A 57671-nucleotide genomic window follows, 5' to 3' on the forward strand; every position below is an offset into this window, starting at 1 on the left:
TGGCACCATCGACGATGGTCTTGCGGCTCTTCTTGCCGGTAATGATGAGGGCCTCGTCCGGCCCGGCATTCTTATAGATCGTCTTGGCGTAAATCAGGCCGATGAGCAGAACGACGATGATCGTGAAAATGATCCCGGGGATCGGGCTGAAGAGAAAATCGAGCATGGGGTCCTTCCGAGGCGCAGGGCGCGTACACCGTTTCGGCGATTTGGTCGGGCGACCTCGGCGCGAGCTGTTTCTCCAGTCTCTCAGGCCGAAGCGCAGGATGCGAAAGATGTCGACAATCAGAGCGTCGGGCGACGCGACTGGGGCGCCCAACACCGAACATCTCCTCGAGCCACGTTTTTCGTTTCGGGCCCTGGCCCAGGCCCAGGCCGGAAACTGTGCCCGGGGCCGCCGAGCGGCGGGTTGGCCGCCCAACGACGCCGGCTGCATCATCCCCGGCTGCACCAGGCCACCCCAATACACCCAAGCCCACCACGTCATCCCCTGGAACCAAGGCGGCCCCACCAACATCGACAACGCCGTCCTCCTCTGCAACGCCGCCCACACCAGCATCAACACCTCCGGCTGGGACATCGACATGCGCAACGGCCGACCCTGGATCCGCGGCCCCCTCCTCCTCGACCCCACCCAAACCTGGCGCCCCGCCCGCCAAAACCGCGCCACCACCCCCACCGAACACCCCAACTGGAACAAATAAACCACGGCCCACCGTGCGATGCCGACGACACACCCGGGATGCGCAGGCAACCAGCGCGGGACGGCAGCGGTCTGGAAGCGCTCGACCAAGGCCCCCAACCAGGGCCCTCGACCGCTCACGTGGGAACGCCCCGCAGATGGGCCCGCGATGTCGACGGCTACCCATCGATGAAGTCGGCGGCCGCGCGCAGGAACGCGGCGGCAGCGAGGGCGCGAGCCGCGGCATCAGCTTCGCGTGTACCAGCAGCGCCGCTTCCGGTGCCGGCCAGCGGGCCGACGCCTCCAACAGCACCGGCCGACGCAGCACCGGCCGACGCACCGCCACCACCTCCCGCCACCGCATCGAGCAGGGCCGTGATCGCGTCAGGTATTCCGATCACCGAAGCAGCCCCGGCTCCGATGCCGCCATCTGCCGGAGCACCTCCACCAGCCGGCGAACCTCCACCAGCATCAGCAAGACCAGCCAGCGGCGCCAGAAAGACGCGCGACTTTGCCGCCCGCGGACCGTTGAAGTCCGGGTTCTGCCGCGGCTGGCTCGAGAACGCCTCCCGCACCTTAGCCAGGAACTCCCCATTGGTCAGCCGGTTCGCGCTCGGTACCACGAGCAAGCTCGCCGCCACGGTGAAATCGCCGTGCCCACCGGTCTCGTAGGCGACCTCAGTGGGCTTGCAGGCGCTGAACAGCACCTCCCGCGCCAATGCACGCTTTCCGGCCCGGGCCGGCGTGCCGCGTTTGGCCCGAAAATTCATACTGGTCTGCTCATCGGGAATGATAAACCGTGCCCTACGCCCGTGGGGAGCGGATGCCGCACTCAGGTCGGCAATGTCGGCCGGCTGCAGCTGCAACCGGCGTTGACCGTCGCCGGAGTGGCAGGAATCGAAGAAAGCCGTGAGGCTGACGCCGTCGGGCAGCTGGTCGAAGATCTCGCCCAGATCGTCGTCAATGATCAGGTTGCCCTCGCGAAAGTCAATCGGGCAGAGTGCCTCGTCGTACTTCTTCTCGGCGTTGCCCGCTTCGGCTTCGTCGCCGTCGAGGTCGTCGACATAGGTGCCATGGCCGGCGTACTGAAAGGCCAGCACATCACCGGCGACGCTGCTCGCGACCAGGTCGAGCAACCCGAGCAGGATGTTCTGCCTAGTTGCCTCAGCATCGAGCAGGGTGCGCACCGCGAACCCTGCAGCGGTGAACTGAGTGGCCCAGGCCTCGGCATCCGCTACGCAGCCGTAGAGGGCATCGCCACCGGGGTAGGCGTTGATTCCCACGCAGAGGGCGTGGTGGGTGCCGGCCGGCCGGGGCGCGGCCGGCCCGGGGGCGGGCCACAGTTCATCGCCGAGGTCGCGGTTGACCGGGAAGGACTGGATGCGCGAGCTGCCGGTGACCCGGCGCGCGACGCTGTCCATGGTGGGAATGTCGTTGTCGAAACCGCCGTGACTGGTCGAGGTACTGCGGCTGGCCAACGGGCCCGACGTCGTCTTCGACCAGACGATGTCGGCGGCCCCACCGACACCGGGCGACCCGCTCGCACTCGACAGACCGAACAGTTTGGCGAGCACGGGGTCGGCCCGCAGACACTCCTCGAGACCGAGAATGGGCGAGAACTCCTCGGGTTCAAACGAGGCCCGCACAAGGTAGAGCAAGGATTTTCCGTAGGCGCCCAGGCAGGTATCGTCGCGTTCGAGCCTTTCGGTCATGGTGAACAGGGCGAGCGACTCCACCCCGTGGCCGACCAGGGGCACGATCTGTTTCTCGAAGACGTCCGTGCGCACGGCGGGCGCGAGCAGACTGAGTGTCTCAATGGCCGGTACCCCTGCTTTCAACGCGGCCGGAAGGAAGAAGGAATGGAAGATCGACCCGGCGCTGTGCCCGACCGCGTGCACGCTGATCGTTCCGGGGTGGGCCGTGCAGTACGCGGCGAGCGCCTCGGCCACGTAGCGAGCGCCGCCGTCTCCGGCCGATGCTGCCTCGGCCGAACGCTTCATCTGCCCCCAGATGGCCTGACCTTCCCCGAATCGGGCTGCCAGCTCGAGCACCCGGTCTTTCGCTTCGTCGAGCCAGCCGCGGCGGCCCTGCGCCCAATCACCGACGGCGCTCGTGATGGCACCGGCGAGGCTGGTCTCCCAGACGAAGTGAATCGGGTACACGCCGTTGGACTTCCACCATTCCACCTGAGTCGCTGCGATGCGCAACCCGGATTGCTCGTCGACCAGCCCGCCGTGGGCGTAGAAGACCACCGGGACAACGCCGCCATGCTCGGCCACGAAGGCCGGCAGGTGCGTGGTAAAAATGGCGTCGACATCTTTCTTTGACGTCGCGAACGCCCCGGTCGATGAGAATTTGCCGCCGCTGAGGTTGACCACGTGCGGTCGTAGCTGATCGAGTTCGCTCTTGGGTAACGATGGTTGGCGTTTCGTGGCCAGCGGGTGAGAGGCGCTGGTCGACTGGGCGGAGCTCGATTCGTTCATAGCGCCGTTCCTTTCACGGTCGAACAAGGGTGCCGCCGCACAGATCGGCACGGTTTTGTGACGGCACGGTATTGTGACGGCACGGTGATTATGGCCCGGAAGCGTTACTGCGGCGTTACTGCAGGCCAACTGCGCGTCGACTGCACCGCGACGCCTTGACAGACCCGCTGTTCGGTTGCATATTGCAGACACAAACGGATGCTGCGGGGCCGCTATGAAAAATGGTGCAGAGAAGACTGGTTCAGAGACGGCTGGATCAGAGGCTGCTGGTACCGACCCAGAATCGAGTAATTCGGCGCACAGCGGTCTTCAGGTCAGCCTGACCGTGCTCGCCGAGGGGCCGTTCACCCGCAGCCCCGACGACGAACCGCTCACGACGACCCTGCGCGTTCCGGTCGAGCGCATCGGTCCGGGCCCGCGCAGTGCCCGGTTCGACGTGATCGTGCGTCGCCCCGGCGAGAAACCGTTCAGCCTCGAACTCGGCTCCCCCACCCCACCCTGGATGGTCGTCGACGAAAGGCCTCCGGACAGTCTCGCGGCGCTGCTGCAGGACAGCCGGTTTCTGGCGCAGCAGGTGTACGCGGTGGCGGCTTCCACGTTGGCGCTGTTCGAATCGACGCTGGGGCGGCGCATGGGCTGGGTCGGCGGCGGCCGACTCACCATCAGCGCCTACGACCGGGTCTCCTACCGGGAGTCTGGTTATTATCGCGACGATGGTCTGATTCGCTTCGGGCACAAACGCGACGGCCGCACCGAGAAGGCCGTGCCGCTGGCCCTGTTTCGGGATCTCGTGGCGCACGAGGTCACGCACGCGATTGTCGATGGCTACCGCCCGAAGTGGGCCGATTCCCATGCAGAAATCGACCAGTTTGCCCTGCACGAGGCCATCGCCGATCTGGTGGCGCTGCTGTCGGTGTTTTCAACCCAGACCCTGGTCGAACAGTTGCTGACCCAGAACGGCGGTGCCAGCCTCGACCTCGACACCCTCGATGAGAGCCTGCTGCGCAGCGATCTGTTCCGCCTGGGTGACGGCCTGTTCACCCGCGGCTCGGCCCGGCCGTCCCTGGCCGATGATCTGGCCCCGAACTGGCGCACGCTGAGCGACCCGCACCGGCGCGGCGGGGCGATCGTGCAGGTACTGCTGCGCGTGGTGGCCCGGCTGTGGCTGCAACGTCTCGACCTGCCCGGCGGCCGCTCGAGCCTGTACCAGGTGGCCCGCGCCGGGGCATCCGTTGGCCGGCAGGTGTTAAGCATGCTCATTCGCAGCCTCGGCTACATGGCGCCGGTCGACGTGACCTGGGAAGACCTGCTGCGGGGCATTCTCGCCGCCGACCTGGCGGTCGTTCCCGATGACGACCTCGATTACCGCGGCGTCGTGGTGACGGCCTTCGCCGAAGCCGGAATTGCACTGCCTCCGCGCACGGATCTCTCGGGCGTATCCACCTTCACTGGCCTGCGGTATCCGGTTCGGCTCGCCGCCCTGAGTTCCGATCCGGAGGAGATCGTTCGGTTTCTCTGGGAGAACCCCACCCTGCTCGCTGCGGCAAAAATCGACCCGACGCGGCCGATCGCCGTCGCACGGGTGCGCCCGACCCTGCGCGTGGGCCCCGACGGCTTCGTGGTCTCGGAGATCGGGGCCACCTTCACGCAGGAGTTTCGGCTGAGCACCGCCGAAGCACGCCGTTTCGGGCTCACCACGCGGGCACCGGTATTCATTCGCGGCGGCGGGCAGCTGCGTTTCGACGAGGGCGGACGCCTCAGCTTCGCCGCCCTCAAACCTGTTCTCGACCGGGAACGGCAGCAGGCCAAACTTGCTGCAGCCGTGTCGGCAACGCGCCCGGCGGATGCCGCACCCCCGACTGCCCCGCCCGTCACCGCGCCGGCTGCCCCACTCCCCGTGCCTCCGCTCGTACCGCCATTGTTTGGCGCGATCGGACGGATCGCCGCAGCGCCGCCCGAGGTCTCGGCGCATCAGCGGCCGACGTTTCACCCCTGACGCCAGAAGGCGGCGCACCACACACACGTCAGAAAGCGGTACCCCACAGAGACGCCAGAAGGCGGCGCACCACACGCACACTAGAAAGCGGTATCCCACAGAGACGTCAGAAGGCGGCGCACCACACAGACGTCAGAAGGCGGTACCCCACGCGGTCGATTTTCCGGGAGCGGATGCCTCCAATTGCGCCCGCTGGGCGAACTTGCGCGCGCGTAGCTTCGCGTTGACCTGCTTGATGACCGCCGCCCGACTGGGAGCGATCCCGGACTGCAGCGCATCGAGCAGAAAATGCGTGAACGCGCCGTTGTAGCGGCCGTCAAAGTTCGCATCGGCGGCGGTCTGGTCGGCCCGGCAGGCGGCGAACAACACCGGCTTAGCCGCTGCCTTCGAAGAACGCACCAGGTCGCGCAGCGTGCGGGTGTCGGCGCCCTCGGCTTCGGCGCCGTCCCGGCCGAGCGGTGTCGGCGGTGGAATGAACCGGGGCCGGCGGTCGTCGACCGTGGGCACCAGATCCATCGCGCGCAGCCCGCTGCCACTGTGGCAGGTGTCGAGGATCACGTCGAGCAGCACTCCTTTCGGCAGCCGGGTGAACAGATCGTGCAACTCGTCGTCCAGGATGAGGGAGCTCGCGTCCCAGACGGCACCGTTTTGCCGCAGGTCGTAAGTGGCGAAGGCTTCGTCAACCTGGTCGGCCTCGTCGCCGCTCAGGTCGGGCACCTGGGTGCCATGGCTCGACATGGTGAAGACGATGTGGTCGAGGTGTTCCCCCGGCACGTTCGCCCGGTCGAGGGCCTCGGTCATCGCCCCAAAAACGGCGTCCTTGGTCGCGGCCTGGTCGGTAAGCACGGTGATGCTCGAGTCGGCGAAACCGAAGACCGTGCCGAGCAGGGCACTGACGTCGGCGGCGTCGTTCACGCAGCCGTTCAGCCAGCTGGCCATCGGCAGGTTTTCGAACCGGTTGATGCCCACACAGAGAGCGAATTGACTCATGGCCGTCCAATCTCGAGAGCACGTGCTCGTTGAGGGTAGCCTCGTCGGCGTTACCGGTGAGTTACTGATGAGTTATCGGCGTGCAGGAGGCTCGGGCGGCGCGGCGCGGGCGGTGAGTCTCAAGGACGGCCTGTCACGCTAGCCGAAGCATCCATTTTGGTGGTAGCGGCATTGACAACCGCGCCCGGGCTGGCCATTCTGGGCGGTAGCAGCGCCCGCTTCATCGGTGCGGGTCGGCTGTGTACTCTTTCGCGGATCGAGCACTCATGGGTTTTTCGGCGACACCGGGCTGGGATCTTCGCGTGCTGGGTTACTGGCAGCTGCGTTTCGACGGCCTGCCGGTCGAGGTCGGTGCCCGCCAGCAGCGCCTGCTCGCCGCCCTCGCCCTGCTGCACACCCAGCCGCGGCACGTGCTCGCCGCTCTGCTCTGGCCGAACAGCCCGGAGCGTCAGTCTGCGGGTAATTTGCGGGCGAGCGTCTTTCGCATTTCACACGAGCTGCCCCGGTTGCTCAGCGCGACCGATCCGCTGCAGCTTGACGCTGCGGCGCGCGTTGATCTGCGCAAGGTGCGTGAGCTGATCACCGAGATCACCCTGACCGGCACACGATCGGTATTACCGGCATCCATCGATCTGCTGCAGGAGGCGAATCTGCTGCCTGGCTGGTATGAGGAATGGGTGATCGATCAGCAGGATCATTTGCTGAATCAACGCGTGGACGCCCTCGAGACCGTGGCTCGCTCCTATCTAGCGACCGGCAGCTTCGGTCGTGCCCTGGGCGCCGCGCGTGCCGCCGCGGTCGTCGATCCGTTGCGGGAAAGCGCCCAGCACCTGCTGGTGCGCTGCCACCTGGCCGAAGACAACTACGCGTCGGCGGTACAGGTCTATCGCAGCTATCGCGCCCTCCTGCGCCGTGAACTCGGCATTGCGCCGTCGCCCCATTTTGCCGAGCTGCTCGGTCTGGAGTTCGCCACGAGTGATTCCCGCCTGCTGGTGCGCTCCGTAAAAAACTAGAGCGTCGCACATACAGGAGGTTCTCAACCGAGGCTCACTTATGATCGACCGGTGACTGAAACCGACCTTCCCCGCCCGTTCCGTCCCCAGTCCCGCTGGGTGCGCAGCGTCGGCCTGATGATCTTCTTCAGCCGTTGGCTGCAGGCGCCCCTCTATATCGGGTTGATCATCGCGCAGATCATCTATGTGATCGTGTTCATGGTCGAGCTCATCAACCTTGGCGGTGACGTCTGGACCTCGCTGACCGTGCCCGGTGACGACGGTGGCATCCACGTTGAAGAAGCCGCGATCATGCTCTCGGTGCTCGGCCTGATCGACGTCGTGATGATCGCGAATCTGCTGATCATGGTCATCATCGGCGGCTACGAGACGTTCGTCTCGCGCATCCGTTTGGAGGGTCACCCCGACCAGCCGGAATGGCTCAGTCACGTAAACGCCAACGTGCTCAAGGTCAAGCTCGCCATGGCCATCGTCGGTATTTCGTCGATTCACCTGCTCAAGACATTTATCGAGGTTGGCGACCTCGCCGCGCGTGGTACCCCGGTGGACTCGAACCCCACCGAGACCATCACCGGCAACATTTATACCTGGGACGGCGTGCTGTGGCAGGTCATCATTCACATGGTGTTCATCCTCTCGGCGATCGCCCTGGCCTGGATCGACCGCATGTCGCAGTCCGGCCACGCCATACCGCCAGCGACCGCACTGGCGCTGGCGCCGGCCATCACCCCGCAGCCGATCGCAGCGCTCGCTGCTACACCCATCCGTCGCGAACTCGCACCCGCGGCATCCAACGGCGTCGCCCTGCACCTGACCCAATTGGGCCAGCTGCGCGATGCCGGCGTAGTAACGGATGCCGAATTCCTCGCCAAAAAGACGGAGCTCCTCGCCCGCTACTAACTGCGCGGGTCAGCCCTGCGGCCGCCGCTCGTTCAGACTGGATGCTTCCAGACTCGCCGGCCCGCTGCTCATGCTGACTAGAACGTTGTCAGGCCATGGGCGCGAAACTGCTCGCGTACCCGCTCGAGCAGCACGGCATCCGGCGGTTGCACCCCGTGCAGCGGGTAGGAAATTGCCAGACGGTTCCATTTGTCCTCGCCCATCTGGTGGAAAGGCAGCACCTCGACCCGGGAGACGTTGGGCCAGCGGGCCACGATCTCGGCGACCGCGTCGACGTTGTCGACCGCATCGGTGAGCCCCGGAACCAGCACGAACCGCACCCACACATTCGTGCCGCGTGCGTGCAGCCGGTCGCCGAAGGCGATCGTCGGTGCCAATTCGCGCCCGGTCACCGCCCGGTAGGTGTCGGGCAGCCCCGACTTCACGTCGAGCAGCACGAGGTCGGTGTCATCGAGCAACTCGTTGGAAGCACTCGTGCCGAGATACCCCGATGTGTCGAGCGTCGTGTGCACACCGAGTTGACGGCATTCGGCGAACACTCGGGCCACGAACGCCGGTTGCATCAGCGGCTCCCCGCCGGAGAGCGTCAGGCCGCCGCCGGTCGCCGCGAACACACCCCGATACCGACGGATGCGTGCGAGCACGTCTCCAATCGGCGTGAGCGCACCGTCGCGTATTTTCCAGGTGTCCGGATTATGGCAGTACTGGCAGCGCAGCAGGCAGCCGGACAGAAAATAGGTCAGCCGGGTGCCAGGGCCGTCGACTGCGGTGACCAGTTCCCAGGAGTGCACGCTCGCTACCGTGCCGGTGCGATGCCCCTCAACCTGCTCATGGTGAAAATCGGACCGGCCCAGCTGTACCGCGACCATGGTGTCAGACGCTCGTGTGGAAGGTACGGCTGATCACGTCGAGCTGCTGCTCCCGGGTCAGCCGTACGAAGTTGACGGCGTAACCCGACACCCGAATGGTCAGCTGCGGATAATTCTCCGGATGTTCCATGGCGTCTTCGAGGGTTTCCCGGTTGAGGACGTTGATGTTGAGGTGGTAGCCGTTGGCGAGAGTGTAGGCGTCGATGAGACCGACCAGGTTGCTGACCTGCTCGGCCGGGGTGTGACCGAGCCCGGCCGGTACGACCGTGTTGGTCAGGGAGATACCGTCTTGCGCCTGGGAGTACGGCAGTTTTGCCACGCTCAGTGCCGAGGTGAGCATGCCGTGCGTGTCCCGGCCGTTCATCGGGTTGGCTCCGGGCGCGAAGGGCGTGCCGGCCCGGCGACCGTCGGGAGTGTTACCGGTCTTCTTGCCGTAGACCACATTCGAGGTGATCGTGAGCACCGACTGGGTGTGCACGGCTTTGCGGTACGTGGGATGCTTGCGAATCATGGCCATGAAGGTTTCGACGATGGTGACCGCGATCGCGTCGACCCGGTCGTCGTCGTTGCCGAACGCCGGGTAGTCGCCGTCGATCACGAAATCGACGACGAGATCAGTGTCGCCGGTGAGCCCGGTATCGTCGCGCACCGGTCGCACGGTGGCGTACTTGATGGCGGCGAGGGAGTCTGCGGCGACACTGAGGCCGGCGATGCCGCAGGCCATCGTGCGCAGGATCGTGCCGTCGTGCAGGGCCATCTCAAGGCGTTCGTAGGCGTATTTGTCGTGCATGTAGTGAATGCAGTTAAGTGCGTCGACGTAGGTTTCAGCGAGCCATTCGAGGCTCGCGAGGTAGGCCGTCCACACGGTGTCGTAGTCGAGAACGTCATCGAGCAGCGGGTCGGTGACCGGCCCGATCTGCTCGCCGGTCAGTTCGTCGCGGCCACCATTGATGGCGTAGAGCAGCGCCTTGACGACGTTGACCCTCGCACCGAAGAACTGCATCTGCTTGCCGACTCCCATCGGTGAGACGCAGCACGCGATGGCGGCGTCGTCGCCCCAGGCCTCACGAATGAGGTCGTCGGACTCGTACTGAATGGCCGAGGTGTCGATGGAGACCTGCGCGCAAAAACGTTTGAATCCGCTTGGCAGCCGGTCGCTCCAGAGCACCGTGAGGTTCGGCTCCGGCGCCGGGCCCAGGTTGTACAGGGTCTGCAGAAACCGGAATGCGGTTTTGACGACGAGGGTGCGCCCGTCGAGGCCGATGCCACCGAGCGATTCGGTGACCCAGGTGGGGTCGCCGGAAAACAGTTGGTCGTATTCTGGGGTGCGCAGAAAGCGTACGATGCGCAGTTTGATCACGAGATCGTCGATGAGTTCCTGGGCCTGGCTTTCGGTCAGGATCCCCGCCACCAGGTCACGTTCGAGGTAGGCATCGAGAAACGCGTTGGTGCGGCCGAACGACATGGCGGCACCGTTCTGCTCCTTGACCGCGCCGAGGTAGGCGAAGTACAGCCACTGCACCGCTTCGGTCGCGCTTCTCGCGGGCCGAGCAATGTCAAAACCGTAGGTGGCGGCCATCTGAATGAGTTCTTTCAGGGCACGCACCTGCTCGGCGTTCTCTTCGCGGGAGCGAATTACGTCTTCGGTGCTCGGCTGGGCATCTAGCGCCGCATGTTCAAGCTTCTTCGCCGCGATCAGTGCGCTCACCCCGTAGAGCGCAACCCGGCGGTAGTCGCCGATGATGCGGCCGCGACCGTAGGAATCCGGCAGGCCGGTGATGAGGTGGCTGTGCCTGGCCCGTTTGACCGCGGGCGGGTACACGTCGAAGACGCCGTCGTTGTGGGTCTTGCGGTACGTCGTGAAGATCGTCTCCAGCTCCGGCGACACCGGGTACCCATAGGTTTCCAAACTGGTCGCGACCATGCGCCAGCCGCCGAAGGGCATGATGGCGCGCTTAAGCGGGGCATCCGTTTGCAGACCGACGATGATCTCGTTCGGGCGGTCGATGTAGCCTGGGGCGTGTGCGGTGATCGACGCCGGGGTGGTCGGATCGACGTCGTAGACGCCAAGCTCCCGTTCCCGGGGAAACATCGCCGAGAGCTTGTTCCAGAGGCCGAGGGTGCGCTCGGTCGCTCCGGTCAGAAAGCTCGCGTCCCCGGTGTAGGGCGTGTAGTTGCGCTGGATGAAATCGCGCACGTCAATGCCGTGCTGCCACGGCCCCTCGGTGAAGCCGGCCCAGCCGTTGTCAGCGACGGTCGGGTCATCAGCCAGGGAACGCGGGGTATCGAGGAGGGTCATACTTCCACGCTAACGATCACAACGGCGGCTGTCTCGGGCCGTTAGTCCCCTCTTTTGCGCGCTATTGAAAGCGGATGCCCCTAGCGCTTTAGCCCCGGAAATTGGTCGTCGCGCCACTCATCTGGCAGAGGGACACCGCTGGCGGCCGCATCATCTTCGCGCTCGCGCAGCTCGACCCGGCGAATCTTGCCCGAGATGGTCTTGGGGAGATCGAAGAACTCCACCCGCCGCACCCGCATGTAGGCGGGCAGGCCGGTGCGGGCGTGCCGCAGCACGGCTTCGGCGGTCTCGGCGTTCGGTTCCCAGCCCGGGGCGAGGTGAATGTAGGCCTTGGGAATGTTCAACCTCGTGGTGTCGGGCGCGGGAACAACCGCGGCCTCGGCGACCGCCGGGTGTTCGAGCAACACGCTCTCCACCTCGAACGGTGACACCTTATAGTCGCTCGACTTGAAAACGTCGTCGGTGCGGCCGATAAAGGTGAGATAACCGTCGGCATCTACCGTGGCGACGTCACCGGTGTGAAAGAAGCCACCGCGAATGGCGTGCGCGGTGAGGTCGGGTTCGCCGTGGTAGCCGCTCATGAGGTTGACCGGGCTCTGCGAGAGGTCGAGGCAGATCTCGCCCTCGTCGGCGGGCAACTCCGTAATGGGGTCGAGCAGTTTGATCGAGACGCCGGGCAGGGGCAAGCCCATCGACCCGGCCTTCAGCACCGATCCGGGCCCGTTTCCGACGATGGCGGTGGTCTCGGTCTGACCGAATCCGTCGCGGATGGTCAGCTTCCAGCCGTTGTCGATCTGCCGGATGACCTCGGGATTGAGCGGTTCACCGGCGGAGAGCAACTCGCGCAGGCTTTCGGGGCGGGCGCCGACATCCGCTTGGATGAGCATGCGCCAGACCGTGGGCGGCGCGCAGAAGGTGCTGACCTTTGCGCGGTGCAGCTGCGCGATGAGGGCGTTGGGGTCGAACTTGGAATAGTTGTAGACGAAGACGGTGGCCTCGGCGATCCACGGGGCGAAGAAGCAGCTCCAGGCGTGCTTACCCCAGCCGGGCGAGCTGATGGCGAGGTGCACGTCGCCGGGGCGCAGGCCCAGCCAATACATGGTCGACAGATGACCGACCGGGTAGGAGGTCTGCGAGTGCAACACCATCTTCGGCTTGTTGGTTGTGCCGGAGGTGAAGTAGATCAGCGACGGGTCAGCGGATGCGACGACCGTCGTGATCGGCTCTGGTGTGACCCGGTAGGCGTCGGCGAAATCGGCCCAGCCGGTGCGAGGCTCGCCGACGCCGATGCGGGTGTACTCGCCGGGTACGTCGTCGAATTTGGCCGCGTCGGCAGAGTTGGCGATCACGTGGGTGACACCGCCGCGACGCACCCGGTCGGTGAGGTCGTGCGAGGCGAGCACGGCGCTCGTGGGCATGATGACGGCGCCGACCTTCATGATGGCGAGCATCGCCTCCCAGATCTCCCGTTGGTTGCCGAGCATGAGCATGACGTGGTCGCCGCGCCGCACACCCTGATGGCTGAGCCAGGTGGCGACCCGGTCAGACCGGCGGGCCATCTCGTCGAACGTGAACTTCTGCTCGCTGCCGTCTTCTTCAACGATCCAAAGGGCGATTTTGTCGTTGCCGCGCGCGAGCACGTCGAACCAGTCGGTGGCCCAGTTGAAGTGCTCCCCCACATCCGGCCAGCGAAACTCCTGCGCCGCGCGGGCGTGATCGTCCCGCAGTGCCAGCAGCTGGTCGCGTGCTGCAAGGTAGTTCAGCGTGCTCGTGTTCAGCGCGCTCGTGTTCAGCGCGCTCGTGTTCAGCGCGCTCGTGTTCAGCGCGCTCGTGTTCAGCGCGCTCGTGTTGCCCGTGTTGCCCGTGTTGCCCGTGTTCGTGCTCACCTGGTGAGTCATACGCCGTTGTCTCCTCGAACGAGTCGCCAGGTGCGAAACGGCGACAGTTCATTCTGGCAGGGCTCGAGGCCGGCCGGTGCCGGGCCGATAGTCTGCCAGGGATGACATTCGCACCAGAACACCACCAAAACCTCGCAACCCTGGTCTCTGCCGCGGAGATTTTCGAGCGGGTCAACTACCGCACGGCCGTTCGGGCGGTGCAGAACGCACTCACGGCCGGGCTCAACCCGGCGCAGGATTTCGCCCGGCAGGTGTTGCCGGTCGCGAACGGTCAGTTGTTGTTGATGCCCACCGAAGCTGCGGACTTCGTTGGCATCAAGGTGGCCTCGGTTGCGCCGGGCAACCCGGCACTCGGCCGGGAGCGCATTCAGGGCGTCTATCTGCTGCTGGACGCCGTGACACTTACCCCGCTGTCCCTGCTCGATGGTGCCGCGATCACCACGCTGCGCACCCCGGCAGTGTCCGCCGCCGCCGCCGACTACCTGGCCCCGGCCGAGGTGGAGCACCTGGTCGTGTTCGGCTCCGGGCCGCAGGCCTGGGGCCATATCGAGGCGATGCGGGCCATCCGCTCAATCAACCGGGTAACCATCGTTGGCCGCGACCAGGCCCGCGCCGCGCTCTTCGCCGCCCGGGTCACCGACAACGGCCTTCCGGCCCGGGTCGGTACAGCCGCTGGCGTGGCTTCGGCGCAGCTGGTGGTATGCGCCACCACGGCTCGCACGCCGCTTTTCGACGGATCGCTCGTGCCTGATGAGTGCTGCATCGTGGCGGTCGGTTCCCATGAAGCGGATGCGCGCGAACTTGACTCTGCGCTCCTCGGACGCTCCCAGGTCGTCGTCGAAGACCTGGCAACGGCAAAGCGTGAAGCCGGCGATGTGATCCTGGCAGTTTTTGAAGGCGCCATCGGCCCGACCGACCTTGTACCCCTTCGCGATATTGTGCTCGGCACCGCCGAGATCGATCCGCACCGGCCGCGCATCTTCAAGAGCACGGGAATGTCGTGGGAAGACCTGGTGATTGCAACCGCGGTGTACCAGGCCGGCGCCAGACACGGCCAGCGCTAGCGAGCAGCCCGACTAGTTCGCAACGGCATATCGTTGAAGGGTGACCTATTCAATTCGTACCCTCATTCCCGCCGATCTTCCGAGGCTCCTTGCCCTGAACAACGCCGCTGTTCCTGCGGTCAATGAGCTGAACGCTGATGCGCTGGCCGAGCTGGTCGAGCACAGCCACCTCGCGGTCGCCGTCGTCGACGACGACGCCGTCGAGACCGCGCTTGGCTTCGCCATTCTCTTCGTTTCAGGAGCCCAATACGAAAGCGAGAACTATCGCTGGTTCTCTGGCCGTTCCACCGATTTTCTTTACGTTGACCGTATTGTCGTGGCCGACGGGTTTCGCGGCCAAGGCCTTGGCCAGGTGCTCTACGACGCTATCTTCGGCGCCGCCCGCCGCGAGGTACTGGCCGAGGTGCTCTGCGAGGTCAACCTGGAGCCGCCGAACCCGGGTTCGCTCGCGTTCCACGGCCGTCTCGGGTTTGTCGAGGTCGGCCAGCTCTCGACCAAGGACGATACCGTCGTCGTTAGCCTGTTGGCGGCATCCGTTTAGCCCAGTGCGGCCGCCGTAGTAGAGCTTCTGCATGGGCTGTCATAGAGAATCTGTGTATACAGAAACCGTCTTTGTTGACACTTTCCAGCGCTACCGCTGCGGTCTGGCACTGAGAATTATCGGATAGACGCGATAGACACACCACTCTGTATACACACCGGCGGGAGAATATCAAGGGGGTGCGGGTATTCCTCGATGCCCCTATGGTCAACCTGACGCGAGTTATCGCTTGCGCGGATTTCAGCCGAGGGAAATAGTCCATGCGAATTACCTGCCCGTTTTGTAAGTCCCAGGCCGACCTGAAACCCAATCCGGCCCAGGCCCTCAGAGTGTCTCTTCCGCTCTACGTTCTCTCCTGCACAGGGTGTTCACGCACGAGTATCCGGATTGAATCGGCGCGCCTGCCGCGAGTCGCTTTCCCAGCGCTCGCGTCTGCCCAGAGATTTCAGTAGCACTGAGTTCAAGGGCAACTTCGTCAATGGATGACCCGAACATTCACCGGAACATCCGTTTTCTGGGTTCTCGGTCCTAACCGGGACCTACCTCAGCGCGCCCGTGTGCCTCAGGCGATCGAAACGGATGCCGGCGCGCTCGTCAGTCGCGCCAGCGCGTCGTCTTCGTGGTCGCCCAACCGGATTTCGGCTAGCGGCCCGTTGCCGTCGAAAATGGCCTCGGCGATGCCGCGGTGCTCCGCGATCCATTCCTCGGCAACCCGATACGAAGGCTGCAGTACGGTCAGGCACATGCGGGTCTCCGTCGTAAGGGTGCTGTGGATGCGCGCCAGGCTTCGACTACCGTTCGTCTATTGTCGACAATTCCAACACTCTTCGAAATATCGCTTGATTTGCGTAATCCCGATTGACAGCTTGACGAACGGGTGGCCATTTCCCGTCGGATCAACCAGGCAGCGTTCCGGCACGTAGCAGCGGAGCCCCACGCTATTGAACGCCGCACGGGTGAGGAGGCTACGCTGGCGGCATGATCGATGGAGACCGCGCCCACAATGCACGCCGCACCGCCAATCCCGACCTCGCCCCGACTCATCGGGGCACCCCCCTTCCCGACTACGTCAACGCCTGGGTATCAACCCAGCGGTGGTTCGGCAACAAGGGACACGTACCGGCCCTGCGCAGCATCGGCTATTTCTCCCTCGCCTCCCCAGAGACCGGCGTCAGCATTCGCGTCGACCTGGTGCTGGACACCGCCAGTCTCGGCCTGACGTTGTACCAACTGCCCACCACGGAACGCTCCTCGGAGCTGCCCGGTGGTGCCGACGCCCTGATCACGGTGCGGGGCCCAGGCTCCGACCAGGCACGATTCATCTACGACGCACCCCACGATCCCGCCTTCGCGGCCGCATTGCTCGCTTTCATGGAACAGCGTGGCGTGTCCACATCGGCCCGCCCGCAGGAGACCGAGCGCTGGTCGGCCAGCGCGCGTGGCGAAGACCTGAGACCGGAGGCGGCGATCCCGTCGACAGCGCAGGTGGTATCGAGTCGTGTGCTGAGCGGCGAGCAATCCAATACGTCCATCATCGTGCAGCGAACCGATGCGACCGGCACACCGACCACGCCGATCATCTGCAAGGTTTTTCGCATCATCCATGCCGGCGAGAATCCGGATGTGACGGTGCAGGCCGCTCTGGCCAGCGCCGGATCGCATCGGATACCGCTTCCGTTCGGCGCTGTCCTCGGCCAGTGGGACGACCCCGCCGAACCCGGCAGCCGTGCCACCGGCCATCTCGCCTTCGCCCAGGAGTTTCTGCCCGACGCCCCGGATGCGTGGCGGACCGCCCTGGTCGCTGCGGCCTCCGGGAACGACTTCACCGCCCCCGCCTTTCGACTGGGGCAAGCCACCGCGCAAGTGCACCACGACCTTTCCAGCGCCCTGCCGACCCTCGATGCGACGCCCGCGGTTATCGCCGAGGAAATGGCGAAGATGCGGCTGCGCTGCAGTCAGGCCCTGCAGGAAGTACCCACTCTGGCCAGGCATAGCGACGCCATCGAGGCGGTTTTTGCCCGGGCGGAGACCGCGACCTGGCCGCGGCTTCAGCGCATCCACGGTGACTTCCACCTCGGCCAGGTTCTCGACGTGCAGGGCCGCGGCTGGGTGCTGCTCGACTTCGAGGGAGAACCGCTGCGCACCCTGCGGGAGCGCACCCGGCCCGATATTCCCCTGCGGGACGTCGCGGGTATGTTGCGGTCGTTCTCCTACGTGGCGGGGGCGATGACGGCAACAGCCGCCGCGACGGCGCAGCCTGCCGGCGCCGAGAAGGTTGACGCATCGTTGCCGACCCCGCTTACTATCTTCGAGTGGGCAACAGCCTGCCGTGGCGCTTTCCTCAACGGGTATGCCGAACAGTCCGGCATCGAGCTGGCCGAGCAGAGCGACCTCCTCGACGCTTTCGAACTCGATAAAGCGCTCTACGAAGCGGTCTACGAGACTCGCAACCGCCCGAACTGGCTACCGATCCCCCTCGCAGCCATCGAACGGCTGGTCGGCTGAGCCGCGCTGAACGCAACGGAACTGCCCTATTCAGTGTCGGCCGAGGCACGCAGATCGGCGATGACGATCTTGGTCTGACCCATCATCGTCGCCATCACCCGGCCGGCCCGCGCCGGATCGGGGTCGCTGAGCAGCTGGCCGAGCGTGGTCGGCACCACCTGCCACGACAAACCGAACTGGTCTTTCAACCAGCCGCATTGCCCCGGCTGCCCACCGTTGCTGGTGAGCTGGTCCCAAAAATTGTCGATCTCCTCTTGCGTGTCAACCTGCACGAAGAACGAGATGGCCTCGGTGAACGGAAACTGCGGTCCGGCGTTGAGCCCTTGGATCTCCAGCCCGTCGAGCACGAATGATACCGACATGGCGCTGCCGGCCGGCGCCGGCCCGCCCTCGGGATAGCGCGCCACGTTGAGCATGCGCGAATTGGGAAAGATCGAGACGTAGAACGCGGCGGCCTCTTCGGCCTGACCGTTGAACCAGAGAAAGGGGCTGATACTCGTCATTGAATACTCCTTCGGGGCATGGGCGACCACCTCAGGGTGGACGATTTCAGCCATAGTACCCAGGGCGACCGACAGCGGTATTGCGCCATCGAACGCGACCCCGCACCGCCCCTGGACCACGAGTAACGCTCCGATAACGCCCGGCGGCGTAGCGTGACCGCCAGCGGGCGCAGTGCCAATCCTGGTGGCGCCCAGTTCTGGCACCGCCCATTCCGGCCAGTGCCAGTGGGGAACAGAACATACAAGGAGCAGTTCCATGGCAGATAACAATTCCGGCCCCGGAGGCGACCAGAAATTCGTCAGCGAGGGTGAGTTTCAGGCGGGTGAGGCGGCCTCCGGCATCATCTCCGGCGTCACGTTCGGGCCGACCGAAGTGGTGTACTACAAGGTCAACAACCTCGCCGTGTTCGAAGGTGACATCGTGCTGGGCACCGTCACCGAGTTGGAGCAGACCAAAGACGCGGCGAACCAGGACGACGCCAGAGCGCGGGGCGTCATCATCACCGGCGCTCGCTTTCGATGGCCCAACGCCCAGGTTCCCTTCCAGATAAACGCCGCCCTGCCCAACCAGCAGCGCGTGCGGGACGCGATCACGCACTGGGAGGCGCGCACGCCCATCCGCTTTCCCGAACGCACCACGGCCAACGCCGCGCAGTTTCCCGACTTTGTCGAGTTCAGCGATGCCGGCGGATGCTGGTCGATGCTTGGCATGCAGGGTAACGGCATGCAGACCATCAGTTTGGGCACCGGCTGCAGCACCGGCAACGCCATCCATGAGATCGGCCACGCGGTCGGCCTCTGGCACGAACAGAGCCGCGAAGACCGCAATACCTTCGTGACCATCAACGTAGCCAACATCGAAACCGGCATGGAAAGCCAGTTCGACCAACACATCGTTGACGGCGATGATGTCGGCGGCTACGACTATGGCTCGATCATGCACTACCCGCGAACCGCCTTCTCAAAGAATGGGCTTGAGACGATCACGCCGGTACAGGCCGGTGCCCAGATTGGGCAGCGCACCGCGCTGTCGGCGGGTGACATCGCCGCCGTCAACTTCATGTACCCACAGACTGCCAGGGCAAGCTCGAGCCCCGTTGTCTCGTGGGGCCCGAACCGGCTCGACGCCTTCGTTCTCGGCACCAACCGCGCCGTGTTCCACAAATGGTTCAGCGGAGCCTGGGGGCCGTCGGTCACCGGGTTCGAGAACATGGGCGGTACCGCCGAGTGCGCGCCGCAGACCGTGGCGTGGGGTCCGAATCGGCTCGACCTGTTCGTCACCGGAATCGACAGCGCGCTCTACCACAAGTGGTGGAACGGCAGCGCCTGGGGGCCGTCGGTGACCGGCTATGAGTACATGGGCGGCGTCATTCTTGGTGACCCGCGCGTGGTGGCGTGGGGCCCGAACCGGCTCGACGTCTTCGTCGTTGGCAGTGACCACGGGCTTTATCACAAGTGGTTCAACGGTGCGTGGGGTCCGTCCGTCACCGGCTACGAGAACATGGGCGGCATCGTCGTCGGCCAGCCCGAGGTCGTCTCCTGGGGGCCGAACCGTCTCGATGTCTTCGTGATCGGAACCGACAGGGCGCTCTACCACAAGTGGTGGAACGGCTCAGCCTGGGGCCCGTCCCTGACCGGTTACGAACGGCTCGGCGGGGTCTGCACCTCGTCGCCGCGCGTGGTCTCCTGGGGCCCCAACCGGCTCGACGTTTTCGTCACGGGCACGGATGGCGCGCTCTACCACAAGTGGTGGAACGGCAGCGCCTGGGGTCCGTCGGTGAACGATTTCGAACGGCTCGGCGGCATCGTCATCGGAGAACCCGAGGCCGTCTCCTGGGGGCCGAACCGGTTGGACCTGTTTGTAATCGGCACCGACAGTGCTCTGTACCACAAGTGGTTCGACGGCAATGCTTGGGGGCCATCGGTGCTCGGTTACGAGAACATGGGCGGTATCGCTACCTCGCAGCCTCGCGTCGTCTCCTGGTCGTCTGGCCGGCTCGATGTGTTCCTGATCGGCACCAACAGTGCACTGTTCCACAAGTGGTTCAACGGCGCTGCCTGGGGTCCGTCGCTCACCGGCTACGAAAGCCTCGGGGGCGTGATCACGTCGTTCGACGAGGCCGAAGTGCCGGCAGCTGACCGGTCAGACACGCAGAACCGGGATACGGACTGACGCCAGCCCCGACCGCGCCGGGTCAGAACGCACCGGGTGGGACTGCGTGGAAACGAAGTCTCCCTCGGTGACGTCCGGGCGAGTGAGGTCGGGGCGCCCGGTGGAATCGGGCATGGTCGTGGCTCGGGGGTGCTCCCGGGCCATTGAGTGCGCCAGACGCTCGCACGAATCGGGCTTCTGGCGCGCTTCTGTGTCTTCTTTAGCTTGCACGTCATCCGCTCGATCGTGTCCGACCCGCACGTGCACCCGCAGATTCAGCCGACGGATGTCGCTGATCGCGTCCCTCGGCAGGCTCACCGAAAACGGCAGCTCGGCGGCTTCGTCCGCGGTGAACGCGGGGTTTTCGAAGTGAACGCCGCCGACGATGGTGCTGGGGGCATCCGCTCGCGACACGTCTTCCACGAGCACGGTGACCGTGAAGGGACCGGTCGGCCGCTGGGCGAACGCGATCACGCCGGTCACCATGGTGTTTTGGTCGGAATCTGCTGACATGGCACCCATGGTGCCACCGCCCTCGCCATCTTGCTCACCGTGCTACCTGAATTACCTCACCGAGCGCCGAATTGCGGCCAATACCCCCATAGGTATAGGTGTAGGGTCAGGTGAACAGCGCAGTTGCTGAGATAGTGAGGTCTGAAATGGCACGTGTCGTCGTACTGGGAGCCGGGGTATCCGGTCACACCGCAGCGCTTTATCTGAAGAAGCGTTTGGGCAATGCTCACGAAGTAATCGTGGTCTCTCCCAACTCGAAGTGGAATTGGATTCCCTCGAACATCTGGGTGGGCGTTGGCAAGATGCGCGCCGACAAGGTGGTGTTTCCGCTCGCTCCGATCTACCGCCGCAAAAGGATCGATTTTCGCCAAGCCAAGGCCGTGGCGATTCGCCCAGATGGCGATGAGACCAGCCCCTTGGGCGCCGTCGATGTCGTCTACACCGACCCGGCGCGAGACGGCCAGACCGAACGCATCCGCTATGACTATCTGGTCAATGCGACCGGACCGAAACTGAATTTCGAGGCGACACCGGGTCTTGGCCCAGATGGGCACACCGTGTCCGTCTGCACGCCCAGCCACGCCGTTGAGGCCGCAAAGCACTTCAACTCCGTCATCGACGCGCTCAAGGCGGGCCGCAAGCAGACCCTCGTGGTCGGTGTCGGCCACGGCACCTGTACCTGCGAGGGCGCGGCGTTCGAATACGCCTTTAACGTGGAACAGGAGCTGCGCGCCGCGGGAGTGCGCGAGAAGGCCGAGGTCATCTACCTCACCAACGAACACGAGCTGGGCGACTTCGGCGTCGGAGGAATGACCTTCAGCCAAGGCAGCCAGCGCGTCACGAGTGAGTCCTGGATGGACTCACTCTTTCGCGAACGCAACATGAAGGCCATCACCCAGGCCGCGGTGACTAAAATCGACCCTGGAGTCATCCACTACACGCAGATCGACGGCAGCGAGAACACCCAGTCGTTCGACTTCGCGATGCTGCTGCCGCCTTTTCGCGGCGTGGGACTTCGGGCTTTCGACCGCGCCGGCGCCGACATCACCGACGTGGTGTTCGCTCCGAGCGGCTTCATGCGGGTCGATGCGAACTACACGGTGAAGCCCTTCGAGGAATGGACGGCCCAGGACTGGCCGTGCACCTATCAGAACCCGAGTTTTCATAACGTCTTCGGTGTCGGCATCGCGTTCGCGCCGCCGCACGCCATCTCCCGGCCCTATGCCACCCCCGGTGGGGTGGCCGTGGCGCCGGCACCACCCCGCACGGGCATGCCCTCTGGCGCCATGGGCAAGATGGTCGCCATGACCATCTCCGACATGATCCAGGGCGGCGCGACCATCCCGACCCACACCGCGTCGATGGGGGAAATGTCAGCCGCGTGCATCGCCTCGACCGGTACGGGACTGCTCACCGGCACCGCCGCTGCCATGTCGATGTCACCGATCGTGCCCGATTTCGTCAAGCATCCCACCACCGCCGGTCGACACCCGACCGAGACCACGGGCGACATCGGGCTGGCCGCCCACTGGGTCAAGCGCGTGCTGCACACGATGTTCCTCTACAAGGCCAAGGCATATCCGTTCTGGTATCTCATTCCGGAGTGAGTAGCAACCGACCGCATCCACTTTTCGTACGTCGTTAGAAGGAGAACACCATGGACACCGCCCAAAGCCACATCGATGCAGCGCCACTGCCGAGCGCCCGAGAACTGCGGCGACGCAGCAACGTACTGGTTCAGCTCGTGCGCTTTCTGCAGATCAACGTGAGCATGTACCTGCTCGCAAAACGGCACCACTGAGGTTGGGCTACTCCTGAGGTTGGGCTACTCCTGAGCGAGCCCGACGAACATGGAGTCGTGCAACACGCTCACGTGCTGGCGAATGATGGCCACGGCGGCAATCGGGTCGTGCTCGCGCAGGGCCTCCACCAGGCGGGCATGCTCCCCATTGACGCCGTGCAGGTAGGCCACCGGGTAGGGCAGAAAGTATCGATACAGCCCGAGCAGCCCCGCCCGGTACTGCGGCAGTGCCCAGTCCAGCCCGCTGGCCGCGGCCACGGCCAGGTGAAACCGCTCATCGGCCACGTGGTAATCGCTCCAGCTCTGCGCGCCCGCCGCCTGCGCGACTGCCTCGTCGAGCTCGTCGAGCTGCGCTTGCGTCACGGTCAATGCCGCGTGGTGCACGAGCGCGCACTCCAGCAGCACCCGCTCATCGATGAGTCGGTGCACGTCGGCGGTATCGGCCAGATAGGCGGTGATCGAGGCGACCGAAGCGGATGCCCCCGACTCGGCCACAAAGGTTCCCCCACTTCGCCCGCGCTTGCGATGCAGCACCCCCTCATCGGCCAGGCTCTTCAACGCCCGGCGAGCGGTGATCTCGCTAACGCCGAGTGCGGCGGCCACGTCGCGGTCCGACGGCAGCTGCTCCCCCACAACCATCAGCCCCAGCTCGATGGCGAGGGCGATGCGGGCGCGCACGGTGTCGGTGGCGCTCAATCGGGTGATGCCGGCCACGGCCGGGTTGGCGAGGGCGGACACAGGGTGGATCACGCCTGCCTCCGGGTCTTGCGCGTCAACCATCACGCTGCCCAGAGTAACCGCTCCACCCCGATTTACCTCCAGAGACTGGACAAAAGCGATCATTATGATCTATTTTATTTCTTGAGACACGGTCGTCACCGGTGCGACTGGTCTCACAGGAGTGAAACATGGCACGAACAGTTCGCATCAGTGCAGTCCAGGCGGCGCCGCTGCCCCTCAGCGGGCCGCTCGACGACTTCGCCGCCCAGGTCCACCGCGTCGTCACGGACGATCCGACCGTGCAGTTCGTAGTGTTTCCCGAGCTGCACCTGTACGGCACCGAAACGGGACCGGCCGCAACCCTGCAGCAGCGAAACGATCGCCTGCTGGCATCCGCTGTGCCGCTGGATGATGAGCTGATCGTCGCGCTCGGAGCGATCGCCCGCGAGGCTGGCGTGTGGCTGCTTCCGGGGAGCATCTGCGAACGCGGACCGGCCGGTGAGCTCTACAACACGGCCCTGGTGTTCTCGCCGCAGGGCGAGCTGGTGGCCAGCTATCGCAAGATCTTTCCATGGCGTCCCTACGAGCCCTACGAACCCGGAGACCGATTCGTCGTGTTCGACGCCCCCGGACTCGGCCGGTTCGGGCTCTCGATCTGTTATGACGCTTGGTTTCCCGAGGTCACCCGGCACCTGGCCTGGCTCGGTGCCGAGGTCATTCTCAACGTCGTCAAGACGACCACACCCGACCGGGCCCAGGAAGTGGTGCTCGCCCAGGCCAATTCCATCGTCAACCAGACCTTCACGGTGAGCGTGAACTGCGCCGGACCGCTCGGCGAGGGCCGCAGTCTCATCGTCGACCCTGAGGGCGCCATTCTCTCCGAATCCACCGACAACGAATCCGCCACACTCGTGCACACGCTCGATCTGGACCGGGTAGCCCTGGTGCGTGAGCACGGCACGGCCGGTACCAACCGCATGTGGGAGCAGTTCCTGCCGACGGATGCGCCGCTCGACCTGCCGCTCTATGCCGGACGCATCGATCCGCACCGCTGGACCCCCCAACTCGTTACCACCCCCCTTGAAACGGAGTCCTGACATGACCGGCACCCCCACCCTCGCCCGCACGCTCGGCCTGCGCTCCCTCGTTCTGTTCGGCCTGGCCTACATGACACCGCTGATCGTGCTCGGCATCTTTGGCGTCATCGCCGAGACCACCGGCGGTGCGAGCGGCTCGGCCTATCTCGTCGCGCTCGTCGCGATGCTGTTCACCGCCTCCAGCTACGGCCGGATGGCCGCCGCCTACCCGATGGCAGGGTCGGCTTACACCTACGTGCGGCGCACCATCGACTCGCGGGTCGGATTTCTGGTCGGCTGGGCCGTGCTGCTCGACTACCTCTTTCTGCCGATGGTGATCTGGCTGATCGGGGGCGCCTACCTCGGCGCCCAGTTCCCCTCCGTGCCGGCCTGGGTCTGGATCGTCGGTTTCGTCGTGATCACCACCCTGCTCAACATCCTCGGCATCAAGGTCGCCGACAAGGCCAACTTTCTGCTCATGGCCTTCCAGGTGCTCGTGATCGGAGCCTTCGTCGCCCTGTCCGTCGCGTCCATCGTCGCCAATCAGGGAGCCGGCGGCCTGATTAACGCCTCCCCGTTTGCCAACCCGACCTCCACCTTCGCGGGCATCACTGCCGGTGCCGCCATCGCCGCGTACTCGTTCCTCGGCTTCGATGCCGTCACGACCTTCACGGAAGAGACCATCAACCCGCGCAAGACCGTGCCGCGCGCCATCCTGCTGGTCGCCCTCATCGGCGGGGCCATCTTCGTACTCGTCTCCTACACGACCCAGCTGGTGCGCCCCGGTGGAACCTTCACCGACTCGTCCTCGGCCGCGTTCGACATCGCAATGAACATCGGCGGCAACCTGTTCGGCGCCATCTTCCTGGCCGGCCTCGTGATCGCCCAGTTCGCTTCCGGCCTCGCCGCCCAGGCCGCCGCCTCCCGGCTCCTGTTCGCCATGGGTCGCGACGGCGTGCTGCCGCGCCGCATCTTCGGCGAGGTCAGCAAGCGCTTCCGCTCCCCCGTATTCAACCTCGTCATCATTGGCCTGGTCGGTTTCGTCGCGATCTTCCTCGACGTCGCCACCTCGACCTCGTTCATCAACTTCGGGGCCTTCGTCGCGTTCACCATGGTCAACGTCGCCGTCATCTTCTACTTCGTGCGCCAACGCCGCGAGGGTAATCACCTGAGCCCGCTGTTCTACTTCGTTATTCCTCTAGTCGGTGGCTTGATCACCCTCTACCTACTTACCCGCCTCGACGCGAACGCCATTGTGCTCGGCCTGAGTTGGCTGGCCGTCGGCGTCCTCGTGCTCGGCATCGTCACGCGTGGATTCCGCCGCCAGCCGCCCGAGATGGACTACGTTGAAGCGGATGACGCCGCCCTCGTTGCCGAGCGCCGCTGACGGCGTTTAGGCTGACCAGAGAGGCGTGACGAGCACGCGAGAGGCGGGGTAGGCATGCGAGTCTGCCTCGCCCAGATAGCCTCCGGCACGGACATCGCCGACAACCTGACGCTGATTCGGCAGGCCGCGCAGCGCGCAGCTACCGAGGGCGCCGACATCGTCGTGTTTCCTGAGTACGCCATGTACGAAAAGAAGGCGGTCGATGCGAGCTTCGCCACCGCCGCAGAATCCGTGACCGGGCCGTTCGTCACCGCCCTCGCGGCTACCGCTGCCGCGCTTCAGATCACCCTCGTCGTCGGAATCGTCGAAACGAACGAGCACGATCCTCGGCCGTTCAACACCATCGTGGTGCTCGGTGCCGACGGTGACTTACGGGCCAGATACCGCAAGATGCACCTGTTCGACTCCTACGGATTCCTCGAATCCGAGTGGATCTCCCCCACGACCGACCTCACACCGGTGGTCTGTGGCGTCACCGGGCGATCGGGCGACTCGCTGCAAATCGGCCTGATGACCTGCTATGACCTGCGATTTCCCGAACTCGGCCGTGAACTGGCCGATGCCGGTGCCGAGCTCGTTCTGGTCTGCTCGTCCTGGGTTCCCGGGCCAGATAAGGCCGAGCAATGGCGCGTTCTCGCCCAGGCGCGATCCATCGAGAACTCCTATTTCGTCGGCGCCGTGTCGCAGTGCTCCCCGATCTCGATTGGGCGCAGCATGCTCTCCGACCCCGCCGGTCGATTACTCGCCGAGCTCGGCTCCACGCCAGATCTGGTCACCATCGACGTCGATCCCGATCTGGTGCGTCAGGCGCGCGAGCGCACTCCCTCCCTCAATCACCGGCGCCACACCATCCACCCCCGCGCCTAGTGAAAGCTCGCGCCGCGCATCCCTGGCTTGAGATACTGCCAGCTCTTGGCGAGGCGGGTATCCGAGAGCGCTGTCGAGCACGCGAGCGGGTCTGGGCGACCCGACTATTTTCCGTAAGTCGTGGGTGCTGAGACCGCCATCACCCACCGCGAGCTGGTCTCGAAAACCCGACCTCCGGTGCGAATGCAGCTTCGGTCAGAAATCCCAGCACATGTGAGAATCCCTCGACTTTGCGGGTTGAGGTTGGTACACTTGTTCTATGAGCCAGAGCGGCGACAGCCCCCACGAGCAGGGCGTGATTGAGCGCTTCTTGGCGGGGCTGCCCGACAGCGACTATGCGTACTGGTCGTCCGATGAAGACCGAGCCTGGAAGGCTGCGTTCCGGGAGGAATGCCGGGTGGTCTGGGAGGCCGAAGAAGCTTCCGATGCCGCTGCTGCCAAAGCGGCGGCGGCGCAGAACCCCCGGCTCGCTGACGGCCCGCCCATCCCGGCTGGCCTGGACCTGACCGAGGTGTTCGCCGCGGTGCCGCCCGAGCACCTGTTCGACCAGGACCTCCGCGAGGAGTTCCTCTACACCGAGTACCTCGCGGCCAATTTCCTTCCGGACGATTTCCGCCCGGACGATTTCCGCCCGGCCGATTTTCTCTCGGCCGATTTTCGCCCGGACGAGCACCCCGACCCGGCCGAGCACCCCGACCCGGCCGACGGCGGCCCGGCCGAGTCGCTGAGTCCGTTCCAGCGGCATCAGGCGCAGTTCGTGGACCGGGTGCTCTACTTCGAGAAGATCATCGCCTGGGCGCAGGCGAGCAAAGCTGAGGTCCTCACCGAGGCGTGGGACTACACCACCAACACCGCCGACACCGGCCGGCCCCTGTCCGGGCCGGGCCACGAGCATGACTGGGATGCGACCTTCGCCGCGCAGCAGGGCCTGGTGGCGGAGATGGCGTGCGCGCTGCGCATCCCGGCCGGCACCGCCTCGGGCCTACTCCAGGAGAGCCGGCAACTGGTGGTCGAGCGGCCCGATACTCTCACCGCGCTCCGCAGCGGCGAGATCTCCCTCCGCCATGCCCGCCGGCTGCTCGACCAGCTCGGCTCCGTGCCGCAGCCCGCTCGCGCCGAACTGGAAGCGGTGCTCCTCCCGCACGCCCGCAGGCTCACCCCCACCCAGTTCGACGGTAAGGCCCGCAAACTACGCGAACGCTTCCACCCCGACAGCATCACCCTGCGTCGCGCCCGGTGCCTGGCTGATCGCCGAGTGCAGTTCTTCCCCGACAAGGACGGCATGGCCACCCTCTGGCTGCGCGCCGCCGGTGAGGACCTTCAGGCGGTCTACACCCGCGTCACCGACGCCGCCCTCAGCCTGCAAGGCCCCGACGAAGAGCGCACCCTCAGCCAGCTGCGCGCCGATGTCGCCGTCGACCTCCTCCAGCAGGGCATCACCGGCAGCGGCCTCGGCGCCGGCCTGACCGCCAACGTCAATATCACCGTGCCGGTGCTCACCCTGATGGGACGAGCTGGTGGCACGCGCGAAGAACCGGCCGACCTGGAAGGCTACGGGCCGATCGACCCGGAAACCGCCCGCCGCCTCGCCGGCACCGCAACCAGCTTCCTGCGCATCCTCACCCACCCCCACACCGGCATCGTGCTCGACGTCAGCCAAGAACCCTTCCGGGTACCGGCCAGCCTGAAGAAGTACCTGCGGCTGCGCGATGGAACCTGCCGGTTCCCCGGCTGCAACCGCTCCGCCGGCCACAGCGACCTCGACCACACCATCGACAAACAATTCGGCGGCCCCACCACCGCCACCAACCTGCACTTCCTCTCCCCCGCCCACCACAACCTGAAGCACTTCAGCGACTGGAAAGCCATCGCCACCCCCGACGGCACCCTGCACTGGACCAGCCCCACCGGCAAACACTACGCCACCGACCCCGCCACCCGCATCAGCCCACCACGACAACACACCGACCCACCACCAGCAAAACCAGCCCCACCACCACCCCTGAACGACCCCTGGACCTCCGACTGGGATGCCAACTACACCAACAAGACCGACCCCGACGCGCACCCGTTCTAGTGCTAGTTCACGCAGGTCAGACCGCGGGGCAGGAGAACCTTGCGTGGCCAGCAGAGCATCCGCTGGACCGTTCGTCCCCCGCACTATTGCAGAGGATAACGGCGCACGTGCCGCGCAGCGATCGGGCCAGTCTGGTCAGGAGGCTGAACGCGTGCGTTTCGATTTGGGCTTCGACCGGTCACGACTGGCCTCGACGCTGCGCCGCAAGGCTTCCATAAGGTCGAGGACCTCGCCGCCTTCCCCCTCTTCTGCCGTTTCACCGAACGTCACCTCGGTCGACACGGCGTCGCCGCTTTTCAGCTTGGCCTCGATCAGCGCGCGCAACTCGTCCTGATAGTCGTCGTTGAAGGCATCCGGTGCAAAATCGGCCGCGAACGATTCGACCAAAGCCGCTGACATATCCAGTTCTTTCGCGCTGATGTTCACCCGTTCATCGAGCGACGCAAATTTGGCCTCGCGTACCTCGTCGTCCCACAGCAGCGATTGCAGCATGAGCACGTCGCCGTGCACCCGCAGTGCACCCAGCCGAGTCTTCTGTCGCAGAGCGAAGTGCACGATTGCCGTGCGATCGGTGGCTTCCAAGGTGCGCCGCAGCAGCACGTAGGCCTTCGACGATTTGCCGTCGGGTTCAAGAAAGTAGCTCTTATCGAGCATGATCGGATCGATTTGATCGCTTGGCACGAACTCGACGACGTCGATCTCCTTGCTGTGCTCGGCCGGAAGGGATGCGAAGTCGTCAGCGGTGAGCACGACGGTCTGCTCGCCGTCGTCAAAAGCCTTGTCGATATGGTCGTAGGGAACGACCTTGGCGCAAATCTCACAGCGACGTTGATAGCGGATGCGTCCCCCATCGGCATCGTGCACCTGATGCAGGGACACGTCGTGGTCTTCGGTGGCGCTGTACACCTTCACGGGCACATTGACGAGCCCGAAGGTGATCGCACCGGTCCAGATGCTTCTCATACGACCAGTACACACCCGAATGAAACATTTTTCACCTAGTAGACCCGTGGTTTCCGCGGCACAGTTGACGCATGAACGCCAGCAGCCAGGTCGTCTCCGTTGAGGGCCACCGCATCACGCTCACTCACCTGGACAAGGTCCTGTACCCGGAGACCGGCACTACCAAGGCTGACGTGCTGGCCTACTACGCGGCGATCGCCGACGTGCTCATCGCCCACGCGGCGAACCGCCCGGCCACCCGCAAACGCTGGGTGCACGGCATCGGCACCACGGAAGACCCCGGTCCCATGTTCTTTCAGAAGAATCTCGAACCGTCGACACCGAGCTGGGTAAAACGGCGCGAGATCGCGCACAAAGACCATGTGAACACCTATCCGCTTGTGAACGACCTCGCCACCCTCACCTGGCTCGGGCAGATGAGCGCCCTCGAGATCCACGTTCCGCAGTGGCAATTCGGCCGCACCGGAACCCCGCGCAATCCCGACCGGCTGGTGCTCGACCTAGACCCTGGCGAAGGTGTAGGGCTGCTCGAATGCGCCGAGGTGGCACGTATGGCCCGCACGATTCTGCAGGATATGGGGCTGGAACCGATGCCGGTGACCAGCGGAAGCAAGGGCATCCACTTGTATGCGGCGCTCGACCTGTCGCATACCTCGGATCAGGTGTCGGCGGTGGCACACGAACTGGCGCGAGCGCTCGAAGCCGACCACCGCGATCTCGTGGTGAGCGACATGAAGAAGATCCTGCGCCCCGGCAAGGTGTTGGTGGACTGGAGCCAGAACAATGCCGCGAAAACCACCATCGCACCGTACTCCCTGCGGGGGCGCAGCCACCCGATGGTCGCGACGCCGCGCACATGGAAGGAGCTGGCCTCGACCGGGCTCGAGCAGCTCGATTACAAGCAGGTGCTCGCCCGCTTGAAACGCCGCGATGATCCGCTCGCGCTGCTGTCGGCCGGTTCGTTCGAGCATGCGGGCACCGACGCGGGCCTGCCAAATGGGAGCACGGTTTTGGCTCTCGTCGCACCCGACCGGCTGACGGTGTACCGCGGCAAGCGGGACGCCGCGAAGACGCCCGAGCCGGTTCCCGCCGCGCCTACCGCCGCATCCAATCGGCAAACGATCGGCCGGAGTTTCGTCATTCAGGAGCACCACGCCCGCAGCCTGCACTGGGACTTTCGGCTCGAACACGAAGGAGTGCTGGTGTCGTGGGCGCTACCCCGCGGCGTACCCGTTACGCCCACGCAGAACCGGCTGGCGGTGCACGTGGAGGACCATCCGCTCGAGTACGGCAGCTTCGAAGGAAATATTCCAGTCGGAGAATACGGCGCGGGCGACGTGTCGATCTGGGACCGTGGGGAGTACGACCTCGAAAAATGGCGCGACGACGAAGTGATCGTCACCCTGCACGGTGAGCCCGACGCCGGGCTCGGCGGCACCGCCCGATTCGCCCTGATTCGCACGAGCGACGGCCACCGCAACAAGGCCGCGAACAACTGGCTGATTCACCGCATGAAACCCGGGGTCGGATCCTCGGGCGGCTCGCGCACGAATGCCCGCCCGCACAGCGGTCCCACAGCCGAGATCGCTCCCCCACCGCCGAAGAACGCCTATTCACCCATGCTCGCCGCCGCAGGTTCCGAAGCTGATCTCGGCGACAATCTCGGAGCCGACGAGTGGGCGTTCGAAATGAAGTGGGATGGCATGCGCGCGCTCGCTTACGTGTCGTTGGCCCAGCAGAGCGTTCGCCTGGTCACCCGCAACGGTCACGATGTGACCGCGTCCTATCCTGACCTTGTCGCCGACCTGCTCGCGGCCGTAGCGCCAGGAACAAGGGCACCAGGAACAAGGGCACCAGAAACAAGGGCACCAGAAACAGGGGCACCAGAACCTGATAACGCGGCGCTGGACGGAGCGGTGGTGGACAGTGCAGTGCTCGACGGCGAGATCGTGGCCGTCGACAAGCGCGGTCGCCCCGACTTCGGCCTGCTGCAGACGCGGATGAAACTCACCGAGGCCCGCGAGGTCGCCTCAGCGGCACGAAAGGCTCCGGTGCAGCTGATGCTCTTCGACCTGCTCGAACTAAACGGTCACTCACTCACCGGTATGACCTACACCGCACGCCGGGACCGATTGGAGGCCACGGTGACCGCGACCGGCTCCACCCAGGTACCGCCACGCCTCACCGGCGACTTTGCCGAAGCCTTTCAGATCAGTCGCCAGCTTGGTCTGGAAGGGGTCATGGCCAAGCGGCGGGATGGCCGTTACACGATCGGTCGCCGGTCCAGGGACTGGGTGAAGATCAAACATTTTCGCACCCAAGAAGTTGTGGTGGGCGGCTGGCGTCCCGGCCGGGGCAACCGCGCCGGAGCGATCGGGTCGCTGCTGCTGGGAATACCCACCGATACGGGCTTGCGCTACATCGGCCGGGTCGGCACCGGGTTCGGGGAACGCGACCTGGCCGACATCCGCTCGAGGCTGACCCGTCTCGTGCGCAAGACCACTCCGTTCAGCGATATTCCGTCAACGGATGCGCAGAGCGCGGTCTGGGTGCGCCCCACTCTGGTCGCGGAGGTCGAGTTCGCCGAGTGGACCGCGACCGGGCGGCTGCGCCAGCCGTCCTGGCGGGGCTGGCGGCCCGACAAAGCTGCGAGCGACGTAACATCCGAATGATTCGCGCCGCGCCTCCCGAAAAGCGCACTGACTGCCCCTCGCTCTTCTACCGAAAGGACGTGCAGATGAATACCATCCGGCCCACAACGGCGTGGCGCTCACGCTGGGAGAAGCTCATTGTCGATCCCCGGCCGCTGTCAGAGGCCGGGCGTCGGCAGTTGCGTTGGGCGGCTACCGCGCTCGTGGCTGCCGGAATAGTACTGTTCCTCTGCGTGCTCGTCGACGTACTGCAGCCTGACCGGGCGTCGTTCTACGATTCTCCGGTTCGGGAGTGGTTCGTCGACAACCGGTCACCGGCCCTGACAGTCGTCATGATCGGCCTGGCCATTGTTTTCGGGCCGGTTGCGCTGCCGATCATCGTGCTGGTCCTCACCCTCGGCTGGGGTTTCACGGGCAAGCACGCGTGGCGGCCACTGCTGCTGGCTATCGCCATGCTGACCGGGGTCATTCTGGCTCAGATTCTGGCTCCCTTGGTCGCCCGCACCCGCCCACCGGTCGAGCTAATGCTGTTCGGCGCCGACCACTCCTTCTCTTTTCCGTCGGGGCACGTTCTCGGCGCGGCCGATTTCGTTTTGGTGCTGACCTACCTGATCGTGTCGCGGCGGCACAGCCGTCGGGCTGTCATCGTCGGGTTCAGCATCGCGGTGAGTTGCATCGCGCTCGCCGCGATCAGCCGGCTGTATCTTGGCTACCACTGGGCAACGGATGCCCTCGCCTCACTCTCGATCTCACTCGTGGTGCTCGGCGCCGTGATCGCCTGGGACACCCTTCACACTACCCGCGGGCTACAACCGGGCGCGGCGGGCTCGTACGAAGCAGTAGACGCCGTACGCGATCAGGCCGATACCGATCAGAACCAGGGCGATCGTTCCGAACGGCAGAGCGGCGAGCGACTTGAGCGCCCCGTCGAGCCCGGTGGATTTGCTGGCATCCTGGGTGAGCGCGGCGACGCCGACGAGGATCGCGACCACGGCGAGCGCGACACCCTTGGCGACATACCCGACGACGCCGAGGGCGATGACCGCGCGCCCGGCAGGCCCGCTCGGCACGGCGAGGTCTGACCGAAACTTCTGCGCCGCACCCTTAAAAATAAAGTACCCGGCAACGCCGAGCACCGCCAACCCGGCGAGGAAGAGCACGATAGTGCCGCCGGGCGAGGACAGCAACGACGCACTGGCACTCTGGGTGCTGCCGGCGGAACTGGACGACCCGCCCTGAGCGAAGGTCAATGCCGTGGCTCCGAGCGCGAAATAAACGATAGCTTTGGCAATATTGGCCAAACGACGCAACCATTTACGTTTGGGCTCGCCCTGCATCACGAAGGCCGAGATGAGTAGCCAGAGCCCCAGGGCGAACATTCCGATCACGACGGTCCAGAGCAGAAACACCCCGCCCGGGCTCGACGCGAGTTGCCCGAGCGCCCCGCTTTGGTCGGCCGAACCGCTGCCCGCGCCGATCGCCACGGTGATCGCGATGGCTCCGATGAGGATGTGCAGCAGCCCGTTCACGGCAAATCCCAGCCGGGCCAGCAGCTGCAGGGTGGAACTGTTACTCGCGTCGCGAGCCATGTGTGTCGCCGATGCATTCATCACGGGCTAAGCATAGACGCGGACACACCGTCTCGCGCAAGACTAGACAGCCCCCAACACATCATCGGATGACGTCGTCATGAAATGATGGGTCACCGACTTCGGACGCCTGAGCTGAATCGGCTGCGACACCGGCAATGTTGACCATCCAATTGGTGCCGAACTTGTCGACCAGCATACCAAAGCTGTCGCCCCAGGGAGCCTTGTTGAGCGGCATGGTGATGGCACCTCCCTCGACCAGCTTGTTCCAGTAGCCGGTCAGTTCGGCCTCATCCTCGCCGCTGAGGGAGACCGTGACACTGCTGCTCGTGGGGAGTTTCATGCTGTTGGGGGTGTCGGAAGCCATCAGGGAGAATCCGCTCGTGGTGGTCAACTCCGAGTGCATGATCTTGTTCTGTTCGGCCGGATCTTCGCTCGCCTGGAACTCCCCGAAGGTGCTGCGTGTGATCTCGCCGCCGAAGACGCCCTGGTAGAAGTCCATCGCTTCACGGGCCGTGTCGCGAAAGCCGAGGTACGGGTTAAGACGACTGCTCATGGTTGGTTCTCCTTCTGATCGGGGCGGGGGTGTGCTGTGATTATTGCCCGGATCAATCAATCTGACGAGTCGTGAGCTCGGCCGCGTTGAATCCGTCAGGGTAGGCATGAGAACGCTACGGCCAGCCGATGAACCGGTGCAGACTCCTCGGCGGTACAGTAACGGGCATGAAGCTGATAGCCATCGCCCTGCCCACCCGCAGCTTTTCGCGCTGGCTGACCGACGAGGAAATCGGTCGGGTGATCGCCCACAAACGGGGCTGGCGGCAGGCGCCCGACGGAAGCGTGTTGGCCGGCAAGATTCGTAAAACTCGGATCAGCGGGTCACTCGAGCAGCTCGGCGCCACCGCCGTCGCTCGCGGCTGGGCCAGCCGGCCGCGCATTGAGCCGAGCGACAGCAGCGGCCCCACCCACATGATGTGGGGCATCATCGACGCGCGCACCGATGCTGAGATCGCCGAAGAGCTCGGCGGGCAGTTGTAGGGTCGTCGCGTAGCGTGGAGGCATAAGCCTCTCGGCATTGACACTGGTTGGAAGAGCGCCTGGCCGGGCAGCGGTACCTCGTGGGCGACACGATCGACTTCAACCAGATCAAAAAGCATTACTACGTGACCCACGTCGACACTAACCCCAGCGGCATCGTGCCCAAGGGACCGGATGCCGCCGCCTGGCTGGCACCGCATTCTCGCGCCGACCTCGGTGGCGACCTTTTGGAACCGGCACCCCGCCGGAGGCGCCCTTAACCGCCGAGCGCATCGTGAACTGACCGCTAGTCGTGGCGGCGGGCTCGACTCGGCTGCACCCGCGGCGGCTCCCCCGGCATCTTGGGAAAGTCCGGCGGAAACGGCAACTCCCCGAGGCCGTCGGCCAGATCGCGTTCCCACCACGAATAGAGGGTGTCGATCGAGCCGGGCTGCTCGTGCAGGGCAGCCCATGCGTCACCCTGCTCCCGCAGCCGGGCCGGAACGGTGAGGATCGTGAACGCGCGCGGATCAGCCCCGGCCAGTTCGCTCCACTCCAGCGGGCAGGACACCGGTGCGTGCGGCAGCGGCCGGGGGCTGTAGGCGCCAGCCATGGTGCGATCACGGTTGGCCTGGTTGTAGTCGATGAAAATGCGCTCGCCGCGCTCTTCCTTCCACCAGTTCGTGGTGACCTCGGCGGGCATCCGTCGTTCCAGCTCCCGCGCTGCGGCGATGACCGCGTGCCGCACGTCGAGAAATTCGCGGGTCGCAGTGATGGGCGCGAACACGTGCAGGCCACGATTTCCGGAGGTTTTCACGAATGCGGTCAAACCGGCCTCGGCCAGCAGATTCCGTAGTTCGAACGCGACCGGAATGGTGTCGGCAAAGTCCGTGCCCGGCTGGGGATCCAGGTCGATGCGTAATTCGTCGGGATTGTCGGCGAGCTCGGCGCGAGACGGCCAGGGGTGGAACACGATTGTGTTCATCTGCACGGCCCACACCGCGGCGGCCGGTTCGTCGATCACGAGTTGCGGATGCGTGCGACCGCTCGGGTAGACCACCGGCACGGCCCGCACATAGTCGGGCGCGCCCTTCGGCGGATTCTTCGAGAAGAACTGCTCGCCGTCGATTCCGCCGCTAAAGCGTTGCAGCGACACCGGACGATCGCCGTTGGCGAGCACGAATGCCTCGCCGACGGCGATGATGTACCGCGCAAGGTCGAGTTTGGTGATTCCCGGTTCGGGCCACAGTACCCGGGCGGGGCTCGACAGGCGCACCGCGCGCTCGCCGTGCGGGCCGTCGACCGTCAAAACCTGCGCGTCAGAGCTCATGCGCACACTGTAGCCAGATACGTCAGGCGTGGGAGCTTGGCACGCGTACTCTGAACGAGTGCCTCGAGTCGTGACGTCCCTGCAATGACGCCAGCGCACTCAGGCCGCGCGGCGGCATCCGCCGGCTGGAACGGTCACTCGCACGGCAGCTCCGGCTACCGCAAGCTGCTCGCCGGACTGTTCTTTGCCGGAATCGCCACTTTCGCCCAGCTCTATTCGCCGCAGGCGGTGCTCGCTCACATCGCGGACGATGTCGGCGTCAGCGCAGCGGATGCCGCCCTCGTCATCTCCGCGTCGACGCTCGGCCTGGCCGTCGGCGTGATTCCCTGGTCGCTCGTGGCCGACCATCTGGGCCGGGTGCGCGCCATGTCGATCGCCGTGATCGCGGCGACGGTATTCGGACTGCTCGTACCCTTCGCTCCGACCTTCTCGCTGCTGCTCACCGGTCGTTTCGTCGAAGGGCTCATGCTCGGTGGAGTGCCAGCGATCGCGATCGCCTACCTGAGCGAGGAAATCGAACCGCGCCACGCCGCCCGTGCGGCCGGCACCTATGTCGCCGGAACGACGATCGGCGGTCTGCTCGGGCGACTGGTGGCCGGGCCGATCACCGAACTGGCCAACTGGCGGGTCGGCGTCTTCACGGTCGGAGTGCTCTGCGCCGTCGCGGCCGTGATGTTCATCACGCTGATTCCGGCGCCGCGTGGCTTTGTGCCCCGCCAGGCCCGAAAGCGCGGCACCGAATTGGGCCTGTTCGTTCTGCTGCGCGCCAACCTGACGTCGCCGCGCCTGCTCGCCCTGTATGCGCAAGGTTTTCTGCTGATGGGCGCATTCGTCGCCCTCTACAACTACCTGGGTTTTCGCTTGGCCCACGACCCGTTCAACCTGCCGCAGTCTCTGATCAGCCTGGTCTTCGTCGCCTACCTCGCCGGCACCTGGTCGTCGGCCCAGGCCGGCATTCTCGCCGCCCGCTTCGGCCGCTGGTGGGTGCTGCTCAGTTCACTCGGCTGCATGACCACGGGAGTGCTGCTGACACTGTCGACAGAACTCGTACTCGTTCTGCTCGGCGTGCTGCTCGCCACGGCCGGGTTCTTCGCCGCGCATGCCGTCGCCTCCGGCTGGACCGGGGCCCAAGCCCGAATCGGTCGCGCCCAGGCATCATCGCTCTACAACCTCGCGTACTACGCCGGGTCGAGCCTGTTCGGGTGGCTCGGCGGCGTGTTCTTTGTGCACTGGGGGTGGGGCGGAACCGTCGGCATGGTCTCCGGCCTCGCCGTGCTCGCGGCCCTCGTCACGATTGCAGCGCTTCGCCCCCCGCAGAAGCTGGCCAACACGGCCGCGCTTCGCAGGTAGCCGATCTAGCATCGGATCATGATTAAGCGAGTACAACCCGACCCCGTGCGCCCCGGCCAGGAATCAGTCTGGGACTACCCCCGCCCACCCCGCGTCGAGCACACCCAGGAACGCGTCACCATCGAACTCGACGGTGTGACCATCGTCGACACGACGGACGTCGTGCGGGTGCTCGAAACGAGCCATCCGCCGGTCTACTACCTGCCGCGAAGCTCCTTCACCGCCGGCGTGCTGCAACCGGAACCCGGCCAGAGCTACTGCGAGTACAAGGGCGTCGCCGGTTACGCCTCGGTCGGGGCCCGCGCGCGTGCTGCCTGGTTTTACCCCACGCCGACGCCGGGGTACGAAATGCTGGCCGACCGGGTCGCGATCTATCCGGGGGCGATGGACCGGTGCACCGTCAACGGTGAGACCGTGCACGCGCAGGAGGGAGACTATTATGGCGGCTGGATCACCGCGAAAATCGTTGGACCGTTCAAGGGGTCAGCGGGCACCACGGGCTGGTAGCTGCTGGCGGGCCGGGTTGACTCAGACCGCCGGCTCCAGTCGGATGATCACAGCCTTCGACACCGGCGTGTTGCTGCCGTCCGCGACGCTGTCGAGTGGCACGAGCACGTTTGCCTCCGGATAGTACGCGGCAGCGCAGCCGCGCGGCGTCGGGTAGGCCACCAGCCGATAGCCACGCAGCACCCGGTCGACGTTGTCGCTGAACTCGCTGTGTACGTCGACGAGATCGCCGTCGGCAAAACCCAGGGCGATCAGGTCTTTTTTATTGATGAACACCACGTGCCGACCCTTTTTGATGCCACGGTAGCGGTCGTCGAGGCCGTAGATGGTGGTGTTGAACTGGTCGTGACTGCGCAGGGTTTGCAGCACCAGGCGCCCGGGCGGTACCTCGAGGTGCTCCAGCGTGTTGGTGGTCAACATGGCTTTCCCGGTGGGGGTATTGAACGTTCGAGAGTCGCGCGGTCCGTTCGGCAGTACGAATCCACCCTCCTGGCGAATGCGTTCGTTGTAGTTGTCGCATCCGTCGACCACGTGGGCAATGTGGTCACGTATGAGATCGTAGTTCTCTTCGAAGCCGGTCCAGTCCACAGCGACCCTGTCGGCGAGCACAGCGCGGGCTAGGCGGGAAATGATTGCGACCTCCGAGAGCAGGTTGGGTGAGACCGGTTTCAACTTGCCCCACGACGGATGCACCGCGCAGACCGAGTCCTCGACCGAGACGAACTGCTCCCCGCTGGCCTGCTGATCAATTTCGGTGCGACCGAGGGTCGGCAGAATCAGGGCTTCTTCACCGGTCACGGCGTGGGAGCGGTTGAGCTTGGTGGAGATCTGCACGCTCATTTCGGTGCGCGCCATAGCGGCCTCGGCAATGCCGGTATCGCTCATCGCTGCCACGAAATTGCCCCCGAGCCCCATCCACACTTTCATCGTTCCATCGCGCATAGCGCGCACCCCGTCCACGGAATCCACGCCGTGTTCGCGGGGCGGATCAAAACCGAACTCGGCCTGCAGGGCGTCGAGGAAGGCCGGCGGCATCTGTTCCCAGATGCCCATGGTGCGGTCGCCCTGCACGTTGCTGTGGCCGCGGATCGGGGAGGCCCCGGCACCAGGCTTGCCGATATTGCCGCGCAAGAGCAGCAGGTTGATGATTTCCTTGATGGTCTCGACGCCCTTCTTCTGCTGCGTCAGCCCCATCGCCCAGGTGATGATCACGCGGTCGGCGTTAATATACCGCTGGGCAAGTTCGTCGATTTGGGCCGTGCGCAGGCCCGTCGCGGCCAGCACCATCCGCTCGTCGAGGGTGGACAGGTGCTGCCGCAACTCGGGCAGCCCTTGGCAGTGCTCGTCGAGAAAGGCCTGATCGAGCACGGTTCCCGGGGCAGCGTCCTCGGCGTCGAGCACCCGCTTCGAGACGGCCTGCAGCAGGGCCATGTCGCCGCCGATTCGAATCTGCAGAAACTGGTCGGCCATATCGGTACCGTGGCCGATGATTCCGCGCACTCGTTGCGGGTTCTTGTAGCGGCGCAGGCCAGCCTCCGGCAGCGGGTTGACGGCGACGATCTGGGCGCCGCCATCCTTGGCTTCTTCGAGTGCGGTGAGCATGCGCGGATGGTTGGTACCCGGGTTTTGGCCCATGATGATGATCAGGTCGGCTTTCGCGAAGTCGTCATAGCTGATCGTGCTCTTGCCGATGCCGACGGTCTGCCCCATGGCCCAGCCGGTGGATTCATGGCACATGTTAGAGCAGTCCGGCAGGTTGTTGGTGCCGTAAGCGCGAACGAATAGTTGATAGGCGAAGGCCGCCTCATTGGAGGCACGACCGCTCGTGTAGAAGGCGGCCTGGTCGGGCGAGTCGAGCCCGTTGAGTTTGGCGGCGATCACCCGAAACGCCTCCGGCCAGCTGACCGGACGGTAGTGGTCGCTGCCGGCCGGCTTGTAGACGGGTTCGACCAGTCGGCCCTGCATGCCGAGCCAGTATTCGCTCTTCTCGCGCAGGTCGGCGAGCGAATGCTCGGCCCAAAAGCTCGTCGGGATGGTGATCGGGGTGGCCTCCCAGGTGACGGCCTTGGCGCCGTTCTCACAAAATTCGAAGGCCTTGCGCGTTCCCGGGTCGGGCCAGGCGCAGCTCATACAGTCGAACCCGTCTTTTTGGTTCATCGACAGCAGAGCGCGCATCCCCCGCAGTGCACCCATCTGGGTGAGCGCCGGTTCCATGGAGTGCAGTACCCCGGGAACGCCGGCAGCCCAGGCCTTGGAGTGGGTGACCTCGATGTCGTCATCGGTGACGTCCTGGATCGGGGGTTCACTGGTCATGCTGTTCTCCGTACTCTGGTGCCGGCGGCGCGCTCGTCGCTGGCGACGATACACCGACCGGGGCGGGAGCATCCGTTGACGGCCGAAATCTTTTGATACCCCTATGGGTATAGTCTGGAGCTACTCCCCCACGAAAGGCACCGACCATGTGCAGAGCCATCACCTGTAAGACCTGTCAGAAGACCACCTGGGCCGGATGCGGCCAGCACGTCGACCAGGTCATGAAGGGCGTGCCGCGCAACCAGCGTTGCGAGGGCCATGTGAAGGAGAAATCTACCGGCGGCTTCTTCGCCCGCCTGCTCGGCCGGTAGCCGGGGGCCGACGCGATATCGAGTCATCTGTGCACGCAACACGCCGTCTACCCCGGCATGAGCGCCTATACACTTAACGCTGTCAGGAGCCGGCCGCCGTCGACGTCCGCCTGACTCTGGTTGGGGGCGCGAATGAGCAGCACGGTACGTACGCACGCGCGAAGGCCGCTGCTCTCCAACTTCGTCTGCAAGACCGTCATGGCCGTCACCGGCCTGATCTTCTCGGCGTTCGTTCTCGTGCACATGCTCGGCAACCTCAAGGTGTATCTGGGCGCCGAACATTTCAACGACTACGCCCACTGGCTGCGGGAGGCGTTCGAACCGGTACTCCCCTACGAGGGATTGCTCTGGGTGCTGCGGCTCGCCCTGCTCGCGAGTCTCGCCGGGCACGTTGCATGCGCAGCACTGCTCTGGCGGCGTGCCCGCGTCGCCCGCGGCCCGGTCCGTCGACGGAGCCTCCCGTGGCGCTCATTCACTGCACGCACCATGCCGGTGACCGGCCTCGTTTTGCTGTTCTTTATAATCTTCCACCTGCTCGACCTGACCACGGGCATCGCCCCCGCCGCGAGCGGGGCGTTCGAAGCGGCGACCGTGAACACGAGCCACGCCTATGAAAATCTCGTGGCGAGCTTTCAACGCCCGCTGGTCGGTGTGTTCTACGCCCTCGCCATGATCGTGCTGGGCCTGCACGTGGCCCACGGGCTCTGGGCCGCAGCCAATGACCTCGGTGCGACTGGCCGGCGGTTTCGCCAGGTGGCCGTCGTTGCCTCTGGCGTCGTGGCCCTGGTGATCATGCTCGGCAATATTTCGATCCCGATCTTCGTGCTGCTTGGAGTACTGAAATGACCGCTTCCCTGCCAGCGGATGCGTCAGCGCTCACACCCAACGATGTGCGAACGATCGGTGATGCGATCGCCGGCGGCCAGCCAACGCTCGGCGGACCGAATGCCTGGGCAGACCGCAAGCTGCACTACAATCTCGTCTCGCCGTTGAACCGACACAAATTTCGGATCATCGTTGTGGGCACAGGCCTGGCCGGAGCGGCCTGCGCGGCCGCCCTCGGCGAGCAAGGCTACGACGTGCACGCCTTCACCTTTCACGACTCCCCCCGCCGCGCGCACAGCGTCGCAGCTCAGGGCGGCATCAACGCGGCCCGCGCCCGCAAGGTCGACAACGACAGCCTCGCCCGCTTCGTGAAAGACACCGTCAAGGGCGGCGACTTTCGCGCTCGCGAGGCCGACTGCTGGCGTCTCGCCGAAGAAAGCGTGCGCGTGATCGACCACCTCGAGGCCATCGGCGCCCCGTTTGCCCGGGAATACGGCGGTCAGCTGGCCACCCGATCGTTCGGCGGTGTGCAGGTGTCGCGCACCTATTACACCCGCGGGCAGACCGGGCAGCAGCTCGAAGTCGCCGCCTCGCAGGCCCTGCTGCGTCAGGTCGCCGCCGGTACGGTCACGCTGCACACCCGCAGCGAGATGCTCGACCTGATCGTTGACAATGAGGTCGAGGGCGGCGCCGCCCGCGGCATCGTCGTGCGCGACCTGGTCACCGGCCGCATCTGGTCGCAAACCGGCCACGCGGTGGTACTCGCGACCGGCGGCTACGGCAACGCCTTCTTTAAATCCACCCTCGCGAAGAACTCCAACGTGTCGGCCGCCTGGCGCGCGCACCGCCGCGGCGCCCTGTTCGCCTCGCCGTCGTTTTTGCAGTTTCACCCGACAGCGTTGCCGCTCGGCTCTGACTGGCAGTCCAAGACCATCCTGATGAGCGAATCGCTGCGTAACGACGGTCGAATCTGGGTGCCGGTACAGCCGAATGACCCGCGCGCGGCTAACGACATTCCTGAAGCCGAACGCGACTACTACCTTGAACGCCGCTATCCCGCCTACGGCAATCTCGCCCCGCGGGACGTGGCCAGCCGCGCCGCCCGGGATGAAATCGAGGCCGGCCGCGGCGTCGGACCACTGCACAACAGCGTCTACCTCGACTTTCGCGACCCGCTGGCTCGCCTCGGCCGCCCGGTGCTCGCCGAACGCTACGGCAACCTGTTCGAGATGTACGCCGATGCCACCGGCGACAGCCCCTACGCCGTCCCGATGCGCATCGCCCCCGGCGCGCACTTCGCGATGGGCGGACTGTGGTCAGACTACGACCTCATGACCAACATTCCCGGCCTGTTCGTGGGCGGCGAGGCCGGTTGGGCCTACCACGGCGCCAACCGGCTCGGCGCGAACTCGCTGCTCTCGGCCAACGTCGACGGCTGGTTCACCCTGCCGTACTCCATTCCCAATTACCTGGCACCGCTGCTTGGCACCCCGGTGCTCGCCGACGACGCTGAGTCAGTTCTGCGTGCGGTGGCCGAGACGCGGGCCAGCGTCGAGACGCTGGCCGCGTCGCCGGGCACGCAGGGGCCCGACCGGTTTCATCGACGCTTGGGTGAGATCTTGTACGCGCACTGCGGGGTCAGCCGGTCGGCGGCGGGGCTGGCGGAGGGCATCCGTTTGATTCGAAACCTGCGCCACGATTTTCAGGCGGACCTGCGCGTCGCCGGCGACGCCGACGGCTTCAACCAAGAGCTCGAACGCGCCGGACGGGTGGCCGATTTCATCGACCTGGCCGAGTTGATGTGCATCGACGCGCTCGACCGTGACGAATCCTGCGGCGCACACTTTCGCCTCGAGCACCAGCTCGGCGACGGTGAGGCCGCCCGTGATGACGACAACTGGTCGTTCGTCTCGGCCTGGGAACGCGGGCCCGAAGGCACGTACCTGCGTCATCAGGAACCACTGCACTTCGAATCGGTTCAGCCGGAGACAAGGAATTACAAGACCTCGTGAAACTCACCCTGAAAATCTGGCGCCAGGACTCGGCGGCGGCGGCCGGCCGGTTCGAAAGCTACTCGCTCGACGGTGCGGGCGAGGAGTTCACCCTGCTCGAGGCCCTCGATAAGCTCAATGACACCCTCGTCGAGACCGGCCAGGTTCCGGTCGCCTTCGACTCCGACTGCCGCGAGGGAATCTGCGGCTCCTGCGGTGTGACCGTCGACGGCGTGCCGCACGGACCGGTCGCGAACACCCCGTCGTGCCGGCAGCACCTGCGCAGCTTCGCTGACGGCAGCACCGTCACGCTCGAACCCTTTCGCTCCGGAGCTTTTCCGGTGGTGCGTGACCTCGCCGTAGACCGCTCCGGTCTCGACCGCATCATCGAGGGCGGCGGCTATGTCTCGATCGACGCCGGTACGGCAACGGATGCCGACGCCCACCAGGTCAGCCACGAAACAGCCGAAGCCGCCCTCGATTTCGCCGCCTGCATTGGCTGCGGGGCCTGCGTCGCCGCCTGCCCGAACGGCTCGGCGAGCCTGTTCACCGGGGCCAAGCTCATGCACCTCACCCTGCTGCCGACGACCCGTCAGGAGCGAGGTCAGCGTGCCACCGGCATGACCGCAGCGATGGACGAGGAGTTCGGACCGTGTTCGGTCATCGGCGAATGCGTCGAGGTCTGCCCCGCCGGTATACCGCTCACCGCGATCGCCGGCCTCAACCGTGAGAAATTGCGCTCGGTGCTGCGCGGCAAGACCTCGTAAAGCCCTTCACCAGAGGCCGAGCAGCTTCATCCACAGGCTCGCCGAGACCGTCCAGATGGCGATCAGCACGACGCTCATGATGAACCCGACTCGGAACCACTCCGAGGTCTTCACATAGCCGGAACCGTAGATGACACCGGCCGGACCCGAGGCGTAGTGCGTGATCGCCCCGAACAGGTTGCCGATGAAGCCGAGCGTCAGCGCGGCGAACATCGGCGGTGCACCAGCCGCGATGGCCGCGCCGAGGAAGATCGCGTACATCGCCACAATCTGCGCGGTGTTCGAAGCGAAGAAGTAGTGCGCATAGAAGTAGACCAGGGTGAGAATGGCGAAGGCGAGCATCCACGGCATACCGCCCACCGCCACCGCCACGACGTCGCCGATCCAACCGATAACACCGAGCGCGTTGAGCTGGTCGGCCATACCGACGAGCACCGAGAAGAAGATCAGCGTGCTCCAGGCCGAGGCATTCTCTGCCATATCCTTCCAGGTCAGCACCCGCGTGACCAGAAGGATGCCGATGCCCACGAAAGCCGCGGCCGTCGCGGTGATGCCGAGCATGCTCCCGAGCACCCAGAGCACGAGCAACAGCACGAAGGTGCCGGTCATGACCAGCTCGCCGCGGGACATCCGTCCCATCTCGGCCAGTTCTTTACGCGCGTACGCGGGCGCTTCGGGCGTTTTGGTCAGCGTCGGACCGTAGACCTTCGACATCACCCACGGCACGGCAACGAGGCTGAGCAGGCCGGGAACGAGGGCGGCGAGGGCCCAATTGCCCCAGGTCACGTCGATGCCGAGGTCGATCGCGGCTTGCTGGGCGATCGGGTTGCCGGCCATGGCGGTGATGAACATCGCCGAGGTGACGGCGTTGACCTGCACCGAGGTGAAGGCGAGGTAGGAGCCGAGCTTGCGCCGCGACGATTCGGTGTCGGGAGTCGACCCCTGCTCGCGGCTGAGCGAGGCGATGATCGGGTAGAGCACTCCCCCGTTGCGGGCCGTGTTCGATGGCGTCGCCGGTGCGAGAACGAGGTCGGTCAAGGCCAGGCCGTAGCTCAGTCCCAGACTTGAGGCGCCGAGCTTGGAGATGAACCACAGCGCGATGCGACGGCCGAGGCCGGTGAGCAGAAAGCCCTCGGCGATGAAGAATGCAGCCACAATCAGCCAGATCGTGGGGTTGGAGAAGCCCCTGAGCGCCTCGGTGGCCGGGTCCATGGTGCCGGTGATCATAGCGAGAGCCAGCCCGAGCAGCGCAACGGATGGCGTGGGCAGCGGCTGCAGGATCAAACCCAGAATTGTGCCGACGAAGATTGCGAGCATGTGCATACCGCGAGCGTCGACGCCGTCCGGCGGCGGCACCAGGTAGATCGCCAGGGTGACGAGGAGGATTGCCGCGACCTTCACGATCATGGTGCGGCGGGCGGGCGCCGCAGTGCCGGCTGATGTGACGGTTAAATCGGTGCTCATGCTGTCCCCACGATTGCTCGACGCCTCCAACCAGTCGACCCGGCGCAAACGGAACTCGTGGACGCGCGGGTTCGTTCCCGCGTGACGTCGCGCTCCAACTTTAGCTTCATCGCCGCGGGCCAGTGGACGGTCGAACAATTACACTCAATGCAATGACTCTCTCACAACCTCCCGAGGCAGCCCCGCCCGTGCGTTCGATGCCGCGACTGCTCGGCCAGCTCGCCCTCGGGGCCTTCCTGCTGCTGGCCGGAATCAGCCATCTCACGTTCAATCGTGACGCATTTCAAGCGCAGGTGCCTTCCTGGGTGCCCCTCGAGCCCGACCTCGTCGTTGTACTTTCCGGAATCGCCGAAATCACCCTTGGACTCGCACTGCTCGCGCTGCACCGGTGGCGGGTTGCTGTCGGTTGGACGGTGGCTGCATTCTTCGTGGCCATCTTTCCCGGCAACATCTCGCAATTCGTCACAGCCACGGATTCGTTCGGGCTGAACTCGGATCTGTCGCGGGGCATCCGCCTCGCTTTTCAACCCTTGCTCGTATTGTGGGCGCTGTGGGCCACCGGTGCATGGCGGTACCGTCGCTCCCGAGCGGCTGTGCGGAGGTCACGTATCGCAGGCCGCTAAATGAACCCCGCTGGGGGTGAGCGCGCGCTTGACGCGCTAGGGCGCAGTCGGGATGGGGCGCGCGCGCAACCACATGCCCGATTCGGGATGAAAGGGCAGCAGGACGTGCAGGAGAAGCCCGGACAGGGCCGTGAAGGTCACCGCTCCGATCGCGCCGAAGTTCGTGAACTGTGCCTCCACGTTGACCCCGGCCAGCGTTGTCAACGTCCAGCCGAGCGCCCACAGCCCGGCCACGCCGAGGGCCCACAGCCACCGTCGCCGGGTGCGGTGCGGTAGCGCGACCGCCTGCGCCGCACCCAGCACCAGTCCGGTGATCGCTCCCATCAGGGCCAGTTCGGCCAAGGTCGTGCGATAGTTTACGACGGTCGATCCGAGCAGCAGCCCGATGCCCATGCCGATCCCGGTCAAGGGAATCCAGATCAACGGATCGAGGCGCCGCCGACTGACCAGCACCTGTCCGACGCCGATGACAACCCCGCAGACCGCACCGCCGATCAGAGCCGAAACGGGATTACTGACCCGCCCGCCCACCGCGGTGCCCGCCAGGCCGGCGATCGGAAATGCCAGAAACCCAACCAACCAGAGCAGCCAGGTGGAGAGAAAACTGGGGTTGCGAAAGCTGGGATTGCGATTCAGGCGCCGCGTGCGGGTCACGATTTGACTCCAGTCCCAAACCCCGGTCGGTGGGTGTGCTCGGGTCGGCCACATGAACGCACGACCGACACGCAGACATGTTACGCCCAGGCCGGTGCACCCCGACAGCCGGTCCGCTCACCAAAGGTCGCCCAGGTGACTGGCGCCGTGGCTGCGCTACTGGCGCCGTCGCCGCGCTACTGCGCCGGAGTGCCCATGTCTTCGGACCACACGGCGGTCGCCCCGCTGTGACCGATCAGGATGGCCTGCACCAGTGTGCCCGACGAAGCCCCGAGCGCAGCTACGGCGATGACGATGGCGACCCACTTCGGCGCCCGGGTCGTGGGCGCCTTCTTGAGGTTCCACAAGAACAGCACGGCCGCGATGAGGACCATTCCGATCACCCAGGGCAGCAGCCCTTCGGCCAGGTCAGCGTGAGTTTCGACGAGGGCGCTCTCGGAAACCCGCTCCTCCAGGGCTTCCCCCGATTCAGTCGACAACGGCACGAGCACGAGCGCGGCCAGGGTCAGCCCGAGCGGCAGGAGCTTGGCCCAGCGGCGAAAGCGCGGCCAGAAGGCTGCCAGAAGCAGTATCAGCGCTGCGGTCGGAACCACGACCTCGGTCGCGTGCACGATGAGCGGATGCATGGGCAGTCCGAAAAAGGTGTCAAACATGATTATCCCCACAGATGAGTCGTCTCGGCGCAGGTTCTCCAGAATGAACGCGCGTCTCTACGTCGATGTTAGGGACGGGGTGCGGGTGTCGCCACGAAGGACAGCCTGCGCTAAGCGGATGCGGCGGCCCGGCCAGCTGCGGGTGTCACCACCGTCTCCGTGCGCTGTTTCCGCTACGCCGCGGCTTGCGGCGATGCCAGCGGGGTGATGTAGGAATATCCAGTCGTCGTGTTCTTGGTGATCGACAGCACGAGCTGCACATGCGGCTCGAGCGCGGTGACCTTGTCGAGCGGCGCGCCGACGATGAGCTGAAAACCGAGCCCCTTCCACGCGGCGACAGCCCGGCCGGCGAACTCAGCGTCGGATTTCACAAAGCCCTCGTCAAGAAACACCGGGGCGAAGCGCGGCCGGGTACGGCTTTCATCGCCGAGCTGAAAGCGCAGGGCAGCGCCAACCACGAACGCCACGAGTTCCTGCGATTCGCCACCGCTCTTGCCACCGAGGGAGGAATAGGTGCTGACTTCCACGCCCTCCTGCGTCACCCGCACAGCGGTGATCTCCACGTGCGCACGCACGTCGAGAAGCATCTCACGCTGTGCGCTGCTCGGGGTGTTGGAACCAGTCAGGCCGCCGGGACGACGGATCAGACTCATGAACTGCTGTAGCCGAGTGAACCGGTCTTCGGTTTCATCGTCGGTGAACTGCTCCGTCGACCCCGAGGAGAGCACCTTGAGCTCCGTGCGAAACGCAGTGGCGTCATCGCGGTGCAGCCGCCGCAGTGAAATCTGCAGGCGGTCGCGGGTGGCACCGAACGGCAGGGTCGCGAGGATCTCATTGATCGGCCGCAGGCGGTCTTCGATCTCTTCGATCGCCGTATTGAACGCGCCGGTGAGTGGCACGAGGTCCTGCCCGCTCCACGCCGACAGCCGGCGTTTCCATTCCTGACGCCGCTCGGACAGGCCGAGGGTGCGGATGGCGTCGAGAATGTCGGTGTAGCTCGTGACCGACTCAAGCGCGACACCGATGTTCGGGTCGGGCCAGCGCGCCTGGTAGTTCTCAAAAATGCCGATCATGGCGGCACGGTCCCGGGCGGCAAGACCCCGATCCTGCGCCGATTGGGCAATGAGTCTTTCACGCAGGCGCTTCAGGCCGCCGGGAAAGCCGGCGAGATCGTTCTGGTCGGTGACCAGCGCGAACTGCTCGCTGAGGTGTTCGGAATGCTCCGCGGACAGGGTCAGGCTCGCGGTCCGTTCGATCCGTTCGAGCCGGTCGTTCACCGTGTCCTGCCCGTCGACGATGCTGCCCTGTTCCTCACCCAGCGCCGCGCCGATCTGCTCGGTCGCGTGCTTACGCTTCTGGGCGGCGTCGAGTTCCAGGGTGAGCCGGTCCTCTTCATCACTCAGGGCGCGCAAAATGTCGCTGCCGGCCAGCATCCGCTCTTGTTCAAACTTCTTCTCGAGAATGCGCGTCGCGGCGGCCGCGACGTCGATCGATGACCAGTCGGTGTCGAGAATGTGCTGGTGAGCGGCCTGCCGGTGGCGCAACTCACCGAGTTGCTCAGCGACAGCGGATGCCCGCCCCGCGGCAGCGTCAGCCACCAGCCCCTGCACGCTCAACTCCGCCGTGATGTCGTCGAGGCGGGCGCGGCTGGAGAACCCGATGATCGATTTCTGGCTCGCGTTAGTACCGTGGGCGCCGCGGGCACCGTTACGGGTCTGCCCGCTCGGGGTCACCCGTGCGCCGGCGCCACCCGATTCGGACGCGCCACCCAGCTCGGACGGGCCCGCCACACACAACGCGTCGAGGTTCGATGACCGCAGGCGCGCCTGCACCCAGCCGCTGAACGGCGAGTCCTTCACGTCGAGCTTGCCCGACACGTAGCGGGAGTCACCGGCGAGGTGATGGTGCGGCTGCAGCGCCACACCCTCGAAGTGGATGCGCAGCGGCAGTTGCAGCGGATCGATCGCCGCGCTCAGGTGCGTGAGCCGGGTCTCGTCGACGAGCATCACCCGCACAACCGACGCCAGGGTCACCTCGGCGGCCTGCCGCCACTGTTCTTCGCCGGCGGCGAGGTCGATCAGTTCGGCCACGAACGGCAACTCCTCGGCGGGAATACCGGCGGCCTCGGCGATCATCAGCCGGGCATTGTGCAAGGCGAACGGCACCAGGCTCTCCCGCCCGGTCAGAAACGCCCGTTCCTGCTTGAGCGAGCGGATGCCCTCCTCCACCGGGTACGACTCGCGTTGCAGCGCAGAGCGGGTCGCTTCCAGTGCGGTCTCGGCGGCCACGAACCCGGCGGCAAACAGGTCAGCGCCCTGCTGGGCGGCCGCAAACGAGTCGGCGGAGTCGATCGGCGCGGAATCCATCGACGCAGCCAGCGAACGCACCCGGTCGTCGAAACCGGCTCGCTCTCGAGCCACAGCGTCGTGCTGGTCGCTGAGGTGCACGAGTTCGACCTGCAGCCGTTCGAGCACGTCGCCGCCGTTTTCGCGCTGCTGCTGTTGCAACTGCGCGACCCGAGTCTTCAGCGCCGTCTCTTCGTCGCGGGCCTTGGCCCGGGCGGTCTCGTTCTCGCGGCGGGCGGTCCGGTTGGTGTCGGCGGCGTTCTCGAGCAGGGTCTGCTCGGTCTGCAGCTGCCAGAGCACGAAGGGGGTGTCTCCTGGTCGGTGCACCCCGAAGGTGTCGACCAGGTCGGACTGGGCCGTCGCGGCCTCGTAGGACGAGTTGAGCTCGGGTAGGCGTTCGAGCACCTGGGCCTTCTGCGCCTCGGTGACCATGGCGCCGTAGGAACGTTCGAGGTCTTCGAAGTGGTCGACCGCTTTGTCGGCCGCAGCGAAGGTCGCAGGCTCTTCGAGCACCATCGACTTATACAGACCGTCGACCGTTTTCACCTGCTGGCCGGCCTGGATGCGGGCGAGCAGGCGCAGTGCCTTACCGCCCTCACCGTTGGCACCTATTCCGAGGCGGGTATACAGCGTTTGGGCGAAGGCTGCATAGGAGTCAAAAACATCCAGGCTGTCAAACCTGGCCTTAAGCGCTCGCTTATCGAACCGGCTCTCAGCGCAGGTCGCAAGGTCGCGCAGGTCGAGGTAGCCGTCTGTGGTGGCCATTTTCATGGTGACGTCGGCGAATTTGTGAGCTCCGCGCGGCACGAAGTAGGCCCGCAGCACGGTGAAGCGACGCTGGTTGTCGTCGATGAAGGTCAGGGCGACGGCGCCCCAGGTGGCTTCGTGCGCCCCGCGCAGCACCTGGTCGGTCAGTTCACCCGTGCCGGCTTCCCGGTTGGCGTCGGTCTTACCGCGCAGATAGGTCATCAGGTTGCGCTGATCGACGCTGCGGGCGCGCCCGGAGCCGGCATCGTTGGAGGCTCCGTTAAACGGGGTGTCTGAGGGCATCATGAGGGCGAGGTAGGCGTCGAGCAGGCTGCTCTTGCCCGTGCCGGACGCACCGGAGACGAGCGTGGCCTGCCGGGAAAAGTCAATCTCGTGGTGGCCGTGAAAACCACCCCAGTTGACCAGTTGCATCGATTCGGCCTGCCACTGGGTGGTGCCCTCAGTAGCGCCGTCAATGTAGAACAGCGGGGAATCGTTCATACCAGGGGCTCCAAAAGCGGTTCGTCATCTGCAGGGCGAATTTCTCCGCTGTTTTCTTCGCGTAGCCAGTCGAGCAGTTCGCCGAGGCGTTCCACCGACAGCAGCACCTCGATCACCGCCGAAATGCGAAACCGGTCTGGATCACTGGTTTTCAGCAGCACCCGTGCCTTGGCCAGGCTGTCGACGGCTGTCGCTGCCTTACGGGCGTCACCGGAGCGGTCGGTGGCGTACTCGGGGCGAAAGTGCGCGACGTTCTCGACCAGGTTGTCGCGGTCGACCAGCACGATCTCCTGGCCGTTGGCGCGTTCGCTGCGAAAACGCTGCCGCAGCAGCACGAGCAGAATGGTCTCTTCGCGGGTGTAGGCCACGTCATGCAGCAGCGTGGGAAACCGTTCACCCCCCTCGGCGAGGGCCTGCCGCTTGAACGCGACCTCGTAGTGCAGGTCGACGTGCAGGTCGAGAAAAACGTCGTTGAGGCGTGATTTGAGCAGGCTCTGCGACCTGAGCAACGTCTGCCATTCGGCCGGCTGCAGCGCCGCCGAGATGTAGCGGTGTTTCAAAAGCAGCACGAGCGTGCGGCGCTGTTCCACGCTGAGTGCGCCCTCATCGCCCTCGAACAGGGACAGACTCGCCGGTTCGCTGTCGATAGCGAGGTCGTCGGTCAGGTCGTCGGTCAGGTCGTCGGTCAGGTCGTCATTCATGCTCGGAACCCAAATTCTGGGCGGCCAGGGCCGCCATGTCGTCGTCGGTCAGGGTGCGGCGCGGCAGGTCGAAAACCCGCGTCGAGCCATCCGGTCGCACCGTTTCAAAGCTTTCCAAGCCCACCGGGCTGCCCGGCACGCCCAGCTGGGCGGCCAGTTGCAGCAGGCCGAGAATCTCGACCGGCCGGCGCAGGCTCGCGTCGAACCCGTTGAACGCGCTGCCAACGGATGCCGCCTCCCCCGCTGCTGAATTCGCGCCGGCACCCGCCCCAAACGCCGCCACGAGCGCGTCGCGCAGCTCCTCGAGCAGCGGACCGCCCTGCTGACGCAGGTCCCCGAGGCTCGGCCCGGCCGGGGCCGTATCTGACACGTCGGCCAACGCGGGCGGACCCAGGTGGGCGTCCGGATCGTAAAAGCGCTCACGCAGATGCTCCACCTCGAGGGTACCTGGCATGAGCTCCGCGGTCACCGTGGAGCGCGGACCGGCGGTCAGCATCCAGGTGGCAAGTTCGCGGTTGATGTCGCGCAGCACATGCTCGAGCTCTCGGTCTTTCACCACGTCGTGGTTGACGATGTGCTCGCGCAGGGTAGTCGTGAGCCCCTTGCGCTGGGTCAGCACGTCATCGATGCCCTTGCGCAGCAGGGTCACCGTGCTCATGAAGCTGCGGCGTTCGGTCAGGCTCAGCTCGAGGGCGAACGGATGCAGCAGAATCGTCTCGAGGTCGGCTTTCAGCCCCTGCATGAGGGAGTCGTTGCGCAGCAGGGTGAACGCACCCTCGAAGGCGCGACCCTCAGCGGTCGATGACATGAGGGCATCCGTCTTAGCCAGGTAGTCGTCGAGGACTTCGCTGATCGGACGGTCCTCACCGCGGAAGTCGTTGATGATCTGGCGGTGCATGGCGGCAACCGACTCTTCAACCCGTTTGAAGTCGCTCGGCAGCTGCGCGATGAGGTCGATGACGTTCGCATAGCCCTCGTGCATCTGCACGTTCGAAGCGGCCGCAATCACGCCGCCGCCGGCGAGACGGTCACGTTCGCTGGTCAGTTCGTCAATCTGCCGGTCGAGGCGGCGCACCCGCTCCTCGCGATCGGGGTTGGCCTCGGTGGCGCGGTGCCGCACGGTGTCAACGATCGTCGCGAGGCGGGATTCGCTGATCAGCGCCCGATCGCTGGCCAGTCCGTCGACCAGCAGCAGGGCTTCGAGGGCGTGGCTGGTGAGCGAGTAGTGCTCCACCTGACCCCCGCCGTCGTCTTTAGCGTCGCGGATCTCCCGGTACAGCCAGAGGTCGTTCATCCACTGCACGCACAGGGCCCGGCCGGTTTTCTCGGGGGCGTCGATACCGGTGCTGCGGAGGTCGGCGAGGTAGGCATCCACTTGGGTGTGCAGCAGCTCGCAGGGAACGCTGCGGCGATCGCGGCTGAACGAGCTCTTGAACACCGCGAGCACGAACGGTGCCCATTTGCGGTCGAGCAGGCGCAGGGTGGGTTTGTCGAAGGCTTCGCGCGCCCGCGCCAATTCGCCCGCAATATCACTCAATAGCTGGTTCCTCTCCAGCTCTCCACTTTAACCGAAACTCCGGGGTGCCCGGTACGGCGCACGACCCGCCCCGCGCAACTTTGATGCCGGGTGAATCCGGTCGGTCGCGTGGGGCGGGGTTTGGCCGTGACCTCTACCGCGGGCCGGGCCACTCAGCCGAGCAGGCGCGGTCGTTTCCAGTCGGTGCCGTGCACGTGCTGGTCGAGAAAAGCGAACACGGTCTCGTACCAGATCACCGCGTGCTGCGGTTTCAACACCCAGTGGTTCTCATCGGGAAAGACGAGGAACTTGTGTTGGGTGCTTCCGTCGGCGTTGGCATGGTGCTCGGCCAGTTCCGACCACAGTCGCAGGCTCTCGCCGATCGGTACCCGATAGTCGTGGTCGCCATGAATCACGAGCATCGGCGTGCGAATGTCGCGCACGGCCTGGTGCGGCGAGTTGTCGATCATGCCCTGCTTCGAGAAGATGCTCTGCCAATATTTCGAATTGTCGGTCGTTCCGTTGAACTGATCGAGCGACCACAGGCTCGCGTGGCTCACGATGGCCCGAAACCGGTCGGTGTGCCCGGCAACCCAGTTGGCCATGTAGCCGCCGAACGATCCACCCATCGCCGCGGTGCGCGTCTGGTCGATCTCGGGGCGCGTTTCTGCGGCGTCCGTGATTGCGAGCAGATCGGTGTATGGCTTGGCACCCCAGGCATTCCAGCCCCGCGCGATGAAATCCAGGCCGTAGCCGGTCGACAGCGCGGGATCGGGCAGCAGCACCGCGTAGCCGCGCGCGACAGCCAGCAGCGGGCTCCAGCGCCAGCTCCAGGCATTCCAGCTGTTCAGCGGACCGCCGTGAATCCACAGCAATAGCGGGGCCGGATGCTGCGCCGACGCTTCCGCAGGCAGCAGTAGCCAGGCGCGCACCCGCGATCCGTCCTCGGCCAGGGTCTCCACCTCGGTGATCGTGCCGGGCACCGGGGGCAGGGCGGCCGGCGTGGCGAGCGTGGTGATGACTCCGGAACGGCTGATCCGCACCGGATGTGCCGGTGCGATCCACGAGGAACGCAAGGCCACGAGGTCGCCGGTCTGGGCGTCGACGCAGACGTTGCTGTAGCTGAAGTCGTCAACGCTGAGCTGTTCGGGCGGTGCGCCGTCAAGCGGCACCCGAAAAATTGGTCCGCGACCGTCGTGGTCAGCGGTGACGATGAGCGCGGTCGTGACTCCGTCTCGGGGTGCATCGAAGTTCAGGCTGGTCGGCCAGCGGTCCCAGGTGGCTGCGAGGCGACGGGGGTGGCCGCCGTCGAGGTTGGCGACCCAGATCTCCTGGTCGGCCGGACCCTCCGGGGTACTGACGGCGGTTCGCACGTACGCGATGAACAGACCGTCGACGCTCACGGCCGGCGACTCGAAGTTGACCTTCGGTTCGTCGAACAGGATGGTCTGGGTGCCGGTCGCAACGTCGATGGACGCCAAAACGTAACGGCCAGACCGCTGCTCGGCCACCCGCAGCGCCACGACGAGCGTGGCTCCGTCGGGGGTCAGGGCCTGCCCGGAGGTATCCATGGTGCGGCCGGGGGTGGGCGTGAGGTCTCGGGGGCGCGGGAGATCGGCGGGGTAGGGAGCGGGGGCATCCGCTGCCGTGTCGCTCGGGGTCGCCGGACTGGGCGGACTGCCCGGAGAGCCGATCCTGTCGTGCAGGTCGGCAAGATCGAGGCTGAGCAGGTGGGGTACTGCGGGGCCGAGGTCGTGGTCCCAGTAGCGCACCGGATAGCTCTCGTGCAAAATGGCCGCGACCTTCTTCTCGGTGCGCTCCTTGCGGGCGGCGCCCTCGATTTCAAGGTCGGTGGCGGTAGGCAGCAGATCGGCGGCGATCACGAGAGAGTTGGCGGCGGTCGCCACCGCGGCGATGCCTGACACTCCGCCGGTGAGGCCGGTGACCGCGCGTGCTTCACCGCCGGCGGCGGGCAGCAGCCAGAGCTGGGCAGTTTCGACATCTTTCTCAGCAGAAGCTGGGCCTGGCCGTGCGGAGACGAACAGAACGTCGCCCGCGGCAGTGAACGCCGCTTGGGATTCCCCCTTTGCCGACCGGGTGAGGCGGGTCGGAACCCCGAAACCATCGGCGGGCACCGACCAGAGTGCCCGCTCATAGCTGGTCTGATCAGGCACGAGGGTAGCGACAGTGAGCACGGCCCGTTGCCCGTCGGGCGAGAGCGTGACGCTCTCAACGCGGGGCAACGCGATGAAATCGTCGAGGCTCGAAAAGGGCGTGGGCGAGGACTCCAATGTCATGCCTCCACGCTAGCCGACGCTCCTGCGCAGGCCCCTGCCTGAACATTCGTTCGCGCTCGTAAATAACGGAGTACACTCAGAAATGATTCCACTCCACTATTGACCCGGACGCCGAGTAAATTTGCAGCAGTGAAATCTAGTGCAGTGAATTCAGGTGCCGTGAAATCGAACGCAAGGGAATCGGGTGGGAAGCGGATGCGGTCAAACCAACACACAGACGCCCCGGCCAGCGCCCGCGTAACCGTGAGTGCCGGCCGCCGGGAACGCAGCAAGGAAGCTAAACAGGCCCGCATCTTCGCGGCCGCCGCCGAGCTCTTCGCCGAACACGGCTATGCGTCTGTCACTACGCAGCAGATCGCTGAACGGGCCGATGTAGCCAACGGCACCCTGTTTCGCTACGCCTCGACCAAGGCCGAACTGCTGTTGATGGTCTGCAACGACGATTTTCGCCGAAACCTCGACCTCGGCCGGGTGAGCGTTTCCGCTGATGAATCCACCGCCACCGAACCAGCGCGGCGCATCCTGACCCTGCTCACTCCGCTGATCGAGGCCGGGCGGCGAGGCGACGCCAACACCGCCGCCTATCAGCGCGAGATCCTGTTCGGTGAACCGAGTGAGCGCTATCGCGCCGAAGCCCTCGTGCTCGTGGCCGATTTGCAGAATGCCATCGCGGGCATCCTGTCGGCTGCCTCTGCCTATACCTCGCCCGCTGCCGGCGCGCCCACTGCCGCAAGAGACCCGACGCTCGCCGCACGCGCAGTTTCCAACGTGCTCCACCTCGAGCTCGCTCGGGCCGCCCTGTCGGGAACGCCTTTCACCGATTTCATAGCCGTCCTGGCCAGCCAGATTGAGCTCATTACGCGGGGCTTTCTCGCACCAGGCCCGCCAGGATAGCGCTCTCGACGCGCCCTAACCCGCTCCGTACGACAAACCAACACCATGCTATTCAGCATCACGATAAAGGGACGAACCATGACCACATTGACCAACATCACCGTTCTCGGAACCGGCGTTCTCGGCTCCCAGATCGCCTACCAGACCGCGTTCCACGGCTTCAAGGTGGTCGCCTACGACATCACCGACACGGTTCTGGAGACCGCCAAGGCACGTTTTCGCACCCTCGCCGACACCTACGCGACCGACGTTGCCGGCGGTGCTGACGGCGCGGCCGAGCGGGCCCTCGATAACATCACCTATTCGAGCGACCTCGCCGCGGCCGTGCACGATGCCGATCTGGTCATCGAGGCCATCCCCGAGAACCTCGCGATCAAGAAAGACACCTACACCCGCCTCGGAGCTCTCGCCCCGGCAAGAACTATTTTCGCGACGAACTCATCGACGCTGCTGCCGAGCGACCTCATGGGGTTCACCGGTCGCCCTGACCGCTTTCTCGCGCTGCACTTTGCCAACCACGTCTGGGTGCACAACACCGCGGAGGTCATGGGGACGGCGCTGACCGATCCGGCCGTCTATGCGACGGTCGCCGAATTTGCCGGCGATATCGGAATGGTTCCGATCGAGATCAAGAAGGAGAAGGCCGGCTACCTGCTGAACTCCCTACTCATTCCGCTGCTTGACGCGGCCGCCGACCTGCTCGTGGACGGCATCGCCGAACCCGAGATGATCGACAAGACCTGGCGCATCGGCACCGGCGCCCCGGCCGGACCGTTCCAGATCTTCGATATCGTCGGACTCACCACCGCCTACAACATCTCGTCCACGGCCGGTCCCAAGCAACAAAAATTCGCCGAATACCTCAAGAAGAACTACCTCGACCAGGGCAAGCTCGGCCTAAGCACCGGCGAAGGCTTCTACAGCTACGCCCAGTAGCCCGCCAGTCATAGCTCGCGTGGCCCGGTGGCCGTGCAAAAGTGCGGAGATCTCGCCCGCCACCGGGTTAAGCCTCGGGCGGTGACCAGGCGCTGACCGATGATCCCGGTCGGGGGTGGCCGATTCTCCGCAGTTTGGTACCTGCCCGACGACGAGGCTCAGTTCAGGGCGTCGCCGAGCGGAGCATCGCCCACCAGGTATAACCGCTGCGTGGCCCGGGTCATCGCGACATAGAGCGCCCCGGCGCCACGCTCCGAGGAGGCCAAAATGGCCGCCGGGTCGACGACGATGACCGCATCGAACTCCAGCCCCTTCGCATCCTGGGGCGTGAGCAGCGCGATCGGGCGGGTCAGGCCGAGCGCCCCGACCCCGAGCAGGTCTCCAAACTCG

49 protein-coding genes and 1 pseudogene (2 of these 50 running past the window's edge) are annotated in these 57671 nt (G+C 65.4%); 27 read left to right on the forward strand and 23 right to left on the reverse strand.

The features are described 5' to 3' along the window. Positions 1–166, reverse strand: partial view of a flotillin family protein gene (locus QMK31_RS11950; protein WP_283501170.1) — the start only. It extends 1523 nt beyond the left edge of the window; only the first 166 of its 1689 coding nucleotides appear in the window; the start codon lies at positions 164–166; its stop codon lies beyond the left edge, outside the window. A gap of 109 nt (positions 167–275) precedes the next feature. Between QMK31_RS11950 and QMK31_RS11955 the strand changes: the two genes are divergently transcribed. Continuing rightward, positions 276–704: an HNH endonuclease signature motif containing protein gene (locus QMK31_RS11955; RefSeq protein ID WP_283501171.1), complete on the forward strand. Its 429-nt coding sequence runs from the start codon at positions 276–278 to the stop codon at positions 702–704. 157 nt (positions 705–861) lie between these two features. Here QMK31_RS11955 and QMK31_RS11960 read toward each other — a convergent pair whose 3' ends face one another. Then, positions 862–3165: a caspase family protein gene (locus QMK31_RS11960; protein WP_283501172.1), complete on the reverse strand. Its 2304-nt coding sequence runs from the start codon at positions 3163–3165 to the stop codon at positions 862–864. A 214-nt stretch (positions 3166–3379) separates the two neighbouring features. On the opposite strand from QMK31_RS11960, the gene QMK31_RS11965 reads away from it, so the two are divergent. Next, positions 3380–5161, forward strand: coding sequence for a gluzincin family metallopeptidase (locus tag QMK31_RS11965; RefSeq protein WP_283501173.1), 1782 nt, complete (start codon positions 3380–3382; stop codon positions 5159–5161). 132 nt (positions 5162–5293) lie between these two features. On the opposite strand, the gene QMK31_RS11970 is transcribed toward QMK31_RS11965, so the two are convergent. After that, positions 5294–6151 carry a caspase family protein gene (locus tag QMK31_RS11970; RefSeq protein ID WP_283501174.1) on the reverse strand — a complete coding sequence of 286 codons (858 nt, stop codon included), beginning with the start codon at positions 6149–6151 and terminating at the stop codon, positions 5294–5296. A 266-nt stretch (positions 6152–6417) separates the two neighbouring features. Between QMK31_RS11970 and QMK31_RS11975 the strand changes: the two genes are divergently transcribed. Together QMK31_RS11975 and QMK31_RS11980 are read left to right on the forward strand one after the other, a co-directional pair. Continuing rightward, positions 6418–7164, forward strand: a complete 747-nt coding sequence (locus QMK31_RS11975) for an AfsR/SARP family transcriptional regulator (protein ID WP_283501175.1) — start codon at positions 6418–6420, stop codon at positions 7162–7164. A 51-nt stretch (positions 7165–7215) separates the two neighbouring features. Further along, positions 7216–8064, forward strand: a complete 849-nt coding sequence (locus QMK31_RS11980) for a TIGR00645 family protein (protein WP_283501176.1) — start codon at positions 7216–7218, stop codon at positions 8062–8064. 77 nt (positions 8065–8141) lie between these two features. Here QMK31_RS11980 and pflA read toward each other — a convergent pair whose 3' ends face one another. The 3 genes from pflA to QMK31_RS11995 form a co-directional block, all read right to left on the reverse strand. Further along, positions 8142–8933: a pyruvate formate-lyase-activating protein gene (pflA, locus tag QMK31_RS11985; protein WP_283501177.1), complete on the reverse strand. Its 792-nt coding sequence runs from the start codon at positions 8931–8933 to the stop codon at positions 8142–8144. Positions 8934–8937: 4 nt separating this feature from the next. Next, positions 8938–11232, reverse strand: coding sequence for a formate C-acetyltransferase (gene pflB, locus QMK31_RS11990; protein ID WP_283501178.1), 2295 nt, complete (start codon positions 11230–11232; stop codon positions 8938–8940). An 80-nt stretch (positions 11233–11312) separates the two neighbouring features. Continuing rightward, positions 11313–13010, reverse strand: coding sequence for an AMP-binding protein (locus QMK31_RS11995; RefSeq protein ID WP_502853126.1), 1698 nt, complete (start codon positions 13008–13010; stop codon positions 11313–11315). A gap of 221 nt (positions 13011–13231) precedes the next feature. Here QMK31_RS11995 and QMK31_RS12000 point away from each other — a divergent pair, with 221 nt between their 5' ends. Both QMK31_RS12000 and QMK31_RS12005 read left to right on the forward strand, forming a co-directional pair. Then, positions 13232–14194, forward strand: coding sequence for an ornithine cyclodeaminase family protein (locus tag QMK31_RS12000; protein ID WP_283501179.1), 963 nt, complete (start codon positions 13232–13234; stop codon positions 14192–14194). 40 nt (positions 14195–14234) lie between these two features. Next, on the forward strand, positions 14235–14735 hold the full coding sequence (locus QMK31_RS12005) for a GNAT family N-acetyltransferase (RefSeq protein WP_283501180.1): 501 nt from the start codon (positions 14235–14237) through the stop codon (positions 14733–14735). A 562-nt stretch (positions 14736–15297) separates the two neighbouring features. Here the strand turns inward: QMK31_RS12005 and QMK31_RS12010 are convergent. Continuing rightward, complete coding sequence (locus tag QMK31_RS12010) at positions 15298–15480, reverse strand: hypothetical protein (protein WP_283501181.1); 183 nt, start codon at positions 15478–15480, stop codon at positions 15298–15300. Positions 15481–15713: 233 nt separating this feature from the next. Between QMK31_RS12010 and QMK31_RS12015 the strand changes: the two genes are divergently transcribed. Then, entirely contained in the window at positions 15714–17240 is a 1527-nt protein-coding gene (locus QMK31_RS12015) for a maltokinase N-terminal cap-like domain-containing protein (protein WP_283501182.1), read from the forward strand. A gap of 26 nt (positions 17241–17266) precedes the next feature. Here QMK31_RS12015 and QMK31_RS12020 read toward each other — a convergent pair whose 3' ends face one another. Then, positions 17267–17743 (reverse strand): VOC family protein, encoded by a 477-nt coding sequence (locus QMK31_RS12020; RefSeq protein ID WP_283501183.1) that lies wholly within the window; start codon positions 17741–17743, stop codon positions 17267–17269. Between the two features lie 256 nt (positions 17744–17999). Here QMK31_RS12020 and legP point away from each other — a divergent pair, with 256 nt between their 5' ends. Next, complete coding sequence (gene legP / locus QMK31_RS12025) at positions 18000–19916, forward strand: Dot/Icm T4SS effector Zinc-dependent metalloprotease LegP (protein WP_283501184.1); 1917 nt, start codon at positions 18000–18002, stop codon at positions 19914–19916. On the opposite strand, the gene QMK31_RS12030 is transcribed toward legP, so the two are convergent. Beyond that, a complete protein-coding gene (locus QMK31_RS12030; protein ID WP_283501185.1) occupies positions 19887–20408 on the reverse strand; it encodes a hypothetical protein in 522 nt (173 codons plus the stop codon). The two genes, legP and QMK31_RS12030, sit on opposite strands and share 30 nt — an antisense overlap. 146 nt (positions 20409–20554) lie before the next feature. Between QMK31_RS12030 and QMK31_RS12035 the strand changes: the two genes are divergently transcribed. Beyond that, positions 20555–22015 carry an NAD(P)/FAD-dependent oxidoreductase gene (locus QMK31_RS12035; RefSeq protein ID WP_283501186.1) on the forward strand — a complete coding sequence of 487 codons (1461 nt, stop codon included), beginning with the start codon at positions 20555–20557 and terminating at the stop codon, positions 22013–22015. Positions 22016–22065: 50 nt separating this feature from the next. Continuing rightward, positions 22066–22209 (forward strand): hypothetical protein, encoded by a 144-nt coding sequence (locus QMK31_RS12040; RefSeq protein ID WP_283501187.1) that lies wholly within the window; start codon positions 22066–22068, stop codon positions 22207–22209. A gap of 24 nt (positions 22210–22233) precedes the next feature. Here QMK31_RS12040 and QMK31_RS12045 read toward each other — a convergent pair whose 3' ends face one another. Continuing rightward, on the reverse strand, positions 22234–23052 hold the full coding sequence (locus tag QMK31_RS12045) for a FadR/GntR family transcriptional regulator (RefSeq protein ID WP_283501188.1): 819 nt from the start codon (positions 23050–23052) through the stop codon (positions 22234–22236). Between the two features lie 65 nt (positions 23053–23117). Between QMK31_RS12045 and QMK31_RS12050 the strand changes: the two genes are divergently transcribed. From QMK31_RS12050 to QMK31_RS12065, 4 genes are all read left to right on the forward strand, one after another. After that, positions 23118–24026 carry a carbon-nitrogen hydrolase family protein gene (locus QMK31_RS12050; RefSeq protein WP_283501189.1) on the forward strand — a complete coding sequence of 303 codons (909 nt, stop codon included), beginning with the start codon at positions 23118–23120 and terminating at the stop codon, positions 24024–24026. 1 nt (position 24027) lies between these two features. After that, positions 24028–25392 carry an APC family permease gene (locus QMK31_RS12055; RefSeq protein ID WP_283501190.1) on the forward strand — a complete coding sequence of 455 codons (1365 nt, stop codon included), beginning with the start codon at positions 24028–24030 and terminating at the stop codon, positions 25390–25392. Between the two features lie 54 nt (positions 25393–25446). Further along, complete coding sequence (locus tag QMK31_RS12060; protein ID WP_283501191.1) at positions 25447–26259, forward strand: carbon-nitrogen hydrolase family protein; 813 nt, start codon at positions 25447–25449, stop codon at positions 26257–26259. A 259-nt stretch (positions 26260–26518) separates the two neighbouring features. Next, positions 26519–28336 (forward strand): HNH endonuclease signature motif containing protein, encoded by a 1818-nt coding sequence (locus tag QMK31_RS12065; protein WP_283501192.1) that lies wholly within the window; start codon positions 26519–26521, stop codon positions 28334–28336. A gap of 135 nt (positions 28337–28471) precedes the next feature. Here the strand turns inward: QMK31_RS12065 and ku are convergent, their stop codons facing one another. Beyond that, on the reverse strand, positions 28472–29299 hold the full coding sequence (gene ku / locus QMK31_RS12070) for a non-homologous end joining protein Ku (protein WP_283501193.1): 828 nt from the start codon (positions 29297–29299) through the stop codon (positions 28472–28474). Positions 29300–29370: 71 nt separating this feature from the next. Here ku and ligD (QMK31_RS12075) point away from each other — a divergent pair, with 71 nt between their 5' ends. After that, on the forward strand, positions 29371–31971 hold the full coding sequence (gene ligD / locus QMK31_RS12075; protein WP_283501194.1) for a non-homologous end-joining DNA ligase: 2601 nt from the start codon (positions 29371–29373) through the stop codon (positions 31969–31971). A 311-nt stretch (positions 31972–32282) separates the two neighbouring features. After that, positions 32283–32720, forward strand: a pseudogene (locus QMK31_RS12080) (phosphatase PAP2 family protein); the annotation flags it as partial. A 36-nt stretch (positions 32721–32756) separates the two neighbouring features. Here the strand turns inward: QMK31_RS12080 and QMK31_RS12085 are convergent. Beyond that, positions 32757–33560, reverse strand: coding sequence for a DUF1206 domain-containing protein (locus QMK31_RS12085; protein WP_283501315.1), 804 nt, complete (start codon positions 33558–33560; stop codon positions 32757–32759). 61 nt (positions 33561–33621) lie between these two features. Beyond that, entirely contained in the window at positions 33622–34095 is a 474-nt protein-coding gene (locus QMK31_RS12090) for a VOC family protein (protein WP_283501195.1), read from the reverse strand. 167 nt (positions 34096–34262) lie between these two features. On the opposite strand from QMK31_RS12090, the gene QMK31_RS12095 reads away from it, so the two are divergent. Together QMK31_RS12095 and QMK31_RS12100 are read left to right on the forward strand one after the other, a co-directional pair. Further along, positions 34263–34577 carry a hypothetical protein gene (locus QMK31_RS12095; RefSeq protein WP_283501196.1) on the forward strand — a complete coding sequence of 105 codons (315 nt, stop codon included), beginning with the start codon at positions 34263–34265 and terminating at the stop codon, positions 34575–34577. A 47-nt stretch (positions 34578–34624) separates the two neighbouring features. Next, positions 34625–34837 carry a hypothetical protein gene (locus QMK31_RS12100; protein ID WP_502853075.1) on the forward strand — a complete coding sequence of 71 codons (213 nt, stop codon included), beginning with the start codon at positions 34625–34627 and terminating at the stop codon, positions 34835–34837. Between the two features lie 26 nt (positions 34838–34863). Here the strand turns inward: QMK31_RS12100 and ligD (QMK31_RS12105) are convergent, their stop codons facing one another. Beyond that, on the reverse strand, positions 34864–35886 hold the full coding sequence (ligD, locus tag QMK31_RS12105; RefSeq protein WP_283501197.1) for a non-homologous end-joining DNA ligase: 1023 nt from the start codon (positions 35884–35886) through the stop codon (positions 34864–34866). Positions 35887–35970: 84 nt separating this feature from the next. Here ligD (QMK31_RS12105) and QMK31_RS12110 point away from each other — a divergent pair, with 84 nt between their 5' ends. Together QMK31_RS12110 and QMK31_RS12115 are read left to right on the forward strand one after the other, a co-directional pair. Continuing rightward, a complete protein-coding gene (locus QMK31_RS12110) occupies positions 35971–37236 on the forward strand; it encodes an MFS transporter (protein WP_283501198.1) in 1266 nt (421 codons plus the stop codon). An 18-nt stretch (positions 37237–37254) separates the two neighbouring features. Further along, positions 37255–37743 (forward strand): DUF427 domain-containing protein, encoded by a 489-nt coding sequence (locus tag QMK31_RS12115; RefSeq protein WP_283501199.1) that lies wholly within the window; start codon positions 37255–37257, stop codon positions 37741–37743. Positions 37744–37764: 21 nt separating this feature from the next. Here the strand turns inward: QMK31_RS12115 and QMK31_RS12120 are convergent, their stop codons facing one another. Further along, on the reverse strand, positions 37765–40056 hold the full coding sequence (locus QMK31_RS12120) for an FdhF/YdeP family oxidoreductase (protein WP_283501200.1): 2292 nt from the start codon (positions 40054–40056) through the stop codon (positions 37765–37767). 146 nt (positions 40057–40202) lie between these two features. On the opposite strand from QMK31_RS12120, the gene QMK31_RS12125 reads away from it, so the two are divergent. From QMK31_RS12125 to QMK31_RS12140, 4 genes are all read left to right on the forward strand, one after another. After that, complete coding sequence (locus QMK31_RS12125) at positions 40203–40367, forward strand: DUF8730 family Cys-rich protein (protein ID WP_092111313.1); 165 nt, start codon at positions 40203–40205, stop codon at positions 40365–40367. 132 nt (positions 40368–40499) lie between these two features. Beyond that, a complete protein-coding gene (locus QMK31_RS12130) occupies positions 40500–41213 on the forward strand; it encodes a succinate dehydrogenase cytochrome b subunit (RefSeq protein WP_283501201.1) in 714 nt (237 codons plus the stop codon). Then, complete coding sequence (locus QMK31_RS12135) at positions 41210–43204, forward strand: fumarate reductase/succinate dehydrogenase flavoprotein subunit (protein ID WP_283501202.1); 1995 nt, start codon at positions 41210–41212, stop codon at positions 43202–43204. The genes QMK31_RS12130 and QMK31_RS12135 overlap by 4 nt, the downstream gene beginning before the upstream one ends. After that, on the forward strand, positions 43201–43950 hold the full coding sequence (locus tag QMK31_RS12140; protein ID WP_283501203.1) for a succinate dehydrogenase/fumarate reductase iron-sulfur subunit: 750 nt from the start codon (positions 43201–43203) through the stop codon (positions 43948–43950). The genes QMK31_RS12135 and QMK31_RS12140 overlap by 4 nt, the downstream gene beginning before the upstream one ends. A 6-nt stretch (positions 43951–43956) precedes the next feature. Here QMK31_RS12140 and QMK31_RS12145 read toward each other — a convergent pair whose 3' ends face one another. Then, on the reverse strand, positions 43957–45414 hold the full coding sequence (locus QMK31_RS12145) for a DASS family sodium-coupled anion symporter (RefSeq protein ID WP_283501204.1): 1458 nt from the start codon (positions 45412–45414) through the stop codon (positions 43957–43959). A 152-nt stretch (positions 45415–45566) separates the two neighbouring features. On the opposite strand from QMK31_RS12145, the gene QMK31_RS12150 reads away from it, so the two are divergent. After that, positions 45567–46037: a DoxX family protein gene (locus tag QMK31_RS12150; protein ID WP_283501205.1), complete on the forward strand. Its 471-nt coding sequence runs from the start codon at positions 45567–45569 to the stop codon at positions 46035–46037. A gap of 36 nt (positions 46038–46073) precedes the next feature. On the opposite strand, the gene QMK31_RS12155 is transcribed toward QMK31_RS12150, so the two are convergent. The 6 genes from QMK31_RS12155 to QMK31_RS12180 all read right to left on the reverse strand — a co-directional run bounded on the left by QMK31_RS12155 (position 46074) and on the right by QMK31_RS12180 (position 55451). Continuing rightward, positions 46074–46691, reverse strand: a complete 618-nt coding sequence (locus QMK31_RS12155) for a hypothetical protein (protein ID WP_283501206.1) — start codon at positions 46689–46691, stop codon at positions 46074–46076. 176 nt (positions 46692–46867) lie between these two features. After that, a complete protein-coding gene (locus QMK31_RS12160; protein WP_283501207.1) occupies positions 46868–47344 on the reverse strand; it encodes a DUF2231 domain-containing protein in 477 nt (158 codons plus the stop codon). Between the two features lie 173 nt (positions 47345–47517). After that, the gene (locus tag QMK31_RS12165) at positions 47518–50937 is read right to left on the reverse strand and encodes an ATP-binding protein (protein ID WP_283501208.1); all 3420 of its coding nucleotides are present in this window, start codon (positions 50935–50937) and stop codon (positions 47518–47520) included. Next, on the reverse strand, positions 50934–51638 hold the full coding sequence (locus QMK31_RS12170; protein WP_283501209.1) for a DUF4194 domain-containing protein: 705 nt from the start codon (positions 51636–51638) through the stop codon (positions 50934–50936). The genes QMK31_RS12165 and QMK31_RS12170 overlap by 4 nt, the downstream gene beginning before the upstream one ends. After that, entirely contained in the window at positions 51631–53175 is a 1545-nt protein-coding gene (locus QMK31_RS12175) for a DUF3375 family protein (RefSeq protein WP_283501210.1), read from the reverse strand. Before QMK31_RS12175 ends, QMK31_RS12170 begins: the two co-directional genes overlap by 8 nt. Positions 53176–53327: 152 nt before the next feature. After that, entirely contained in the window at positions 53328–55451 is a 2124-nt protein-coding gene (locus QMK31_RS12180; protein WP_283501211.1) for a S9 family peptidase, read from the reverse strand. 195 nt (positions 55452–55646) lie between these two features. Here QMK31_RS12180 and QMK31_RS12185 point away from each other — a divergent pair, with 195 nt between their 5' ends. Both QMK31_RS12185 and QMK31_RS12190 read left to right on the forward strand, forming a co-directional pair. Then, positions 55647–56345 carry a TetR/AcrR family transcriptional regulator gene (locus QMK31_RS12185; protein ID WP_283501212.1) on the forward strand — a complete coding sequence of 233 codons (699 nt, stop codon included), beginning with the start codon at positions 55647–55649 and terminating at the stop codon, positions 56343–56345. A 78-nt stretch (positions 56346–56423) separates the two neighbouring features. Next, a complete protein-coding gene (locus QMK31_RS12190) occupies positions 56424–57281 on the forward strand; it encodes a 3-hydroxyacyl-CoA dehydrogenase (protein WP_283501213.1) in 858 nt (285 codons plus the stop codon). Positions 57282–57439: 158 nt separating this feature from the next. On the opposite strand, the gene QMK31_RS12195 is transcribed toward QMK31_RS12190, so the two are convergent. After that, positions 57440–57671: the 3' end of a HelD family protein gene (locus tag QMK31_RS12195; protein ID WP_283501214.1), read on the reverse strand. 2000 nt of this gene lie beyond the right edge of the window; 232 of the gene's 2232 nt are visible here — the last part of the coding sequence; the start codon falls outside the window, past its right edge — the gene reads right to left on this strand; it ends in the stop codon at positions 57440–57442.

It is taken from the genome of Cryobacterium sp. PH31-O1 (assembly GCF_030063455.1).
GTDB lineage: Bacteria > Actinomycetota > Actinomycetes > Actinomycetales > Microbacteriaceae > Cryobacterium.

Excerpts from the sequence above, each read along its gene's own strand:
- ligD (WP_283501197.1), bottom strand. The coding sequence starts at position 35,886 with ATGAGCTCTGACGCGCAGGTTTTGACGGTCGACGGCCCGCACGGCGAG.
- QMK31_RS12015 (WP_283501182.1), top strand. The coding sequence starts at position 15,714 with ATGATCGATGGAGACCGCGCCCACAATGCACGCCGCACCGCCAATCCC.
- QMK31_RS12065 (WP_283501192.1), top strand. The coding sequence starts at position 26,519 with ATGAGCCAGAGCGGCGACAGCCCCCACGAGCAGGGCGTGATTGAGCGC.
- QMK31_RS12180 (WP_283501211.1), bottom strand. The coding sequence starts at position 55,451 with ATGACATTGGAGTCCTCGCCCACGCCCTTTTCGAGCCTCGACGATTTC.
- QMK31_RS12150 (WP_283501205.1), top strand. The coding sequence starts at position 45,567 with ATGACTCTCTCACAACCTCCCGAGGCAGCCCCGCCCGTGCGTTCGATG.
- QMK31_RS12030 (WP_283501185.1), bottom strand. The coding sequence starts at position 20,408 with ATGTCAGCAGATTCCGACCAAAACACCATGGTGACCGGCGTGATCGCG.
- QMK31_RS12095 (WP_283501196.1), top strand. The coding sequence starts at position 34,263 with ATGAAGCTGATAGCCATCGCCCTGCCCACCCGCAGCTTTTCGCGCTGG.
- QMK31_RS12135 (WP_283501202.1), top strand. The coding sequence starts at position 41,210 with ATGACCGCTTCCCTGCCAGCGGATGCGTCAGCGCTCACACCCAACGAT.
- QMK31_RS12020 (WP_283501183.1), bottom strand. The coding sequence starts at position 17,743 with ATGACGAGTATCAGCCCCTTTCTCTGGTTCAACGGTCAGGCCGAAGAG.
- QMK31_RS12040 (WP_283501187.1), top strand. The coding sequence starts at position 22,066 with ATGGACACCGCCCAAAGCCACATCGATGCAGCGCCACTGCCGAGCGCC.
- QMK31_RS12035 (WP_283501186.1), top strand. The coding sequence starts at position 20,555 with ATGGCACGTGTCGTCGTACTGGGAGCCGGGGTATCCGGTCACACCGCA.
- QMK31_RS12110 (WP_283501198.1), top strand. The coding sequence starts at position 35,971 with ATGACGCCAGCGCACTCAGGCCGCGCGGCGGCATCCGCCGGCTGGAAC.
- QMK31_RS12145 (WP_283501204.1), bottom strand. The coding sequence starts at position 45,414 with ATGAGCACCGATTTAACCGTCACATCAGCCGGCACTGCGGCGCCCGCC.
- QMK31_RS12085 (WP_283501315.1), bottom strand. The coding sequence starts at position 33,560 with ATGAATGCATCGGCGACACACATGGCTCGCGACGCGAGTAACAGTTCC.
- QMK31_RS12045 (WP_283501188.1), bottom strand. The coding sequence starts at position 23,052 with ATGATCGCTTTTGTCCAGTCTCTGGAGGTAAATCGGGGTGGAGCGGTT.
- ligD (WP_283501194.1), top strand. The coding sequence starts at position 29,371 with ATGAACGCCAGCAGCCAGGTCGTCTCCGTTGAGGGCCACCGCATCACG.
- pflB (WP_283501178.1), bottom strand. The coding sequence starts at position 11,232 with ATGACCCTCCTCGATACCCCGCGTTCCCTGGCTGATGACCCGACCGTC.
- legP (WP_283501184.1), top strand. The coding sequence starts at position 18,000 with ATGGCAGATAACAATTCCGGCCCCGGAGGCGACCAGAAATTCGTCAGC.
- QMK31_RS12185 (WP_283501212.1), top strand. The coding sequence starts at position 55,647 with ATGCGGTCAAACCAACACACAGACGCCCCGGCCAGCGCCCGCGTAACC.
- QMK31_RS12115 (WP_283501199.1), top strand. The coding sequence starts at position 37,255 with ATGATTAAGCGAGTACAACCCGACCCCGTGCGCCCCGGCCAGGAATCA.
- QMK31_RS12160 (WP_283501207.1), bottom strand. The coding sequence starts at position 47,344 with ATGTTTGACACCTTTTTCGGACTGCCCATGCATCCGCTCATCGTGCAC.
- QMK31_RS12090 (WP_283501195.1), bottom strand. The coding sequence starts at position 34,095 with ATGAGCAGTCGTCTTAACCCGTACCTCGGCTTTCGCGACACGGCCCGT.
- ku (WP_283501193.1), bottom strand. The coding sequence starts at position 29,299 with ATGAGAAGCATCTGGACCGGTGCGATCACCTTCGGGCTCGTCAATGTG.
- QMK31_RS12120 (WP_283501200.1), bottom strand. The coding sequence starts at position 40,056 with ATGACCAGTGAACCCCCGATCCAGGACGTCACCGATGACGACATCGAG.
- pflA (WP_283501177.1), bottom strand. The coding sequence starts at position 8,933 with ATGGTCGCGGTACAGCTGGGCCGGTCCGATTTTCACCATGAGCAGGTT.
- QMK31_RS12130 (WP_283501201.1), top strand. The coding sequence starts at position 40,500 with ATGAGCAGCACGGTACGTACGCACGCGCGAAGGCCGCTGCTCTCCAAC.
- QMK31_RS11965 (WP_283501173.1), top strand. The coding sequence starts at position 3,380 with ATGAAAAATGGTGCAGAGAAGACTGGTTCAGAGACGGCTGGATCAGAG.
- QMK31_RS12165 (WP_283501208.1), bottom strand. The coding sequence starts at position 50,937 with ATGAACGATTCCCCGCTGTTCTACATTGACGGCGCTACTGAGGGCACC.
- QMK31_RS12055 (WP_283501190.1), top strand. The coding sequence starts at position 24,028 with ATGACCGGCACCCCCACCCTCGCCCGCACGCTCGGCCTGCGCTCCCTC.
- QMK31_RS12190 (WP_283501213.1), top strand. The coding sequence starts at position 56,424 with ATGACCACATTGACCAACATCACCGTTCTCGGAACCGGCGTTCTCGGC.
- QMK31_RS11960 (WP_283501172.1), bottom strand. The coding sequence starts at position 3,165 with ATGAACGAATCGAGCTCCGCCCAGTCGACCAGCGCCTCTCACCCGCTG.
- QMK31_RS12010 (WP_283501181.1), bottom strand. The coding sequence starts at position 15,480 with ATGTGCCTGACCGTACTGCAGCCTTCGTATCGGGTTGCCGAGGAATGG.
- QMK31_RS12170 (WP_283501209.1), bottom strand. The coding sequence starts at position 51,638 with ATGAATGACGACCTGACCGACGACCTGACCGACGACCTGACCGACGAC.
- QMK31_RS11970 (WP_283501174.1), bottom strand. The coding sequence starts at position 6,151 with ATGAGTCAATTCGCTCTCTGTGTGGGCATCAACCGGTTCGAAAACCTG.
- QMK31_RS11975 (WP_283501175.1), top strand. The coding sequence starts at position 6,418 with ATGGGTTTTTCGGCGACACCGGGCTGGGATCTTCGCGTGCTGGGTTAC.
- QMK31_RS12050 (WP_283501189.1), top strand. The coding sequence starts at position 23,118 with ATGGCACGAACAGTTCGCATCAGTGCAGTCCAGGCGGCGCCGCTGCCC.
- QMK31_RS12000 (WP_283501179.1), top strand. The coding sequence starts at position 13,232 with ATGACATTCGCACCAGAACACCACCAAAACCTCGCAACCCTGGTCTCT.
- QMK31_RS12125 (WP_092111313.1), top strand. The coding sequence starts at position 40,203 with ATGTGCAGAGCCATCACCTGTAAGACCTGTCAGAAGACCACCTGGGCC.
- QMK31_RS12060 (WP_283501191.1), top strand. The coding sequence starts at position 25,447 with ATGCGAGTCTGCCTCGCCCAGATAGCCTCCGGCACGGACATCGCCGAC.
- QMK31_RS11955 (WP_283501171.1), top strand. The coding sequence starts at position 276 with ATGTCGACAATCAGAGCGTCGGGCGACGCGACTGGGGCGCCCAACACC.